Source organism: Chitinivorax tropicus (assembly GCF_014202905.1).
Classification (GTDB): Bacteria; Pseudomonadota; Gammaproteobacteria; order Burkholderiales; family SCOH01; genus Chitinivorax; species Chitinivorax tropicus.
Map to the genome: position 1 here is coordinate 1 of NZ_JACHHY010000012.1, position 57,671 is coordinate 57,671.

Annotated in this window: 54 protein-coding genes (1 of these 54 running past the window's edge); 41 read left to right on the forward strand and 13 right to left on the reverse strand. The window is 56.6% G+C overall.

What is annotated here, in order from left to right; genetic code table 11:
• Window positions 1–230, reverse strand: a 230-nt coding sequence (locus HNQ59_RS10335; protein WP_184038734.1) for a hypothetical protein, incomplete at its 3' end; no start/stop codon positions are given.
• A gap of 747 nt (window positions 231–977) precedes the next feature.
• Here HNQ59_RS10335 and HNQ59_RS19830 point away from each other — a divergent pair.
• Window positions 978–3,656 carry a glycosyl hydrolase family 18 protein gene (locus HNQ59_RS19830; RefSeq protein ID WP_184038735.1) on the forward strand — a complete coding sequence of 893 codons (2,679 nt, stop codon included), beginning with the start codon at window positions 978–980 and terminating at the stop codon, window positions 3,654–3,656.
• Window positions 3,657–3,879: 223 nt separating this feature from the next.
• On the opposite strand, the gene HNQ59_RS10345 is transcribed toward HNQ59_RS19830, so the two are convergent.
• From HNQ59_RS10345 to HNQ59_RS10370, 6 genes are all read right to left on the reverse strand, one after another.
• Entirely contained in the window at window positions 3,880–4,560 is a 681-nt protein-coding gene (locus HNQ59_RS10345; protein ID WP_184039041.1) for a DUF799 domain-containing protein, read from the reverse strand.
• A gap of 9 nt (window positions 4,561–4,569) precedes the next feature.
• Window positions 4,570–4,929 (reverse strand): DUF4810 domain-containing protein, encoded by a 360-nt coding sequence (locus HNQ59_RS10350; protein WP_184038738.1) that lies wholly within the window; start codon window positions 4,927–4,929, stop codon window positions 4,570–4,572.
• Between the two features lie 162 nt (window positions 4,930–5,091).
• Window positions 5,092–5,763, reverse strand: a complete 672-nt coding sequence (locus HNQ59_RS10355; RefSeq protein ID WP_184038741.1) for a CsgG/HfaB family protein — start codon at window positions 5,761–5,763, stop codon at window positions 5,092–5,094.
• Between the two features lie 450 nt (window positions 5,764–6,213).
• The gene (locus HNQ59_RS10360; protein ID WP_184038742.1) at window positions 6,214–6,804 is read right to left on the reverse strand and encodes an OmpW/AlkL family protein; all 591 of its coding nucleotides are present in this window, start codon (window positions 6,802–6,804) and stop codon (window positions 6,214–6,216) included.
• Window positions 6,805–6,958: 154 nt separating this feature from the next.
• Window positions 6,959–8,347 carry a dihydrolipoyl dehydrogenase gene (locus HNQ59_RS10365; protein WP_184038744.1) on the reverse strand — a complete coding sequence of 463 codons (1,389 nt, stop codon included), beginning with the start codon at window positions 8,345–8,347 and terminating at the stop codon, window positions 6,959–6,961.
• Window positions 8,348–8,461: 114 nt separating this feature from the next.
• Window positions 8,462–9,193 carry a glutathione peroxidase gene (locus tag HNQ59_RS10370; RefSeq protein ID WP_184038746.1) on the reverse strand — a complete coding sequence of 244 codons (732 nt, stop codon included), beginning with the start codon at window positions 9,191–9,193 and terminating at the stop codon, window positions 8,462–8,464.
• Window positions 9,194–9,568: 375 nt separating this feature from the next.
• Between HNQ59_RS10370 and HNQ59_RS10375 the strand changes: the two genes are divergently transcribed.
• Window positions 9,569–11,734, forward strand: coding sequence for a TonB-dependent receptor domain-containing protein (locus HNQ59_RS10375; protein WP_184038747.1), 2,166 nt, complete (start codon window positions 9,569–9,571; stop codon window positions 11,732–11,734).
• 294 nt (window positions 11,735–12,028) lie between these two features.
• Here the strand turns inward: HNQ59_RS10375 and HNQ59_RS10380 are convergent, their stop codons facing one another.
• On the reverse strand, window positions 12,029–13,318 hold the full coding sequence (locus tag HNQ59_RS10380) for an ABC transporter substrate-binding protein (protein WP_343074240.1): 1,290 nt from the start codon (window positions 13,316–13,318) through the stop codon (window positions 12,029–12,031).
• A 255-nt stretch (window positions 13,319–13,573) separates the two neighbouring features.
• On the opposite strand from HNQ59_RS10380, the gene HNQ59_RS10385 reads away from it, so the two are divergent.
• Window positions 13,574–14,155 carry a DUF1003 domain-containing protein gene (locus HNQ59_RS10385; RefSeq protein ID WP_184038750.1) on the forward strand — a complete coding sequence of 194 codons (582 nt, stop codon included), beginning with the start codon at window positions 13,574–13,576 and terminating at the stop codon, window positions 14,153–14,155.
• On the opposite strand, the gene HNQ59_RS10390 is transcribed toward HNQ59_RS10385, so the two are convergent.
• The 3 genes from HNQ59_RS10390 to HNQ59_RS10400 are packed head-to-tail and all read right to left on the reverse strand — an operon-like array spanning window position 14,140 to window position 16,693.
• Window positions 14,140–14,523 carry a hypothetical protein gene (locus HNQ59_RS10390; protein WP_184038753.1) on the reverse strand — a complete coding sequence of 128 codons (384 nt, stop codon included), beginning with the start codon at window positions 14,521–14,523 and terminating at the stop codon, window positions 14,140–14,142. The genes HNQ59_RS10385 and HNQ59_RS10390 overlap by 16 nt on opposite strands.
• Window positions 14,524–14,539: 16 nt before the next feature.
• Complete coding sequence (locus tag HNQ59_RS10395) at window positions 14,540–16,012, reverse strand: flagella assembly protein FlgT middle domain-containing protein (protein WP_184038756.1); 1,473 nt, start codon at window positions 16,010–16,012, stop codon at window positions 14,540–14,542.
• A 45-nt stretch (window positions 16,013–16,057) separates the two neighbouring features.
• Window positions 16,058–16,693 (reverse strand): LPP20 family lipoprotein, encoded by a 636-nt coding sequence (locus tag HNQ59_RS10400; RefSeq protein WP_184038758.1) that lies wholly within the window; start codon window positions 16,691–16,693, stop codon window positions 16,058–16,060.
• Window positions 16,694–17,164: 471 nt separating this feature from the next.
• Between HNQ59_RS10400 and mraZ the strand changes: the two genes are divergently transcribed.
• From mraZ to HNQ59_RS10485, 17 genes are all read left to right on the forward strand, one after another.
• On the forward strand, window positions 17,165–17,602 hold the full coding sequence (gene mraZ / locus HNQ59_RS10405; protein WP_184038761.1) for a division/cell wall cluster transcriptional repressor MraZ: 438 nt from the start codon (window positions 17,165–17,167) through the stop codon (window positions 17,600–17,602).
• Window positions 17,599–18,543, forward strand: a complete 945-nt coding sequence (rsmH, locus tag HNQ59_RS10410) for a 16S rRNA (cytosine(1402)-N(4))-methyltransferase RsmH (protein WP_184038764.1) — start codon at window positions 17,599–17,601, stop codon at window positions 18,541–18,543. The genes mraZ and rsmH overlap by 4 nt, the downstream gene beginning before the upstream one ends.
• Window positions 18,540–18,890, forward strand: coding sequence for a cell division protein FtsL (gene ftsL, locus HNQ59_RS10415; protein ID WP_184038768.1), 351 nt, complete (start codon window positions 18,540–18,542; stop codon window positions 18,888–18,890). The genes rsmH and ftsL overlap by 4 nt, the downstream gene beginning before the upstream one ends.
• 7 nt (window positions 18,891–18,897) lie before the next feature.
• Window positions 18,898–20,637 (forward strand): peptidoglycan D,D-transpeptidase FtsI family protein, encoded by a 1,740-nt coding sequence (locus HNQ59_RS10420; protein WP_184038770.1) that lies wholly within the window; start codon window positions 18,898–18,900, stop codon window positions 20,635–20,637.
• Window positions 20,637–22,100, forward strand: coding sequence for a UDP-N-acetylmuramoyl-L-alanyl-D-glutamate--2,6-diaminopimelate ligase (locus tag HNQ59_RS10425; RefSeq protein ID WP_184038773.1), 1,464 nt, complete (start codon window positions 20,637–20,639; stop codon window positions 22,098–22,100). The genes HNQ59_RS10420 and HNQ59_RS10425 overlap by 1 nt, the downstream gene beginning before the upstream one ends.
• Window positions 22,097–23,467 carry a UDP-N-acetylmuramoyl-tripeptide--D-alanyl-D-alanine ligase gene (locus tag HNQ59_RS10430; RefSeq protein ID WP_343074241.1) on the forward strand — a complete coding sequence of 457 codons (1,371 nt, stop codon included), beginning with the start codon at window positions 22,097–22,099 and terminating at the stop codon, window positions 23,465–23,467. Before HNQ59_RS10425 ends, HNQ59_RS10430 begins: the two co-directional genes overlap by 4 nt.
• 3 nt (window positions 23,468–23,470) lie before the next feature.
• The gene (gene mraY / locus HNQ59_RS10435; protein WP_184038776.1) at window positions 23,471–24,562 is read left to right on the forward strand and encodes a phospho-N-acetylmuramoyl-pentapeptide-transferase; all 1,092 of its coding nucleotides are present in this window, start codon (window positions 23,471–23,473) and stop codon (window positions 24,560–24,562) included.
• Between the two features lie 9 nt (window positions 24,563–24,571).
• The gene (gene murD, locus HNQ59_RS10440) at window positions 24,572–25,942 is read left to right on the forward strand and encodes a UDP-N-acetylmuramoyl-L-alanine--D-glutamate ligase (protein ID WP_184038778.1); all 1,371 of its coding nucleotides are present in this window, start codon (window positions 24,572–24,574) and stop codon (window positions 25,940–25,942) included.
• Window positions 25,939–27,102, forward strand: a complete 1,164-nt coding sequence (gene ftsW, locus HNQ59_RS10445; protein ID WP_184038780.1) for a putative lipid II flippase FtsW — start codon at window positions 25,939–25,941, stop codon at window positions 27,100–27,102. Before murD ends, ftsW begins: the two co-directional genes overlap by 4 nt.
• Window positions 27,099–28,181 (forward strand): undecaprenyldiphospho-muramoylpentapeptide beta-N-acetylglucosaminyltransferase, encoded by a 1,083-nt coding sequence (gene murG / locus HNQ59_RS10450; protein WP_184038782.1) that lies wholly within the window; start codon window positions 27,099–27,101, stop codon window positions 28,179–28,181. The genes ftsW and murG overlap by 4 nt, the downstream gene beginning before the upstream one ends.
• Window positions 28,178–29,572 (forward strand): UDP-N-acetylmuramate--L-alanine ligase, encoded by a 1,395-nt coding sequence (gene murC, locus HNQ59_RS10455; RefSeq protein ID WP_184038785.1) that lies wholly within the window; start codon window positions 28,178–28,180, stop codon window positions 29,570–29,572. The genes murG and murC overlap by 4 nt, the downstream gene beginning before the upstream one ends.
• A gap of 7 nt (window positions 29,573–29,579) precedes the next feature.
• Complete coding sequence (murB, locus tag HNQ59_RS10460; RefSeq protein ID WP_184038787.1) at window positions 29,580–30,470, forward strand: UDP-N-acetylmuramate dehydrogenase; 891 nt, start codon at window positions 29,580–29,582, stop codon at window positions 30,468–30,470.
• 15 nt (window positions 30,471–30,485) lie between these two features.
• The gene (locus tag HNQ59_RS10465; protein WP_184038789.1) at window positions 30,486–31,406 is read left to right on the forward strand and encodes a D-alanine--D-alanine ligase; all 921 of its coding nucleotides are present in this window, start codon (window positions 30,486–30,488) and stop codon (window positions 31,404–31,406) included.
• Window positions 31,407–31,454: 48 nt separating this feature from the next.
• Complete coding sequence (locus HNQ59_RS10470; protein ID WP_184038792.1) at window positions 31,455–32,225, forward strand: cell division protein FtsQ/DivIB; 771 nt, start codon at window positions 31,455–31,457, stop codon at window positions 32,223–32,225.
• A gap of 46 nt (window positions 32,226–32,271) precedes the next feature.
• Window positions 32,272–33,504, forward strand: coding sequence for a cell division protein FtsA (gene ftsA / locus HNQ59_RS10475; RefSeq protein ID WP_221320221.1), 1,233 nt, complete (start codon window positions 32,272–32,274; stop codon window positions 33,502–33,504).
• A gap of 89 nt (window positions 33,505–33,593) precedes the next feature.
• Window positions 33,594–34,781, forward strand: a complete 1,188-nt coding sequence (ftsZ, locus tag HNQ59_RS10480) for a cell division protein FtsZ (RefSeq protein ID WP_184038798.1) — start codon at window positions 33,594–33,596, stop codon at window positions 34,779–34,781.
• Between the two features lie 334 nt (window positions 34,782–35,115).
• The gene (locus HNQ59_RS10485; protein WP_184038801.1) at window positions 35,116–35,904 is read left to right on the forward strand and encodes a type IV pili methyl-accepting chemotaxis transducer N-terminal domain-containing protein; all 789 of its coding nucleotides are present in this window, start codon (window positions 35,116–35,118) and stop codon (window positions 35,902–35,904) included.
• Between the two features lie 35 nt (window positions 35,905–35,939).
• Here the strand turns inward: HNQ59_RS10485 and HNQ59_RS10490 are convergent, their stop codons facing one another.
• On the reverse strand, window positions 35,940–36,731 hold the full coding sequence (locus HNQ59_RS10490) for an MOSC domain-containing protein (protein ID WP_184038804.1): 792 nt from the start codon (window positions 36,729–36,731) through the stop codon (window positions 35,940–35,942).
• 259 nt (window positions 36,732–36,990) lie between these two features.
• On the opposite strand from HNQ59_RS10490, the gene HNQ59_RS10495 reads away from it, so the two are divergent.
• From HNQ59_RS10495 to lnt, 11 genes are all read left to right on the forward strand, one after another.
• On the forward strand, window positions 36,991–37,884 hold the full coding sequence (locus HNQ59_RS10495; protein ID WP_184038806.1) for a PAS domain S-box protein: 894 nt from the start codon (window positions 36,991–36,993) through the stop codon (window positions 37,882–37,884).
• 181 nt (window positions 37,885–38,065) lie between these two features.
• On the forward strand, window positions 38,066–39,010 hold the full coding sequence (locus HNQ59_RS10500; protein ID WP_343074242.1) for a complex I NDUFA9 subunit family protein: 945 nt from the start codon (window positions 38,066–38,068) through the stop codon (window positions 39,008–39,010).
• A 15-nt stretch (window positions 39,011–39,025) separates the two neighbouring features.
• Window positions 39,026–39,427, forward strand: a complete 402-nt coding sequence (locus HNQ59_RS10505) for a GFA family protein (RefSeq protein WP_184039046.1) — start codon at window positions 39,026–39,028, stop codon at window positions 39,425–39,427.
• A gap of 197 nt (window positions 39,428–39,624) precedes the next feature.
• The gene (locus tag HNQ59_RS10510; protein WP_184038812.1) at window positions 39,625–40,293 is read left to right on the forward strand and encodes a glutathione S-transferase family protein; all 669 of its coding nucleotides are present in this window, start codon (window positions 39,625–39,627) and stop codon (window positions 40,291–40,293) included.
• Window positions 40,293–40,748 carry a DUF2214 family protein gene (locus tag HNQ59_RS10515; protein ID WP_184038814.1) on the forward strand — a complete coding sequence of 152 codons (456 nt, stop codon included), beginning with the start codon at window positions 40,293–40,295 and terminating at the stop codon, window positions 40,746–40,748. Before HNQ59_RS10510 ends, HNQ59_RS10515 begins: the two co-directional genes overlap by 1 nt.
• Window positions 40,749–40,797: 49 nt before the next feature.
• Complete coding sequence (locus HNQ59_RS10520; protein WP_184038817.1) at window positions 40,798–42,018, forward strand: multifunctional CCA addition/repair protein; 1,221 nt, start codon at window positions 40,798–40,800, stop codon at window positions 42,016–42,018.
• A 166-nt stretch (window positions 42,019–42,184) separates the two neighbouring features.
• Window positions 42,185–43,174, forward strand: a complete 990-nt coding sequence (locus tag HNQ59_RS10525) for a PhoH family protein (RefSeq protein WP_184038819.1) — start codon at window positions 42,185–42,187, stop codon at window positions 43,172–43,174.
• A complete protein-coding gene (locus HNQ59_RS10530) occupies window positions 43,164–43,538 on the forward strand; it encodes a DUF5329 family protein (RefSeq protein WP_184038822.1) in 375 nt (124 codons plus the stop codon). Before HNQ59_RS10525 ends, HNQ59_RS10530 begins: the two co-directional genes overlap by 11 nt.
• Window positions 43,535–44,002, forward strand: a complete 468-nt coding sequence (ybeY, locus tag HNQ59_RS10535) for an rRNA maturation RNase YbeY (RefSeq protein ID WP_184038824.1) — start codon at window positions 43,535–43,537, stop codon at window positions 44,000–44,002. The genes HNQ59_RS10530 and ybeY overlap by 4 nt, the downstream gene beginning before the upstream one ends.
• Window positions 44,003–44,007: 5 nt before the next feature.
• Window positions 44,008–44,832, forward strand: a complete 825-nt coding sequence (locus HNQ59_RS10540; RefSeq protein WP_184038827.1) for a CorC family transporter — start codon at window positions 44,008–44,010, stop codon at window positions 44,830–44,832.
• Window positions 44,833–44,839: 7 nt separating this feature from the next.
• On the forward strand, window positions 44,840–46,360 hold the full coding sequence (lnt, locus tag HNQ59_RS10545) for an apolipoprotein N-acyltransferase (protein WP_184038828.1): 1,521 nt from the start codon (window positions 44,840–44,842) through the stop codon (window positions 46,358–46,360).
• A gap of 74 nt (window positions 46,361–46,434) precedes the next feature.
• Here the strand turns inward: lnt and HNQ59_RS10550 are convergent, their stop codons facing one another.
• A complete protein-coding gene (locus tag HNQ59_RS10550; protein ID WP_184038830.1) occupies window positions 46,435–47,160 on the reverse strand; it encodes a carbonic anhydrase in 726 nt (241 codons plus the stop codon).
• Between HNQ59_RS10550 and HNQ59_RS19835 the strand changes: the two genes are divergently transcribed.
• The 10 genes from HNQ59_RS19835 to xrtA form a co-directional block, all read left to right on the forward strand.
• Window positions 47,159–47,284, forward strand: coding sequence for a hypothetical protein (locus HNQ59_RS19835; protein ID WP_281397209.1), 126 nt, complete (start codon window positions 47,159–47,161; stop codon window positions 47,282–47,284). The genes HNQ59_RS10550 and HNQ59_RS19835 overlap by 2 nt on opposite strands.
• 240 nt (window positions 47,285–47,524) lie before the next feature.
• On the forward strand, window positions 47,525–48,145 hold the full coding sequence (locus tag HNQ59_RS10555; RefSeq protein ID WP_184038832.1) for an XrtA/PEP-CTERM system exopolysaccharide export protein: 621 nt from the start codon (window positions 47,525–47,527) through the stop codon (window positions 48,143–48,145).
• Between the two features lie 80 nt (window positions 48,146–48,225).
• Window positions 48,226–49,767 (forward strand): XrtA system polysaccharide chain length determinant, encoded by a 1,542-nt coding sequence (locus tag HNQ59_RS10560; protein ID WP_184038835.1) that lies wholly within the window; start codon window positions 48,226–48,228, stop codon window positions 49,765–49,767.
• A gap of 34 nt (window positions 49,768–49,801) precedes the next feature.
• Window positions 49,802–50,788, forward strand: coding sequence for an XrtA-associated tyrosine autokinase (locus tag HNQ59_RS10565; protein WP_343074243.1), 987 nt, complete (start codon window positions 49,802–49,804; stop codon window positions 50,786–50,788).
• Between the two features lie 57 nt (window positions 50,789–50,845).
• Window positions 50,846–52,324: a TIGR03016 family PEP-CTERM system-associated outer membrane protein gene (locus HNQ59_RS10570; protein WP_184038837.1), complete on the forward strand. Its 1,479-nt coding sequence runs from the start codon at window positions 50,846–50,848 to the stop codon at window positions 52,322–52,324.
• A 15-nt stretch (window positions 52,325–52,339) separates the two neighbouring features.
• Window positions 52,340–53,344, forward strand: coding sequence for an XrtA/PEP-CTERM system-associated ATPase (locus HNQ59_RS10575; RefSeq protein ID WP_184038840.1), 1,005 nt, complete (start codon window positions 52,340–52,342; stop codon window positions 53,342–53,344).
• A gap of 29 nt (window positions 53,345–53,373) precedes the next feature.
• Window positions 53,374–54,201, forward strand: a complete 828-nt coding sequence (locus tag HNQ59_RS10580; RefSeq protein WP_246490955.1) for an XrtA system polysaccharide deacetylase — start codon at window positions 53,374–53,376, stop codon at window positions 54,199–54,201.
• A complete protein-coding gene (locus HNQ59_RS10585) occupies window positions 54,194–55,255 on the forward strand; it encodes a FemAB family XrtA/PEP-CTERM system-associated protein (protein WP_184038844.1) in 1,062 nt (353 codons plus the stop codon). The genes HNQ59_RS10580 and HNQ59_RS10585 overlap by 8 nt, the downstream gene beginning before the upstream one ends.
• A gap of 7 nt (window positions 55,256–55,262) precedes the next feature.
• Complete coding sequence (locus HNQ59_RS10590) at window positions 55,263–56,519, forward strand: TIGR03087 family PEP-CTERM/XrtA system glycosyltransferase (protein WP_184038846.1); 1,257 nt, start codon at window positions 55,263–55,265, stop codon at window positions 56,517–56,519.
• Window positions 56,516–57,671 carry the 5' portion of an exosortase A gene (gene xrtA / locus HNQ59_RS10595; RefSeq protein WP_184038848.1) on the forward strand. Its footprint extends 377 nt past the window's final position, so the window shows 1,156 of its 1,533 coding nt (coding positions 1–1,156); it begins with the start codon at window positions 56,516–56,518; the stop codon falls past the right edge of the window. The genes HNQ59_RS10590 and xrtA overlap by 4 nt, the downstream gene beginning before the upstream one ends.

Sequence of the window (57,671 nt, forward strand, 5' to 3'; positions counted from 1 at the left end):
TCGATCAGCACCTGATCCAGCAACACATCCACCTCGATCCGGCCCAGCTGGTTCATCCCCTCCCAACACACAAAACGCTCGACCACCACCGGCCTCGGGCTGCCGTGCAGCCGGATCAGCCGGGCGTGTTGCGACAGTTCGGGGCGGTGCAGCAGTTGGTTGAGGGTGTCGAGTTCAATGGCCAAAGGGGGGCTGGCCAGGCTGCCGAGCGGGGGCAAGGTGAAGGACATGGATGCGGATCGGATAACAAAAAGGAATAGTTGAGATTATTTTCAAATGTCATTTGCATGTCAAAAATATGCTGTATGTGAAATGTTATGTGGGGTGTTTGATATTGCTGCGCTGACAGTAATTATCCAATTTTTTCATGGGTTTGATTCGTTTATGGAAATGGCTGGATATGGGTTGACCTCCCTGTTCATGTGGCAATGAGTATGCGGATCTGGATGCATGTGTCTGTATGCCGTCACATTGATGGCCGACTGCTATGTCTTGATTGGATTGCGTAAGGTTGTGGATGAACCAGGTGCAAGCTTGTATCCAAGTTGTTGTCTGGTATGTGAGTGACTTGGCTCCAACCCGGTGCAGAGCGAAGAGCAGGCAACCTTATTGGCTGACGGTGATCTGATGTCTGGGTGCAATGCGCACCAGGGCGTCATGTCCGTAGAAAACGCTCACCCGATGGTTCTTGGTGGCTTGGTGGGCGGGTTTGGCACAAAGTGGTATGCATGCTGCTCGTTTGGATGGAAGTGGTATTGATCAGGCGGGGTGCTGATGCTGAGGGTTGGAGCGTAGTTTATTTCCAATAAAAAATATATTTTTCAGTTGGTTATATTGATTTCAATGTCATGATGACCGGGTTGTAATCGTATCGAATAAGTATTTTATATTATTTACTTGGCATTTTTATAGGCCTAGACTACGCTCGGACTCAATGTAGTAAATCAAATTCGTACAAGATTTCAGGAGATTGTTAGATGAAAGCGGCTCGATTGAGCGTTCTTGCGGCGTCATTAGTCAGTGCGTTTGCCATGGCAAAGGCTCCATATGACCACTTCAGTGGCAAACCCATGGCGTTTGCGCAAAGCTCTGGCAAAGTGGTTGCCACCTATTACTGGGATCGAGAGGATCTCACACCCGATGCCATCCCTGGCAACAATGTCACCCACCTTTTATATTCCTTCTTAGGGATTTGCGGCCCCGGTGAATACAGCGGCGAGCGGGCGATTTGTGACGCCAATCGGGCGAAATCAGGTACGGCAGGCTCGGATTTCCACTTAGCTGTCAATGAGACGACAGCAGATGTTGGCGCACATCGGCGCCTGTTGGAGATCAAGAAGAAATATCCCCACCTGAAGGTATTGCCGTCAATTGGCGGCTGGGGGCGCTCCAATCCTTTCTTCCATTTCGCCAATGATGACAAGAAGCGTGCTGTGTTCGTCAAGTCGGTCAAAGACTACATCAGAACGCATCCTGGGTTTGATGGTGTCGATATCGACTGGGAACATCCAACTGACAACTTTGGTCAGGACAATGTGCAGCTCGGCAAGCCAGAAGATGGCCAGGGCTATGTAAAGCTGATGCGTGACCTGCGCAAGGCGATGGATGAATTGTCCGCCGAGACGAAACGCAAGCTGCTGGTCACCAGCGCAGTTGCGTCCACTAGCCATCCTGCATCTGCCATCCCGTACGAAGAAGCTCAGAAGTATATGGATTTCATCTTCCTGATGACTTATGACTTCAAGGGCTCTTGGACGAAGGAGGTCGGGCATCACACCAATATGTTCTGCGCGCCTTATGCATCATTGTGTGTTGAAAAAGGTATTCAGAACTTCATCAATCGCGTGCCTGCCAACAAGCTGGTGATTGGCGCGGCGATGTATGGCCGGGGTTGGGCCGCGGTGGAGGGCATGACCGACCCCAACAATCCGATGACGGGCAAAGGTGATGCGAATGCGCTGGGTGGTAATGGTGAATTCGTCTACCGCGACCTGGTGAAGCAGTACATTGGTACACGCGGCCTGGGTATCAATGGTTGGGATGTCCGCTTCGACAATACCATTTCAGCACACTATCTGTGGAACCAGTCCACCAAGACTTTCATTGGCTATGATGACCCACGGGACGTGGAGAAAAAAGCGGCTTATGCGAAGGAAAAAGGGCTGGGTGGGATTTTCGCCTGGAACCTGTTCCAAGATAACGGCGATATCCTGAATGCCATGAATTACGGCGTGGGTAATGATCTGGGGGCATCTCCGACACCCGCTCCTGCACCTGCCCCAACTCCAGCGCCTGCTCCGGAAAGTTGCAGTCACGCCGCTTGGCAAGCGAAGTCATATGCGGGTGGTACCACGGTCAGCCATCAAGGGCGTGTCTATAAAGCCCAGTGGTATGCCGATGTGAAAGATGTGCCGAAGCCAGTCACAAACAGCTGGGAATCACCATGGCTGGATGTAGGGGCTTGTGGTTCGAGCACGGGACAACCTACCCCAACTCCAACACCGAAGCCTACGCCCACACCGACGCCGACTCCAACACCGAAGCCGACACCTACGCCAACGCCGGCCCCGACACCGAAGCCGACACCTACGCCAACACCGGCGCCTACGCCAAAGCCGACGCCCACACCAACGCCGGCGCCTACGCCAACGCCGAAACCCACCCCAACACCTACCCCAACGCCTACAAAGTGTAATTACCCGGCTTGGGAAGTGAAATCCTATAGCGGTGGGGCTGTTGTCAGCCATCGGGGCCGTGTCTATAAGGCACAGTGGTATGCCGAGTCGAAGGATACGCCAAAGCCTGTTTCAAGCAGCTGGGAATCCCCGTGGTTGGATATTGGTGCCTGCGGTACGACACCAACTCCGACACCAACACCTACACCTACACCAACACCTACACCTACACCAACTCCGACACCAACACCAATACCAACTCCGACACCAACACCAACACCAACACCAACACCAACACCAACACCAACACCCAACCCAGCGGGTGCTTTTGAGCAATGCACGGTCGATGTATCAAAGGTCAAGGAAGATTGTGGTCCGAACAACCCCAATGCTTGTGATGGGGCTGACATCGCGCACAATTACTATAAGTATCCTGACCCTTATAAGTGCTTCGTCTGCGATGCGGGTGTGACGCTGCTCAAGGGAAGTGCGTGTGAGCGGAAAGGTGTCAAGTTGGCTTGGTCCAGCAAAAAACACCAGTGCATCCTGAATGGGCAGGGTTATCCGATTTCCTCTGAGCATGCTTGCTCCAGCGGGAAATATGCGGCCAATGTCAGCCCAGAGCAGTACAAGTCGCTGGTTGAGAAGTGGTACCGGATGGCAACCCAGAAAGCGCGTAAGGTCAATCAAAGCAACGCTGGTGCGGATGCCTATGTCGTCAATGTCAAACTTGAGAATGGTAAAACTGTCGAAGCTGCATTGAGCATGGGGCATGGTGTGTTGGATGGCCGATGCGGTGATACCTTCCTGGTCAAGTCAGGTGACAAGTACGTATTGCTGTTGCAAACCGATATTCGCGCCTGGAGCTTGGAGCTGTCACCTGGTGCGAATACATGGCTCGACCCGAGCAACGTAGGCGGGACATGTATCATTCCTGAAGTACGCAAGATCAACGCAGACTGGATTACCAAGCAGTTCTGAGTTGAGTCGAATCACCCCTTGGTGAGGCAATGATCAAGGTGGCACCAATGCCTGACATCATTGAATGAAAATCGGGGGCTTTCGTGGGGGCCGATACCGGATGTAGTCCCGGTGACGGCTCTTCCATAAAGATTCCGGCCCGATCTGGTGGTGATTGCCAGTCGGGCCAGTATCTTGGGATGCATCAAGGGCTCATGTGCTGGCTGCACATGGGCTTTTTGATTTATTGCTGGCCTTTGCCTTTGCCATATTGTGGAGAGCGAGGGCCATAAAGAATGCCATTGTGCCCGGTTGCAAGTAATCTTTCGCTGGTGACACCTGCATATCGGTGGGATTCATTGGTCAGGCTGTTGATGACCTGCTTCACCGCCGCAGACACCAGTACGCCAACGATTCCACCACCACCATTGTTGTTTTGCTGTTCAGCGCTGGAAGCGGATGCTTTACCCGTCCACAAGAGCTGTCCAGTCTTCAGGTCAACCAGGCGAGCTTCTGCGGCGACCACAGTTTCACTATTGATGACGGTGTATACCGAGCCGTATTTGGTTACGTTGACATACAAGGCTGCATCGGCACCGAAGATTTCCTGCAGCTTGTTGATGGGTACCGCGTGGATATCCCCAGCAGTGGACAGGCCATTTTGTTTGAAGGTTTCATCCATCACCGCCACTGGAAATACATAGTAACCTGCTTCTGCCAGTGGTCTGGTCATGAAGGACAGCATGCTGTTGGTTGCTTTGATGTCCGGTGTGCTGTTGAGTGGTGGCAACACCAGAATGGACTTTGGATCGCTTTGTTTGTAAGCGGTGTAGTCGAAGGCCTTTTGGCGTCGATGGGCGCAGCCAGTTGCCAACAATGCCACCAGACTAAGTATGAATAGGGTTCGAAGCGTGCGGAATTGCATGGTCATGCCTTAGTTCTTGAATTTTTTGAGCAGGAAATCCATGAAGGTGCTGGATTCCGGATAGAGTGTCTTTTCAGTTTCAAAAGCTTGTTTGACTTGATCGTTCTTGCCCGTCTTCAAATACAGCATGCCCATGTGCGCGTAATAGCCTGGTGGTAGGGCAGCGTTTTTCGATTGGGCTTTCTGCAGGTCGCTTTCCAGTGCGGCGATTTGCTCTTCAGGGCCTTTGCCATCACCTTTCAGGTGCTCATAGACCTGGGGTTGATATTGTCCCCAGTAGTAAAGCGATTTTTGGGTGGGTTTGGCGCAGCCTGTAACCAGGGCAACGCCACACAACAGGGCCGTGAGGCTCAGTGAACGGATTTGCATATCAATGTTACTCGTGATTGGATCAAGCCTACGCGGATGGTTTGATTGACCGCCGCGCATTGTCCGGTGTTTGCAACAAGTTGTACTTGCAAGCAGGGTGTGGGCATTGAAATCGCCGCGTGTTTCAGGCAGGCGGCGAATTTCGTTGGAAAGCAGTCAACCTTATTTAGCGGGCCGCCAAGCGCCGGATTCAATTCCTGACACGAGGTTGTTGATGGCTTCACGCATGGCCAGATCAAGTACCTTGCCATTCAGTGTGGAATCGTAGCTGGATGTGCCACCGAAACCGATGATTTCCCGATTAGACAAGGCGTATTCACCCGCGCCTTGGGCTGAATAGACAACTTCTGATGTGGTCACGTTGACGACGTTCAGGGCTACCTTGGCATAAGCGACCTGCTGTTTGCCACGCCCCAAGATACCAAACAGCTGTTGGTCACCGACTTCCTTCCGGCCAAATTCGGTGACATCGCCGGTGATGACAAAGTCTGCACCTTTGATCTGTTGGGATTGCTTCTTGAAATTGGCTTCCTGGCTGAGCTCGCCCAGGTTGTCACGATCCATGACACTGAAGCGCCCTGTTTGCTGCAGATGGGTGATCAGAATGGTCTTGGCTTGCCCACCCAGACGATCTACGCCATCAGAGAAAACACCACGCATATAACTGGAACGGTTATCGAATTTGCCGACGGCAATGGGGCTGCGTGGGCCATTGTAGGTGGTACCTGCGCTGGCGACTTTCGGCACTTCCAGGCTGCGGGAGGTTTCTGTAGCACATCCGGTAACGAGTGTGGTGAAAGCAATGGCGGTAGAGATGAGTAGCGTTTTCTTCATGTTCAGTGAACTCAAAGTAAATGAAAAGCACGGTTGGTCAAGTTTTTACACGGCGGCATGCCGATCTTTTATTGTTGAATTTGCTTATCGGCATATCGCACATTATTTATAGAGAATAATAATATACTAATATTGCATTGCTGATCAATAACAATAACATGCAATAGGTTGTCATCACGCTTTCATGCGGCATGAAAGCTTATTGCATGGCGGCCCTGAAGCGTAGCTGAATATAGGACAATATGGCAGGCTAGGCCATCGGTAATGCTGTGCTGGCCATGTATGGGATGGGCAAGGTGTGTTGAAAAAGGGAAGCTTATGCTTCCCTTTTGCTTGCTGCAGCTTTTGACCTGGATCGCGTGGGCAGCAAGCCTGAAGTGGCATGTTTGCCAAGCGAGCGTTGCCAACCATTCATTGTGGCGCAGGCTGCACAAGGCCGTCGGATGCCTATCAGAAGCGCATGCCGTAGCCAATGCCGAATACCAGCGGATCCACATCCAGCTTGGTAACTTTGGCGCCTGTCGCTGTGCTCTTCACATCAGTGCTGATATAGATTTTCTTCAGATCCAGGTTGATGAAGCTGTTCTTGCTGACCGCAAAATCAACACCTGCTTGCAAGGCTCCGCCGAAGCTGTTCTTGTCAACGGTCAGGGTGCCATCTGCCAATTTGATGTCGTAGAAGCGGGTGTAGTTCAAGCCAGCGCCAACATAGGGGCGGATGGTCGAATCTGGCAGGAAGTGGTATTGAACCGTCACCGTGGGTGGCAGGTGGCTGACTTTACCGATGATCTGATTATTCAGCGACACAGAGTGCTTGGCGGTGCCAAGAATCAGCTCTGCTGCGATGTTCTTGGTGATGAAGTAGGTGAAATCCAGTTCAGGAATGGCTTTTCTTTCGACGTCCAGACCTTTCAAATCTGATTCCACATCAGGAGTAATGAGGGCGAAACGACCGCGAACCAACACATCACCTGCTTCTGCGTGGGCGAACCCAGCGGCCAGCAGCATACCGGTCATGGCGGTCAGGATGATTTTTTTCATGATGAAGACTCCCAATGCTTATTCGTTGTTCACCTACGGATGCAGGCATGGGGTCAGCATATGCTTGGCGTTATACGCCTGTGTTGATCAGGGTCAAATTTGCTGCAGCGCGGAATGATTCCGCATTGCAGCATATTGATTGGTATGGTCATTCCTACTTGAGTTTGGCTGATGCGTCCCGCAGTGCGGTACGAAGCCCTTCTTCGACCACTGGGTGGTAGAACGGCATGTCCAGCATCTGGTCGATGGTCAGTGACTGCTGATATGCCCAGGCCAGAGTGTGGGCGATGTTTTCAGCACGGGGGCCGATCCATTCTGCACCCAGGAAGCGCCCGCTCGCCTGGTCGGCATAGACATGCATCAAACCCTTGTTTTTCAGCATGACCCGGCTGCGGCCCTGGTCCTCAAAGCTGACCTCGCCGGTGACGAAGCCATTGGCTGGCAGATCGGCAAAGCGCTGTCCTACCATGGCGATCTGTGGGTCGGTGAAGACCACCGCGATGGGTGCGCGTCGATGGCCGGGTTTGACATCTGGGTAGTGGGCGGCATTGGTGCCAGCTGTTTTGCCTTCGTCAGCAGCCTCATGCAGCAGCGGTAGATGGTTGTTGGCATCACCCGCGATGAAGACGGATGTGCGACCGCACTGTAAGGTATGTGGGTCGAATACCGGCACGCCCTTGCTGTCCAGCTGCAGCTGGGTGTGCTGCAAGTCCAGTCCTTTGACATTCGGAACACGACCGGTTGCCACCAATACGTAGTCGAAGCGCTCGGTCACCGCCATTTGATTTGATGCTTGATAGCAGATGATCGCTTCATCGCCATCGCGTGCCATATCAAGGATTGTCGCATCCGGGTCCAGATGGAATGCCTGTTGGAATGTATCGCGTGCATAGTCCCGAATGGCTGGATCAGTCAATGGCCCGACTCCGCCGCGTGCGCCGAAGACTCGAACATGCACGCCCAGTCGGCTCAGCGCTTGGCCCAATTCCAGGCCGATCACGCCAGGGCCGAACACGGCAACACGTTTGGGTAAGGTGTCCCAGTTGAAGACGTCGTCGTTGATGATCAGACAATCACCGAATACCTGAAATGCATCGGGAATCGATGGTACGGAGCCGGTGGCGATCACAACGCTGTGTGCGTTGACCTGCGTATGCTCGCCCACATTCAAGATGAGGTTGTCGATGAAGCGGGCGTGTCCGACCAGCCGATCTTCCGCCGGGATGTTCTCGACACCTTTCAGGACGAAGCTGACAAAATGATCCCGCTCACTTTTGACCCGGCCCATCACCTGGTGCCCATCGATGCGGATGGTGCCATCGATATGTACGCCAAATGGTGCAGTGTGGTGTGCCTCGTGGGCGGCCTCGGCTGCCGCGATCAACAATTTGGATGGCATGCAACCAACACGAGCGCAAGTGGTGCCATAGGGGCCGCTTTCAATGATGACGGCGCGCTTGCCTGCCGCCCTGGCAGCCCGGTAGGCAGCCAAGCCTGCGGTGCCTGCGCCAATTACAGCAACATCGGTATGAAGAGTGTTCATTTTGCATCCTTGGATTCTGTGTTGACATCATGCAATGGCATTCAGAAGGCTGCCCCCAAGGGGCAACCTTGAAACTGCCATCGACCAGGCGATGATGTTGCCCTGCGGCAACGCTTACTTGGCGAGGAATTTCTCGACGTCTTCCGCACCGCCGATCAACTGGCCGTTGATGAAGACCTGAGGGGCAGTCATCTTGCCGGCGACGGCGCCCAGTACCTTGCCGCGCACTTTGTGATCCAGCGGCAGGTCGATGTAGTCATAGCCCTGGTCAGCCAGGAGCTGCTTGGCTTTGGCGCAGAATGGGCAGCCATCTTTGGAGAGCACGACAACCTGATCCGGCTTTTTGGCATCGGGCGCGACATGGGCCAGCATGGTGTCGGCATCCGATACTTTAAATGGGTCACCTGGTTCCTGCGGCTCGATGAACATCTTCTCGACCACGCCATCCTTGACCAGCATCGAGTAACGCCAGCTGCGCTTGCCAAAGCCCAGGTCTGCTTTGTCCACCAGCATGCCCATGCCCTCGGTGAATTCGCCGTTGCCATCAGGAATCATCATGATGTTGTCGGATTCCTGATCCTTGCTCCACTCGTTCATCACAAAGGTATCGTTGACCGATACGCACAGGATGCTGTCCACGCCATGTCTGAAGAACACAGGTGCCAGCTCGTTGTAGCGTGGCAAGTGGGTTGATGAGCAGGTGGGTGTGAACGCACCGGGTAAGGAAAACACCACGACAGTTTTGCCTTTGAACAGGTCATCACTGGTGATGCTTTTCCATTCGTTGTTTTCACGGATGCGAAAGGTCACTTGTGGGATGGATTGGCCTTCATGGTTGTGCAGCATGTTGCATTCCTTAATAGTTTTGATTGATCAAACTGCTAAAATCGATAGGCTGAAGTATGGCAATGGCGCTGTGATGCGTCTAATTTATTTAAAATTAAATTTTAATAGTAAAAAACTATCAAAGAGTATTGGGCCAATCACTTGCCCTAGTCGTAAAACTTGTAAAAAGCCTCACTGGTGAATTGAACTGTGTACTGGTTCAGGCCTATGCTGCGAAGCCGAAAAAATGAAGGACATCATGATTCGATTCATTTTTTCAAAAATCAAATAAAACAATATGTTGTTATTAATGGTGCAAAAGAAGTGCCCTTTGCAGGTGGCATGCTTGTGTTGGGCGCTGACGGGGACAGGTGGAAAATTGAGATGAGCGGGCAAGTGAGAACATCCCATTGGGTGGCAGGGGCTACCCTGGTCGTGGCATCGGCCAGTGGCTGGGCCGCAGAGTCGGCTGAGGTGGTGGAAGGCGGCAGAATCGAAGTGACCGGCCAACGCAGCTCGGACATCAGCGACCGACGCAATGAGACGGCAGGTAAGATCATTGTCGGTCGGGAGGAAATCGAGCGCTTTGGCGAGAGCAATGTCGGCAGCCTGCTCAGGCGCTTGCCTGGCATCAGCTACACCGGCAAGGCGGGGCGACCCGGTGAGATCAAGATGCGGGGAATGGGCGGTGGGTACACCCAGATCTTGATCGATGGTGAGAAAATGCCACCCCGTGCCGGCAGAGCGGTCAGCGTGGACATGTTGCCAGCGGAGATGATCGAGCGGATCGAGATTGTCCGGAGTGCAACGGCTGAGAACAGCGCACAAGCCATCGCCGGGACAATCAATATTGTGCTGCGGGAGGATGTCCGCCGTAGTTTCACCAGCGTCCGTGCTGGCATCAATGGTGAGGCGGGGCGTGCCTCGCCTCAGGTATCCTTTCAGAAGAACGGCAAATTTGACGGAATGAGTTATCTGCTGGCGGGCGCGGTCAACCGCCGCGCACTGTTCGACGATGGTCGCGAGATGGTGCGTCGCTTGGATTCGTCCGGGCAGGTGCTGGAGGATCAGGTCGAGTCGAGCATCCGACAGGGCTATAGCAAAGAGATCAATCTCTCCCCGCGTTTCAGCTGGCGGTGGACAAACGGGCATCAGCTGACATTGACTCCGTTCGTGATGGCCTCACGCACTCGCACTTCCGGCCAAGTGGGGCTGGATCAGCAAGTTGGCGTGCCGGTGTTTCAGACGGCGGATCAGCAGAATGAGCGCAGCAATCAGATGTGGCGATTGATGGGCAATTGGAGCCATCGGGCCGAGGATGGCCGCCGGTTGACGGCGCGAGTGAGTGGATACAACGGCCTGAGTCGAGCCAGCCGTTACCGCACCGAACGGGATGGCGCCGGGCGGCTGTCACGGTGGGTGGACGATGATGGCAGTACGCGCTATCAAGGAGCGTCGCTGGGCGGTAAGTGGAGTACGCCGTGGCAGGATGCACATACGCTGTCAGTAGGGGGCGATGCCAGCCTGGGTATGCGGCGAGAGCAGCGCACCATCTTGGAAAACGGCGTGCCCTCCAGGCGGGAAGACGGCACCGCTCTGCACTCGCGAGAGCAGCAGATGGCGTTGTTCATTCAAGACGAATGGGAGACATCGCCCACCTTGTCACTCAATGCGGGGCTGCGATGGGAGCAGGTCAAATTGCAGGCGGATGACCACGGCAATACCCGCCGCAACCAAAGCCAGGTGCTGAGTCCTAGCTTGCACACATTATGGCGGTTTGACGAAAAGCATGGTCAGCAGTTGCGCTTCAGCCTGGCCCGCACATTCAAGACGCCCAATCTGTCCGACCTCAGCAGCCGCTTGGTCAGGTCGCATGACAACAACCCGACCAGCCCTGATTCATTGGGCAACCCTGCACTGAAGCCAGAGCTTTCGTGGGGTTACGATGTGGCTTACGAGCATTACCTGTCTGAAAATGGGCTGCTGAGCGCCAACCTGTTCATGCGCGATATCCGTGATTTGATCCGCCGCCGCACCACTCAGCGAGATGGACGATGGGTTCGCCAGCCGATCAATGTCAGCAAGGCCCGCAGCTACGGCATGGAGCTGGAGTTGAAACATCATCTGAACGTGCTTTGGCCGCAGCTGCCTGCAGTCGAGGTGAAGGGTAACTACAGCCGCCTGTTTTCAAAGGTCTATGACTTGCCGGGGCCGGATAACCGGCTGGATGAGCAACCCAGGCAGCTGGCCAACCTGGGCGGAGACTACCGATTCAAGGCCTCACCGTTCAGCGTGGGCATGAACGTAAGCTGGACGGGGGGCTATGATGTGCAAACCAGTGAACAGCAACGGGCGCATATCGCAGCCAAGCAAAGCACTGACATATATATGGTATGGCACGCAGATCGTGACACCAAGCTGCGGGCTACTGTCGGAAACATCGAGCAGCGCGATCATCGACGGGATGCGATGACAGCCAGCCCGGACGGCGGTTTGACGCAAAGTGCTGTGATCGACCCAACCCGCATGAGCTGGAGCCTGACATTGGAGGCCAAGCTCTAGGGGGCATGGGTGAAATGGCGTACGGGGCAGAGGCCTTAGAGCCTGTTTACGCTCTGTATCTGCCACTAGCAGCCGCTCTTCGGCAAATACAGTTAGCCGAAAAATACATTATATAAATCAACATGTTGTGGTGCGATCGTTTTTTGGCAACGGCCTGATTGCTTCGCATGTTTCCCTGCTGATGTCGCCGGGGGTGTCTTTTTCTCATGCCCCAGTTACGGCATGTAGTTGATGGTAAACAGCCGCTAGGCGCTGAATTCACCCGGCGTGTGGTTGAAACTATGCCCACAGACCCTACCGGCGTCCGGTTTGTGGCCCCTTTTGCGTAGCAAGTTTGTGATCCCAGAATGCCGCCGCTTCCGCCAATGCGATTTCTGGTCGCTTGCGACCGGTCACAGCCTGCTCGGTCGCCAGTTGTAGCTTCCGTAGCATCGCGTTGGCATCTGGCAGGCCTGCTACATACAGGGTGCGGATGCGCTCTGCATGGCCGGCGGCGGTCTGCACGGCTTGCTCGAAGGCCCCGCTCTGAGCGGGCTTTACCTTGAAGAATGGGTCGTTGACAGCGCCTTTGCTGGTTGGAAAGGTGCCCGCCAGCTTGGAAAAGGCCAGTTGGTTGTCGTCCCGTGTCAGGAAGCGGGCGAGTTTGATGGCCTCACCAAATGTCTTGTCATCAACCCCCTTGGGAACCGCATAGGTGAACAGCCAGCCGCCCGGTGCAATGCCGGTCGGCCCAAGCGGCACCTGGGCAACGGCTGTCTGTTGGTAGATATGGCTGGCGTTGTCCCGGGTGCGGGACAGCGCTGTTGGCGCGGTGGCCATCATGGCCAGTCTGCCACTGTTGTATGCGTCGATGTTCTGTTGAAAGTTGTCTTCTGCGAACAGCTTGTCCTTCAAAAGTGCACCAGCCTGATAGGCATCGGCAAATCGTTTCAACAGTGCGGCATGGCGTGGTGTGTTGAATGCAGCCTTGCCGTTCTGCAGCACAGGCAACCCTTCCTGTAAGAAGATCGAGGCCATTTTGCCCAGTGGTGGCGCCAAGCCAGGTGTGCCGGTCTTCTGGCGGATCTGTTTGGCGTAATCGAGCTGGTCCTGCAAGGTCTGTGGCGGTTTGGTGGGGTCGAGTCCGGCTTGTTTGAACAGCGCTGTGTTGTAGGCAATGATGTCAGCGTTGTTATAGAAGGGGATGGCCCACAGCTTGCCATCGAAGGTGACATCCTGAATGGCTCCATCGAGGTAATAGTCTTTCTCTGTGCCGATGGCCTCGTCCAAGGGACGCAGCAAACCACGCTGGACGGCATCATAGACCCAGGGTACCTCCAGATTGGCCAGCGCGGGTGGTTTGCCCGCGCCGATGGCGGCCATCAGCCTGGTTTCAAACGCATCCCATGGTATATCCACCCATACTACATCGATGTTGGGATGTTGCTGTTCATAAAGTTTTTCAAGTGTTTCGAAATATTGGGTGAATTTTGGTTTCAGTGAATTTGTCCAAAATTCCAGGCGTTGTTTTTCAGCCGCATCTGCAGGCTGACTCAATACCATCAGAGCTGCCAAGCTGGCTAATAGATGACGTGAAGCTGACACGATCCACCACATGATAATGCCCTCACTCGGTGATTTGGTATTGAATTGGTATGCTAATCCACCAAGGGTGCGATGGCGAGTGTTTCATGTATTTTTCTTTTAAATCAATGATATTTTACTTTTATTTCAATTTATTGCGTATCGCCGGATGTGTTTGTGATGACGTTATGAAGTATCAGTTTAGGATCACTTAAGGCGATGCCGGTTGGCAGCGTATTGGCGAGCAGATCATGCTCAAGTACAGGGAGGGCTACTATGAAACCTGAAAACAAACACCTCCGCTATCTGGCGGAGCATTTACTCAATACTGGGGTGGGCGGCCTGGGCGCTAGGGAACGGGCGGCGTTATTGCGTATTTCGAAGCGGCTACAGACGCACAGAGGCGATTCGTCTTTGCATGATGAAGGCGGTATGACTTTTGGCGAGCGCCTGGCCGACCGGGTTGCAGAATTTGGCGGCTCGTGGACGTTCATCACGATGTTCGGGGCATTTCTGCTGGGGTGGGCCATTTTGAACACCGATATCCTGCGGGATCATGCATTCGACCCTTATCCCTATGTGTTCTTGAATCTGGTGCTGTCGATGCTGGCTGCCATCCAGGCGCCGATCATCATGATGTCGCAAAACCGGCAGGCCGCACGTGACCGCCTGACGATGATCCGTGACTTTGAAGTGAACCTGAAGGCCGAGCTGGCCATCAGCGAGCTGCACTTGCGGGTAGACCACCTGACCTGGCAGATATTGGGCGATCTGGATCTGATCAAGCGTCATCTGCTGACGCAGGATGTTTCAACTCCACCCGCACCCCCAACCCAGGCAGATCATGGGAAGCTATAAGGCCCCCAGGTGTTGACCACCTGCTCGGGGGGCAAACGTGGTGGCGGGGGCGTCACCGGTTTGGACTGAAAAGCGGGGGTGGGCTGGGATGCTTGCTCTTCGGACTTGGGCTCGGTGGCCGCAGCAGGTGCGGTGGCGTGAGCGGTCTGGCTGGCAGGCTCATGCGTTGGGGCGGCGATCGGTAGGCTGGGCTTGAGGCTAGCCAGCCTGATCTGCCGTGCGTGCAGGGACTGCACCGCCGCGCCGCTGTCGTGGCTGGCCACTGCCTTGGCATGGCCAGTTTTGGGTTTTTTGATGGTACGGGCATCTGCGGCGTTGATGGCGCTGCAGGCCAGGGCGATAAGTGCAATATATGTAACCGGTTTCATCGGCGCTCTCCGGTGGTCAACCTTGTTTCTTCGGGTCTGGGCAGTCGCAGTTGGCTTTGCTGCTTTTCTTGGCGGTTGTCGAGGGTTTCTTGACAGGCGCCCTGCTGGTTACTTTCCTGGGGGGACGGCCTGGGCTGGATTGGGGCCGCTCCGGAGGGAGTCTGTCGATATCCGGGTCGGCGGGGCTGTCCTCCCGCGTGGATTCAGCCGTTCCTGACCTGATGTCATCCCGCACCCAGTCACCCACTTTCAGCGGGCTGTTGCCAATCACTTTGGCAATGGCAAATCGAGGTTGTACCTGCACCACCTGCAACACCGGCCTGGGGCGCTCGGGCAGACCCAGCGGTTGGTAGGTGTCCGGGCTGAAGACAGGGTTGCGGGTGTCCTTGCTGTATGCGAGCAGGCGGTCACCCGGTCGTAGGTGGTGCAGGCTGCCTGCCGCGATATAGGCAGTTTTGCCTTCCAGTTTTGCCAGCTTGCTGGTGAAGGGCAGGCATTGCAGCGTCAGGGCGATCCGTTGCGCAGCTTCGTCCAATGTCTGGTTCACCACCCGCCCGTAGTCATTACGGCTGAATCCCGCTGACCCCAGGCTGAGCTGTCGATCGAGCTGAACATCGCCTCTGGCCTCTTTGGCGATGCGGGGGCGATCAAGCAAGGCGCCGGTTGCGCCGTCATGGACAAAGAATTCCAGCTCGATCCGCCGCTGGGTGGGCCGCTCGCGCACCCCAGCTCCCAACGTGGTGTTGGGCAGCTCAACCCCTAGCGAGGCGGTGTTATTGGTGTCATTGTTGAGCCCCCAATAGAACTGGCGACTGGTGCTGCTGATGCCCGCATCCAGCAGGCGACCTGTAATCACGAATTGGCTTTCATGGTTGACCGCCAGCTGTTGGATCAATGCCGCAGGGGGGATGCTTTGCCCGGCTGCCGGGCCGGGATCGAATACACTCACCCCTGCATTGCCTACTGGAAACACGCCGGGCTTGTCGGCCAGACGCCGTAGGAATTCGTAAGCCAGATTCAGGCTGGGGTTGTCCCAATCTCCGGCCTGGGCGGGTTGGCTGATCTGGAAAGGTGCAACGACCACGGTCCGCCTCAAGCGCGGGTTGCCTGCGTTGCAGTTCGGCAGCTCGCGGCTCGGGCTTTCAGCAGAGGCCTGAATGTTGTCGTCGAAGGTGGCTTCGACTTCAACCATCAGCAGATTACGATCCACCCATTCTCGCCTGACCTGATGCTGACTTGGGCGTCGCGTAGGCTCCAGATTGAGCGTCTGCTGATCTGGGCGGCCTATGGACTGGTTGCCGGTGATGCGCACGCCAGCCTCGATTGCAGCTTGCTCCAATGCATCCGCCACCGCCAGCTGGCGGGCCTGCTCTCGACTGCCGACATCGAGCGCGGCCATGCCGGTTGCGGTGATGGTTTCGGCATGGGCTGCAGCGGTCATGCAGAGCAATGACAGGAAGGCGGTGAATCGGGTGTTCCGCATGATCATCAATGGTTCCAACTTCACGTGCGGGCGGGAGAGCCCGACGTTGGCTCAGTCTGCAAAATAAAATTGGCGGGAGGGCAGTGTTTGACTGGCTGCCAGCTGGATTGTGTCGCCAGTGGAGCGGCTTGGCAATGGTGCGGGTTTGGTTTCCACAACCGCAGCCGGTGTGGAGGTGCTGCTGGTCTGGCCAGCCCATTGGGTGGGTGGGGCTGCCACCGCAGCTGCCGGTGCGGCTGGGGAGGCGGCTTGGCTGGCGATTGGTGCGGTGACAGGCATTTTCCAGAAATCGCTGGGTAGCTCGACTTCCACTTCAGTCTCATAGCTTCCCTCGGCCATCGGGGTGACACTGACTACCCGCGCACCACGCAGATAGCCATCCAGATAGATGCGGAAGCTGTCATTCTGCGCAATCATCGCCGCTACCGTGGTATTGCCTTTGATCCGGACCCCGTAGATTTGCTCTGCCAGCGCACGATAGGCATCGAGTTTGGCGGCCCGCATGGCCAATAGCCGCTTCTGCCCGGCGGTGTAGCCATCGAACGCGCTCATGGAGCCATAACCAGTAGCGGTGAAGCGCAATGGCTTGTTTTCGCTTCCGACCGTGATGCGGCTACCACCACCCGCACAGCCTGCCAAAATGGCCAGGGTGATCGACAAGATGAAGAGCTGTAGGAAGCGGGGCATGGTGGACTCCTTGGTGAAACGTCTGCAATGGCATGGTCAACATCAGCACGACGAGTGTGTCTGTCATATCGGGCAGGAGCGGGATGAACCCAAACCGGCGCCATGCCTACATCGGCACCGTTCTGAAATACTTGAGGCGACCCGCTTGGAACACACACCTTATTTATAGGTGATAGCCCCGATAGGTAAGGCTTTTCCTGTCCGGTATGTCCCCTGGTTAATGTGCCACTTTGTAAACCTTCGCTATCTCTTTCATTCATAAGACTTTTCGCTTTTGGCATATTTGCCCTAAGTATTTGTTGCGAAAAGAGAAAATGGGAGCAATCAAATTGACCATGCCCAATTTTTCATCTATAGTGGGAGAAAGTGGGGGAAAGTGGATCAATGTGGGTGGCTTTCCCTGGTGGTGATGTAGATTGGCAAGTAAGAGCAAGTTGGCAGCAAGCGTTTATCCCAGGCAAAGGATGAAGCATGTTCAGTGGTGTTTCCACGCTCAGTCTCGACGATAAGGGTCGTCTCACGGTGCCATCCAAGCACCGCGATGCCCTGATGGCGATGTGCGCGGGGCGCCTGGTGCTGACCTTGTCGCCGGATGGTTGTCTGTTGGTGTATCCGGAAGCCAATTGGTTGCCAGTACGTGATCAGATGATGCAACTGACCGGCTCGCGGGTGGCCATTGCCCGCATGGTGCTGGGGTTTGCAGAAGAAGTTGAAATGGATAAGGCAGGTCGGATTTCGGTCAGCCGCACCTTGCGGGACAAAGCCCGGCTGGAAAAGGATGTGTCGTTGGTGGGTATGGGCAAGAAATTCGAGTTGTGGGACGCAGCCAAATTTGACGAGCTGACGCAGGCTACCATGGATATCCCAGCTGATGAGCTGGCCACTCAGATGGAAGGTATTGCCCTGTGACCGATGCGATTGGATTTGTCCATCGCACGGTGTTGTTGCAGGAGGCCGTGGAGGCCTTGGCAATCAAGTCCGATGGTGTGTATGTCGATGGTACCTTTGGTCGTGGTGGCCATAGCCGGTTGATCTTGTCGAAGCTCGGTCCGGCAGGGCGCCTGATCGCATTCGACAAAGACCCGCAAGCCATTGCAGAGGCTGCCACGCTTCAGGATGCGCGTTTCACGATTGTGCATAACGGATTCACGCACTTGGCGCAAGAGTTGACCCGATTGGGCGTGACTGCTGTCGATGGCGTGTTGCTGGATCTGGGCATCAGTTCACCACAGATCGATGATGGTGCGCGAGGATTCAGTTTTCGGTTCGATGCACCTCTCGATATGCGTATGGATACGACCCGTGGCATGACAGCGGCAGACTGGCTGGCGACGGCTCCGGAACAGGATATTTACAGAGTAATCAAAGAATATGGCGAAGAGCGGTTTGCTAAACAGATTGCAAGAAAGATTGTTGCGGTTCGAGCGGAGCGGCCAATTACCACCACCCGGCAGCTTGCCGAGATCGTGGCGGGCTGTGTCCGTAGCCGCGAGCCGGGGCAGGACCCGGCGACGCGAAGCTTTCAAGCTATACGGATTCACGTCAATCAGGAGCTTGAGGAGCTGTCGCTAGTTCTGCCTCAAGCCATGCAGCTGCTAAGAGCGGGAGGGCGTATGTCGGTGATCAGCTTTCATTCGCTGGAAGACCGCATCGTCAAGCGGTTCATGAAGGATGCCGCCAATGAAGATGATATGCCCAGCCGCCTGCCCATCCGTGCTGCCGACCTGAAAAAACCACCTTTGAAAGTGATAGGAAAGCCGATTCGCCCCAGCGAGGACGAGGTCAAGGCCAATCCCCGTGCCCGCAGCGCCATTTTGCGTATTGCCGAGCGGACAGAGGGGCCACTGTGACCCGCCTCAATCTGCTCTTGCTGATTGTGCTGATCACCTGTGCATTGAGTGTGGTCACATCACAGCACAAAGCGCGCAAGCTTTATATCGAGCTGCAGAAGGCCCAGTCGCTTGCCAAGCAGCTGGATGTGGAGTGGGGGCAATTGCAGCTCGAACAAAGCACCTGGGCGATGCACTCCCGTATCGAATCGATTGCGCAGAAACAGTTGAATATGCATGTGGCTGATAGTACACGTACCCAGGTGGTGCCATTGACACCATCCAGAACCGTGCCGCAGGCGAAGGCGGTACCCAGGACAGAGGAGGTGCCGGCTCAGCCGGTGCCGGACGCAGCCAGGACGCAGTGACAGACCCATGTACACGGCCAATACCAACCTCAACGCCCGTTTACCCGCTTGGCGCAGCTATGTGTTGATGGCTGCGCTGGGGGCGGGCTTTGCCGCCCTGGTGGGGCGGGCGGTCTATCTGCAGGGTTTCAATCGGGACTTTCTTCAAGAGCAAGGCGAGGCGCGCTACAGCCGGGTCATGAAGCTGGAGCCGGTGCGCGGCATGATCACTGACCGCAATGGCGAGCCGTTGGCCATCTCCACACCGGTACAGTCGATCTGGGCCAGTCCATCGGATATGGACGCTCTGCCTAATGATGAGCAGCTGGGCAAGCTCGCCAAATTGCTGGGTGCCAAGGCTGACGATCTCAAGAAGAAGCTGGCCGATGGCCGTAAGAAGGACTTTGTCTATCTGCGTAGGCAGCTCCACCCGGAAGTGGCAGAGAAAGTGATGGCGCTGGGTATTCCTGGCATCTACAAAATGCGCGAGTACCGCCGCTATTATCCGGCTGGCGAGGTATTGGCCCATGTGATCGGCCAGACCGGGATCGATGACCAAGGGCAGGAGGGCATCGAGCTGACCCGCAACGGCGTGTTGGCTGGCAAACCGGGCAGCCGCCATGTGCTGAAAGACCGTCGGGGTTACATCGTGGAAGATGTGACCAATATGAAGCCGCCGGTCGATGGCCAGACCCTGACCTTGTCGATCGATCGCAATCTGCAGTATCTGGCTTACCGTGAGCTGAAGGCAGCGGTGGAGGAAAACAAGGCCAAGGCAGGTGGGGCCGTCATTCTGGATGCCCATACCGGCGAGGTGCTGGCGCTGGCCAATGTGCCCAGTTACAACCCCAATAATCGCGGGGTGATCGATATGGCCCGCAAGCGTAACCGCGTACTCACCGACCTGTATGAGCCCGGCTCGACCATGAAGCCATTTACGGCGGCGGCGGCCTTGGAGGCGGGGACGTTCAAGCCCAGCTCGATCATCAACGTGGCGGGCGGGATGAGTTTCGGCAAATACACCATTCACGACGCCCACCCCCATGGTGCATTGACTGTTGAGCAGGTGATCCAGGTGTCGTCGAACATCGGTGCGGCCAAGATGGCATTGTCACTGGATCGTGAGTATTACTACGACTATCTGCGTTCGCTGGGCTTTGGGCAGCCGCCCCATACCGGCTTCCCAGGCGAGGCGTCCGGGCGGGTTCGGCATTGGAAGACCATCAAGCCAGTCGAGACCGCCACCACATCGTATGGCCACGGAATCTCGGTCAGCCTGGTGCAGATGGCGCGTGCTTACATGATTTTTGCAAATGATGGCGAGATCAAACCAATCAGCTTCCTGAAACAAGTGGCGCCCCCGCCCGGCCAGCAGGTGATTTCGAAGGCGAACGCCGAGGCCATGAAGAAAATGTTGGAGATGGTCACCCAGCCTGGCGGCACGGCAACCCGCGCCCAGGTTGTCGGCTACCGTGTCGGTGGCAAGACAGGGACGGCCAATAAGCTGGAAGGCGGCGGTTATTCAAAGAGCAAATATGTGGCGAGCTTCGTTGGCATCGCACCTATTTCGAACCCGCGCCTGGTAGTGGCGGTGATGATCGATGAGCCAGGCGGCGGCACATATTACGGTGGTACGGTTTCCGCGCCGGTCTTTTCACGCATCACTACGGCAGCGCTGCGGTCATTGGCCGTGCCAAACGATGCGCCGGTGAACAATATCATCCTGCCGAATACTGATCCGCAGGAAGCCATAGAGGGGACGATGTGATGAGCACACATCTATGGTTGGAACAATTGAATGGGCTGGGCCTGCCAGTGAAGCGGGTGGTGGCGGATAGTCGCCAAGTCCGTCCGGGTGATGTGTTCTTGGCCTGTATGGGTGAATACCGTGATGGGCGTGATTTCATCAGCAAGGCCATCGATGCGGGTGCAGCTGCAGTGCTGTGGGATGATGCCGATGGCTTTGTCTGGCAAGCGGAGTGGTCCCTGCCCAATCGACCCGTCAGCGGGTTGCGCTGGTGTGCGGGTGAGATTGCCAGCCATGTCAATGGCTCACCATCCGAACAAATGACGGTCATCGGTGTAACCGGTACCAACGGCAAGACCTCGATCAGTACTTGGTTGAGCCATGCCTTGACCCACCTGGGCAAGCGCACTGCGGTGATCGGGACAGTCGGAAATGGCTTCCCAGGGGCGTTGGAGCACACCACGCACACCACCCCAGATGCGGTGACCTTGCAGGATCGCCTGCTGGCTTATCGGCAGCAAGGTGCCGAGGCCATTGCCATGGAGGTGTCATCACATGGGCTGGATCAAGGCCGGGTGAATGGCGTGGCATTTGACGTGGCGGTATTCACCAATCTGACCCGTGATCATCTGGATTACCACGGCGATATGGCGAGTTACGGTGAATCGAAAGCCAAATTGTTCCAATGGCCCGGCTTGCGCAAGGCAGTCATCAATCTGGATGACCCATTTGGCGTGAAGCTGGCGGCCTTGGCGCAAGAAAACGACATCGCCGTGTGGGGCTATGGCCTGCGCGAAGGCGAGCTGCATTGTCGCGAGTTGAAAGTCGATGAGGCTGGCATTCGTATGACGGTCGTCACGCCAGCGGGCGAGGTGCTGATCCGCAGCGGGCTGTTGGGGCTGTTCAATGCGTCGAATCTGCTGGCCGCCTTGGGGGCCATGCTGGCCATCGGCGTGGCCCCGGCGGAAGCCGCTCAGGCGCTGTCGGAGATCGATGCCGCCCCTGGCCGCATGCAACGGCTGGGCGGGGAAAGCACCCCCTTGGTGGTGGTGGACTATGCACATACACCGGATGCATTGGACAAAGCTTTGTCCACCTTACGCGAGATCTTGCCGGCGCACCGACAGCTCTATTGTGTATTCGGGTGTGGTGGTGATCGTGACCCTGGCAAGCGCCCCTTGATGGGCAGTGTCGTGTGCCGGCAGGCCGACGTGCCAGTGGTGACCAGTGACAACCCCAGAACCGAAGACCCTGATGTGATCATCGAGCATATCCGCGCTGGGATGAGCTGTGACTACCGGGTGGAGGTGGATCGGGCCATGGCCATCCGCTGGGCGGTGGCCGATGCGAAACCCGGCGACATCGTATTGATCGCCGGAAAAGGACATGAGGACTATCAAGACGTGCAAGGCGTGAAAACACCGTTCAGTGATGTCGAGCAGGCTCGTGCAGCGCTGACCAGGTACGCGGGAGATCGCAGATGATCGACCCAACCATGATGTCGTTATCGGAAGCTGCAGCAGCACTGGGGGGCTCGACGACAGCCCCGGAAGTCCGGTTTGCGCGCGTCAACACAGACAGCCGGGCCATCGAGCCGGGCGATCTGTTCATTGCGCTGGAAGGGGAGCGCTTCGACGCCCACGACTTCGTCAACGGTGCATTGGCTGCAGGTGCGGCAGCGGCAGTCGTCAAAGCCTCTTGGGAGGGAGGCGACGACTTGCCGCTGATCCGCGTGGACGACACCCACCGCGCACTTGGTCAGCTGGCTGCTTTTTGGCGCAGTCGGTTTACCATCCCGGTTGCCGCCATCACGGGCTCCAGCGGCAAAACCACTGTCAAGGAGATGCTGGCCAGCATCTGTACCGCTGCCAGCAGCGAGGCAGAAGTGCTCGCCACCCGTGGCAATCTGAACAACGACATCGGCGTGCCGCTGACCTTGCTGCGGTTGCGGGCGAATCATCGTTTTGCCGTGATCGAGATGGGCATGAACCACGCCGGCGAGATCAGCTATCTGACCCGCATGGGCCGACCTGATGTCGCGCTGGTCAACAATGCTGGCGCGGTACATCTGGAAGGGTTGGGCTCGGTCGAGGCTGTGGCCCGCGCCAAGGGAGAGATCTTCGAAGGACTTGGCGAGCAGGGTATCGCCATCATCAATGAGGACGATGCCTATGCCCCGCTCTGGAAGCAGCTGGCTGGCACGCATCGCACATTGACATTCGGCCTGCAGCAAGGTGATGTCCGTGCAACCTTCAAGCTGGCGGTGCTGGACAGTGAGTTGACCCTGCGCACACCAGCAGGTGATGTGTCATTGAAGCTGAGTGTGCCCGGCATGCACAACATCCGTAACGCCCTGGCAGCCACCGCAGCGGCATTGGGCATGGGAATCGGGCTCGACGCGATCCAGCGAGGTTTGGCGCAGTTCGGCGGCGTAAAAGGGCGCCTGCAGCGTAAACAGGGGCGACATGGCGGGCTGGTGATCGACGATACCTATAACGCCAACCCGGCTTCGATGGCAGCAGCGCTGTCGGTGCTGGCTGCGCAGCCTGGCGACACCTGCTTTGTGATGGGGGATATGGGCGAGCTAGGGCCGGATGGGCCGCAATTGCATGCCGAGATCGGTGCGTTGGCACGCGACAAAGGCATCAAGCACCTGTATTGCCTGGGCCCGCTCTGCGCCGAAGCAGCCAGCCAGTATGGCGAACGGGCGCGGCATTTCAATGAGATCGAGCCTTTGCTGGCGGCATTGGCAAGCGAGCTGGCGGCGGGTGCGACCGTGCTGGTGAAAGGGTCACGGTTCATGAAGATGGAACGAGTGGTTGATTTTCTGACGGCTCAAGGTGGGGCCTAAGTAATGTTGTGGATATTGGCAGACTGGTTGGCGAAAACGACAGGCATCCGTGCTTTTTACGTTTTCGAATATCAAACCTTGCGGACCGTATTGGCCATGGCCACTGCGCTGGGCATTGCGTTGTGGCTGGGCCCGGCAGTCATCCGCAAACTGACCGAGATGAAGGTCGGCCAGGCGGTACGGACTGATGGCCCACAGACCCATCTGGTCAAAGCGGGCACGCCGACAATGGGCGGGGCATTGATCCTGTTGTCGATCGGCATCACCACGCTGCTTTGGTGCAAGCTGGACAACCGATATGTGTGGTTGACACTGATTGTCACCCTGGCAACCGGGGTGATCGGTTTTGTCGATGACTACAAAAAGGTGGTCTACAAGGACCCAAAAGGCTTGTCCGCCAAGGCCAAGATGTTCTGGCAATCGGTGATAGCGATCGGTGCGGGCATCTTCCTGGCTGGCACGGCCAGCTTGCCATCGAACACTGAATTCATCGTACCGTTTTTCAAGCACGTCGTTTATCCGTTCGGGCCGGTCGGCTTTGTGGTGTTGACCTACCTGGTCATCGTCGGCAGCTCGAATGCGGTCAACCTGACCGATGGCCTGGATGGCCTGGCGATCATGCCGACGGTGATGGTGTCTGCTGGTTTGGCGGTGTTTGCCTATGTCGCTGGTAATAAAGTGTTCTCTGGCTACCTCGGCCTGCCTTACATCGAGGGCGCGGGTGAGTTGGCGGTCTTCTGTGCCGCCATGGGGGGCGCGGGGCTGGGCTTCCTGTGGTTCAACGCCTATCCGGCGGAAGTATTCATGGGCGATGTCGGTGCACTGGCGCTGGGCGCAGCACTGGGCGTGATTGCGGTCGTGGTGCGGCAGGAGATCGTGCTGTTCATCATGGGTGGTGTGTTCGTGATGGAAGCCGTTTCCGTCATGTTGCAGGTGGCCTCGTTCAAGCTCACCGGCAAGCGGATCTTCCGGATGGCGCCCCTGCACCATCACTATGAGCTGAAAGGTTGGAAAGAAACCCAGGTGGTGGTGCGTTTCTGGATCATCACCATCGTATTGGTATTGATTGGTCTGGCGACCCTGAAACTGCGGTAAGAAAAGACAATGGGACTGTATACAGGTAAACACATCGTGGTGCTGGGCATGGGCGAGACAGGGATGTCAGTCGCCCGCTGGCTGACGCTACAAGGCGCCAAGGTGCGCGTGGCCGACAGCCGCGAGGTGCCCCCTAATCTGGATAAGCTGCGCAGCGATTTCCCATTGTCCGACATCCATACTGGCAAATTCGGCCCGCACACCTTCGACGGGTGCGAGCTTGCCGTGGCCAGCCCTGGTGTGCCCTTGGCCACCCCGGCACTGCAGGCCGCCATGGCTGCGGGGGTGGAGATCATTGGTGATATCGAGCTGTTCGCCCGTGCCATTGTCGGCTGGAAAAGCCGTGTCATCGCCATCACCGGCTCCAATGGCAAGACCACGGTCACCACGCTGGTGGGCGAGATGTGCAAGGCGGCGGGCCTGCGCACCGTGGTGGCGGGCAATATCGGACTAGCGGTGCTGGATGCCCTGACCGAATTGGATGGCGCACAGCCAGATGTATTCGTGCTGGAGTTGTCGAGTTTTCAGCTGGAGACGACATCATCGCTGAACCCGGTGGCCGCCACGGTGTTGAACGTGACGGAAGACCACATGGATCGCTATGCGGACATGGATGCCTATGCCGCAGCCAAAGCACGCATCTTTGCTGGCGAGGGCACCCAGGTTTTGAATCGTGAAGATGCCTATAGCCGCGCCATGGCAAGGGGTGGGCGTGTACAGGTCAGCTTTGGCCTGGATGCCGCTCCCGACGATGCGCACTTCGGCTTGCTTCGTCGCCATGATGAGCTTTGGCTGGCACAAGGCGATCAGGCGCTGTTGAGCGTGGCTGACATGCAGCTGACAGGTCTGCACAACGCCGCCAACGCCCTGGCTTGTCTGGCGCTGTGCCGAGCATTGGACCTACCCTGGGAGCCTTTGCTCGATACGCTGCGCACTTTCAAAGGTCTGCCGCATCGTGTCGAGTGGGTCGAGTCGGTGAATGGTGTAGGTTACATCGATGACTCCAAAGGCACCAATGTCGGAGCCACGGTCGCTGCGTTGAATGGTATGCAGCACAAGGTAGTGCTGATTGCAGGGGGGGATGGTAAGGGGCAGGACTTCAGCCCACTGCTGGAAGCAGCGCAACGGGCGTGCCGCGCTGTGGTGCTGATCGGGCGTGATGCCCGCCAGATCGAGACTGCGCTGAAGGGCGTGGCGATGCCAGTGCAGCATGCCGTCGATATGCACGCCGCCGTCCAGCAGGCTGCCGGGCTTGCCAAAGCGGGCGACGTGGTGCTGTTGTCACCGGCCTGTGCCAGCCTCGACATGTATCGTAACTATGCGCACCGGGCGGAGGTGTTCATTCAGGCTGTCAAGGCGTTGCCAGGGGCGCACGGATGAAGCTCTACACCGAGTTCCGCAAGCAAAAGGCCGATGCCACCTATGACCGCTTCGCGTTCTGGGTGACCTTGGGTTTGCTTGCCATCGGTCTGGTCATGGTGTACTCGGCATCGATTGCGTTTGCTGAAGGGGACAAGGACACTGGCTTTCGCTCCACCTATTTCCTGATGCGCCATGGCATCTTCCTGGCGGTATCGATCGGGGCGGGATTCCTGGCGTTTCAGGTGCCCATGCGCACGTGGCAGCAGTACGCACCCTATTTGTTTCTGATCGGCTCGGCCTTGCTGATTCTGGTGCTGGTACCGGGCATAGGCCGTGAAATCAACGGTTCACGGCGCTGGTTGGGCCTGTTGGTGATCAACCTGCAGCCCTCTGAGCTGATGAAATTCTTTGTGGTGTTGTATGCCGCAGATTACACAGTGCGCAAGGCCGCCTATATGCATAGCTTGGTCAAAGGGTTCTTCCCGATGTTCATGGTGATGCTGGTGACTGGGGGCTTGTTGCTGGCCGAGCCGGATTTCGGTGCATTTGCCGTGATCACCGCGATTGCCATGGCTGCCCTGTTTCTGGGTGGCTTCAGCTGGCGCCTGTTTGCGGGCCTGGTGGTGTTGCTGGTAATCGGTTTCGTGGCAATTGTGCTGATCTCGCCCTATCGCTATGCGCGGTTGGTCGGGTTCATGAACCCCTGGGCTGATCCCTATGGTAAAGGCTATCAGCTGTCGCACTCGCTGATTGCTTTTGGCCGGGGCGAGTGGACGGGCGTGGGCCTGGGTGGCAGTGTCGAGAAATTGTTCTATCTGCCCGAGGCGCATACCGACTTCCTGCTGGCGGTGATTGCTGAAGAGCTGGGGTTCGCGGGTGTCTGTATCGTGCTGGTGTTGTTCTGTGCGCTGGTGCTGCGCTGCTTCCAGATCGGTCTGCAGGCCAGCCGGCTGGATCGTGATTTCTCCGCATTGGTGGCCCAGCTGATCGGCGTGTGGCTGGGGACACAAGCATTCATCAACATGGGTGTGAACATGGGCTTGTTGCCAACCAAGGGCCTGACATTACCCCTGCTGAGCTTTGGCGGGTCGGGCATCATGGCCAACCTGGTCGCACTGGCCGTGTTGTTGCGCATAGATTGGGAGAACAGGCAGCTGATGAGAGGGTATTCAGTATGAGTGGGCGGACCATCCTGATCATGGCAGGGGGAACGGGTGGACATGTGTTCCCCGCCCTTGCCCTGGCTGATGCCATGAAGGCACATGGCTGGAAGGTGGTGTGGCTGGGCGGCGCAGAAGGCATGGAGACCAAGCTGGTACCGCAACATGGCTACCCAATTGAAACCTTGCGGATCGCCGGTCTGCGCGGCAAAGGCTTGGTGCGCAAACTGGTCATGCCGCTGATGTTGTTGCGTGCGTTTGCCCAAAGCATCGGCGTCATCCGCAAGCATCGTCCCGCTGTGGTGGCGGGGTTTGGTGGCTACCCGGCTTTCCCTGGGGGTATGATGGCGGCCTTGCTGGGTAAACCCTTACTGGTGCATGAGCAGAATTCAGTGGCGGGCTTGACCAACAAAGTCTTGTCTGGCGTGGCCGACGCCGTGCTGACCGCTTTCCCTGCCGCGTTCAAATCGAGTGGCAAGGTGCAGCTGGTCGGCAACCCGGTACGCGAGACCATTGCCAGGCTGCCCGCGCCGGCTGAGCGGTTTGCCGGGCGGCAAGGCCCGCTGAAGCTGCTGGTGGTGGGTGGCAGTCTCGGGGCGCAGGCATTGAACGAACATGTGCCCGCCGCGTTGGCGCTGATGCCAGAGGGCGAACGGCCCAAGGTGACTCATCAGGCCGGGGCCAAGCATATCGAAGCGTTGCGTGCCGCCTATGCCAAGGCGGGGGTGCAGGCCAATACCGTCCCTTTCATCGACGATATGGCTACGGCGTATGCCGAGGCCGATCTGGTGATCTGTCGGTCGGGAGCATTGACTGTGGCCGAGCTGGCGGTGGCAGGGGTGGCCAGCGTGCTGGTGCCGTTCCCACATGCCGTGGATGACCATCAGACTGGCAACGCCCGTTATCTGGCAGATAACGGTGCAGCGGTGTTGATGCCTCAGACAGAATTGAATCCGCAGAGTCTGGCTGCGTTATTGCAAACCATGAGTCGAGACAAACTGGGCGCGATGGCTGATGCCGCGCGCCGGCTCGCCAAGCCGGATGCCACCGAAGCCGTGGCCGCCGTGTGCATGAGCTTGGCGGGGGAGAAAGCGTGAAACACAAGGTCAAACACATCCATTTTGTCGGCATCGGTGGCGTGGGCATGAGCGGCATTGCCGAGGTGCTGCTCAATCTAGGCTTCAAGATCAGCGGTACCGATCTTGGTGAAAGCGCAACCACGCGCCGCCTGCAGGCTGCGGGCGCAACCGTGTTCAAGGGGCACGCTGCTGAGCACATGCATGGTGCCGACGTGGTGGTGACCTCCACCGCAGTCAAGGCTGACAACCCAGAAGTCTTGGCAGCACGCGAGGGCAAAATCCCAGTGGTGCCGCGCGCCATGATGCTGGCCGAGCTGATGCGCCTACGCCAGGGCATTGCCATTGCTGGCACGCATGGTAAGACCACCACCACCAGCTTGGTGGCGTCGATCCTGGGGGAGGCCGGGCTGGACCCGACCTATGTGATCGGCGGGCGGCTGGAGGCGGCTGGCACCAATGCCAAGCTGGGTCAAGGCGAGTTCATCGTGGCCGAAGCGGATGAATCCGATGCATCGTTCTTGTACCTGAACCCGGTGATGGCGGTGGTGACGAATATCGACGCCGATCATATGGACACCTATGAGCACGATTTCAACAAGCTCAAGCAGGCGTTTGTCGATTTCATCCAGCACCTGCCGTTCTATGGCCGGGCGGTGCTGTGTGTGGATGACGAACATGTACGCGCCATCATTCCGTCGATCAGCAAGCCCATCACCACCTATGGCTTGAGCGAGGCTGCAGAGGTACGGGCGACCGATGTGCGGGCGGTGGGCGAACAGATGCATTTCACGGTCAGTTGGCGGAACGGCAAAGTGCATAGCATGCCGATCGAGTTGAATCTGGCTGGCCTGCACAATGTCCGCAACGCCCTGGCAGCCATCACCATCGGCCTGGAGGCAGGGGCAGAGTCCGAGGCGATTCAGAAAGCCTTGAAAGCCTTTAGCGGAGTGGGCCGTCGTTTTGAGCGCTATGGCGAGATCGACTTGCCGGGTGGTGGCAGCTTCACGCTGATCGATGACTATGGCCATCACCCTGTCGAGATGGACGCCACACTGAGCGCGGTGCGTGGCGCCTATCCGGGGCGTCGGCTGGTGCTGGCTTTCCAGCCGCACCGCTACACCCGGACGCGCGACTGCTTTGAGGACTTTGTCAAAGTGCTGTCAACCACCGACACCTTGCTGCTGACCGAGGTATACGCCGCTGGCGAGGCCCCTGTCGTGGCAGCGGATGGTCGGGCCTTGGCCCGGGCGGTGCGGGTGGCGGGCAAGGTGGAGCCGCTGTTTGTAGAGGATATCAACGAGCTGCCCAGGGCCGTCATGGAATTCGCCAAGGCCGGTGATGTGGTGGTCACCATGGGGGCAGGGTCGATCGGGGCCGTGCCCGGCAAGATCCAGCGCGGCGAACGTTGAGTACGATATGCGAGGCCGCCAACTAGCCCATGCGCCGACTGCGGGACAAGTCTCGTGGCGAGCAGGTGGGGCGGTCAAGCGGGCTGTCTGGCCGGCGGATCTGACCGATCTGCAGACATGGCTGGCAGATTTGCCTGCCGATGAAAAGGTGGTGTTCATCGGGGCAGGCACCAGCCTGCTGGTGCGAGATGGCGGTTTTGATGGCAATGTGGTGTTTACCCAGCCTGGGTTGATGGCGATTCAGGCCGCGTCGCCAGATGACAACTGTCCAGGTGTGTATGCCGAGGCGGGTGCCAGTGCATCCAAGCTGGCTGAATGGGCGGCCCAGCAAGGCCTGACCGGGCTGGAGTTTCTGGCGGGCATTCCAGGCACAGTGGGTGGTGCGCTAGTGGGGAATGCAGGTTGTTTCAGCTCGGAGACCTGGGATGGAGTCGTGGCGGTGCAGACTATCGATCGACAAGGGCGTCTGCAGCGCCGACCGGCCAGCGACTACCGTGTTGGATACCGGCAGGTGAGCCGCTATCAGGCGGGTGAGCCGGAATGGTTTGTCGGTGCGTGGTTTACGTTGCGACCAACTCAGCAACGCGAGGCCACTCAGACTGTGGCGGATCTACTGGCGCAACGGGCCAGGCAGCAGCCCCTGGACCAGCCCAATGCAGGGCGGGTGTTCAGAAACCCGCCAGGCATGGTGGCGAGTGAGTTGTTGAAACAGATGGGGTTCGCCGGCAAACGCCGGGGAGAAGCAAGTTTTTCAAGGCAGCACCCGAATTTCATTGTGAATCGGGGGGGCGCCAGCGCAGCGGACATCGAATCACTGATCATCGATGCCCAACAGCTGGCAAAAGCACAGTTTGGCATCGAGCTGGTGGTGGAAGCCACCATCATCGGTGACTGGTAGAAAAGGTTGAGCGCGATGGATGTAAAGCAATTTGGCAAGGTGGCGGTGATCATGGGTGGTACCTCGTCTGAGCGCGAGGTATCGCTGATGAGTGGTGGGGGCGTGCTGACAGCGCTTCAATCAAAAGGGGTGGATGCTCATTGCTTCGACCCAGCCGAAAAACCCCTGTCCGCGCTGAAGAGCGAGGGTTTCGACCGGGTGTTCCTGATCCTGCACGGCCCATTCGGTGAAGATGGCACCATCCAGGGTGCGCTGGAGGTGATGGGCATTCCCTACACCGGCAGCGGCGTGATGGCATCGGCGCTGGCCATGGATAAATTGCGCACCAAGCTGATCTGGAAAGGGCTGGGCCTGCCGATTCCTCAATTCGTGGTGTTGACCGAGCAGAGTGACTTCGACGCTGTTGAACGTGAGCTGGGCCTGCCCTTGTTCGTCAAGCCATCCACTGAGGGCTCCAGTATCGGTATCACCAAGGTCAAGACCCCCGGTGGGCTGCGCGCCGCGTATGAAGAGGCGCGCAAGTACGATGAAATGGTGCTGGCTGAGGTCTTTATCGGTGGTGGCGAATACACTGTCGGCATGTTGGATGATGAGGTCTTGCCCAGCGTCAAGATCGAGCCCGCAACGGAATTCTACGATTATCAAGCCAAGTATTTCCGCGATGACACGGTATATCGCTGTCCGAGCGGTCTGTCCGCTGAGCAGGAAGCCGAAATGGCTGCTTGTGCAAAGCAGGCATTCTGGGCCTTGGGTTGCCGTAGCTGGGGACGGGTCGATTTCCTGATGGATGAGATGGGCAAATTCTGTCTGTTGGAAGTGAATACTGCTCCTGGCATGACCAGCCATAGCCTGATCCCGATAGCGGCCAGGGCACGTGGCATGAGTTATGAGGATCTGGTGCTGCGGGTGCTGGCGACAGCGCGCGTGGGCGGCTGACAGGTAGATGTGGACGGGAGAGCGCTAGCGTGAGGAACGGGGTGGCATATGTGGGATAAACCGCAACTGCTGATGTGGCTGGCCAATCTGCTATATGCCTTGGCTGCGCTCCTGTTTCTGTATGCATTGCTGTTCGTGTTGATCAATCTGCCGGTATTTCCGGTGCGGCAGATCCAGGTCAGTGGTGATCTGCACCACATCACCCGCGAGCAGGTGCAGTACATCGTGCGGCATGAGTTGAAGGGCACCTTTTTCACCCTGAATCTCGACCGTACCCGCAAGGCGTTCGAAAAGCTGCCGTGGGCACGCAATGTGAGCATCCGCCGCCGCTGGCCGGATCGGCTGGAGATCGTGCTGGAAGAGCATCAGGCGTTGGCGCGCTGGGGGACGACTGCACTGGTGAACACCTATGGCGAGTTGTTCGATGCGGCCAGCAATGACACCCTGCCGGTGCTGGACGGCCCACAGGGCGCCTCAGCAGAGGTATCGAGAGGATATCTGGAAATACGTGACATGCTGGCGCCGATCGACCGTCGACCCATGTCCATCTCCTTGTCGGCTCGCCGGGCGTGGAGCATCAAATTGGATGACGGCACGCTGGTGGAAGTGGGCCGTGAGAATGTAAAAGCACGGCTGGGCAAGTTTGTAGCGGCTTACCCGCGCACCCTGGCTGTGTTGAACCGCGATATCGAATATGTCGATCTGCGGTATCCGAATGGATTTGCTGTACGCGTGCCTGATTTCAAACCGGGGCCCGTCAAGAAGCCTGGCGTACCAGCCCGACCCAGCCCGGTGGCTGGTCAGAAAAAGGCCGCTTGAGCATGAACAATTCTGAAAAGTATCTGGGAGCGTTTTGCCCGTGAACATGGTGAAAGAGAACAAGAACCTGCTGGTGGGCCTCGATATCGGCACCTCCAAGATCGTTGCCATCGTGGCCGATGTGCAGGCTGATGGCCGGATTGAAATCGTTGGCATGGGCCAGGCACCGTCACGTGGGTTGAAAAAAGGTGTCGTGGTCAATATCGAATCCACGGTCACGGCCATCCAGCGTGCGCTGGAGGAGGCCGAGCTGATGGCGGACTGCAAGATCCGTGAAGTGTTCACCGGGATTGCCGGCAGCCATATCCGTAGCTTCAACTCGCACGGCATGGTGGCGATCAAGGATAAAGAGGTCAGCCAGGCCGATGTGGATCGGGTCATTGAGACCGCTCGTGCGGTGAACATCCCGACTGACCAACAGATCCTGCATATCCTGCCGCAGGAATTCATCATCGACGGACAAGAAGATGTCAAGGAGCCCTTGGGCATGGCTGGTGTGCGGCTGGAGACCAAGGTGCATATTGTCACCGGTGCGGTGTCGGCGGCTCAGAACATCATGAAGTGCGTGCGCCGCTGTGGCCTGGAGGTCGCAGACCTGATTCTGCAGCCACTGGCCAGCGCACAAGCCATTTTGTCGGAAGACGAAAAAGACCTTGGGGTCTGTCTGGTGGATATCGGCGGCGGCACCACTGATATCGCAGTGTTCACAGGTGGCTCGATCCGTCACACCGCAGTGATTCCGATCGCGGGAGATCAGATCACCAACGACATCGCCATGGCACTACGGACACCGACCAAAGAGGCCGAAGACCTGAAAGTGGCGCACGGTTGTGCCCTGCGCCAGTTGGCCGACCCGAATCAAATGATCGAAGTGCCGGGCGTAGGCGAGCGGGGTACTCGCCAGATGTCACGCCAGACGCTGGCAGAAGTAATCGAACCGCGTGTCGAAGAGCTGTATTCGCTGATCCAGGCCGAGCTGCGGCGCTCGGGCTTTGAAGACCTGTTGTCCTCGGGCGTGGTGATCACTGGGGGCTCGGCACAGATGCTGGGCATGGTCGAGCTGGGTGAGGAAGTCTTCCATATGCCGGTACGCCTGGGCGTGCCGCAGTATGTCGGCGGACTCTCGGAAGTGGTGCGCAATCCGCGCTTTTCCACCGGGGTCGGTCTACTGCTGATGGGAAAAGAACAATATTTGCGTCATCAGACGTCACGCCTTTCCGGCACGGGCTTTGGCGCCGTGTTCGAGCGGATGAAGGCGTGGATACAAGGGAATTTCTGAATTTGGTATTGGTATTTTGTTTATTGGTTTCTAAGGTGCCATTTGCGTCAGTAGGTGGCAAATTGGATTAACACAGGAGAGGCACAAAAATGTTCGAGATTGTTCAAGAGATCGCGCCAGTCGCCGTCATCAAGGTGATTGGCGTTGGGGGCTGCGGCGGCAACGCAGTCGATCACATGATCAATGCCGGTGTCAGCGGGGTGGAATTCGTCGCCTGCAACACCGACCTGCAAGCCCTCAAGCGTAGCAATGCGCCCATCCAGCTTCAGCTGGGTGCAAGCCTGACACGCGGCCTGGGCGCAGGGGCCAACCCCGACGTTGGTCGTGATGCCGCACTCGAAGACCGTGAGCGGATTGCGGATTCGATGCGGGGTGCCGACATGCTGTTCATCACCGCAGGCATGGGTGGGGGCACAGGTACCGGTGCCGCGCCTGTCGTGGCACAGGTAGCAAAGGAGATGGGGATTCTGACCGTTGCCGTGGTCACCAAGCCCTTTCAGTTCGAGGGCAAACGCCTGAAGTCCGCCCAGGCTGGCATCGAGGAGTTGTCCAAGTACGTTGATTCGCTGATCGTGATTCCCAACGAAAAGCTGATGGAAGTGCTGGGGGACGACGTATCGATGAAAGATGCGTTCAAAGCAGCCGATGATGTCCTGCGCGGTGCGGTAGGTGGGATTGCCGAGATCATCAACGTGCCCGGCCTGATCAACGCAGACTTCGCGGATGTACGCACCGTGATGAGCCAGATGGGTATGGCCATGATGGGCTCAGCCTACGCGGCTGGCGTTGATCGTGCCCGCATCGCCGCCGAACAGGCCGTGGCCAGTCCGTTGCTGGAAAACTACAACCTGACCGGCGCCCGTGCAGTCATCGTCAACGTCACCGCCGACAGCTCGCTGAAGATGCGCGAAGTCAATGAAGTGATGGAAACCATCCGTGCTTACTGCACCGATGAGACGGAAATCATCTTCGGTGCGGTATTTGATGAAGAAGCGGGTGAGCAGCTGCGTGTGACCCTGGTTGCAACCGGCATCGGTGGCCAGAGCGCAACTCAATCGCGTAATCAACCCAAGTTGCAGGTGTTGAAGGCAACTGGCACGGACAGCGCAGGGGGGTCTGAATGGGATCATTACGACACCCCAGCGGCTTTCCGTCGTAATCGTGGCGAGCGGGGCTCCATGGGCTTCAATGCCTCTGCCTCAGCGGAGGCAGCCCGTGCTGCCCCGAACCTGGAAATGCTGGATATCCCGGCCTTCCTGCGTAAACAGGCCGACTGACTGTAAGCCTGTTCTAGCCTCTCCAAATTGACCCCTGCCGGCATTCCGGCTGGCAGGGCGTTTTTCCCTCCGCGCATCGGCGTGTTTCTTGGTTTCGGCTACGATTCCGGCCAATCCTGTTGGCCCGCAGAATTGCCGTTGACTGTGCGCCATGCTGCTGAAGGAACCTGTTGCCATCCCCTATTGTGTCGCCAGCTCACCGCGTGCTTTACTGTTCTTTTACATAAAACACGTTGTTATGGTTATCGAACTGCGTAACCATAGCCGTCTTGCTCTGCACCGGACATACGGCAGAGTTGTTTTTCATGCAAGTGATTGTTTAAAAGGTGATTGGATGACCCGATTCATTTCAAAGCCGTTGCAGATGGTTTTTCTGTGTCTGAGTCTGTGCGGCATGCTACCCGCCTGGGCCGATGATGCCGAGAACATCATGCTGGCAACTTCTCAACGGATGCTGGCCGAGCGCATGGCCAAGGCATGGATTCTCCAGGGGCTGGGTGTCAAGGTCACTGACCCGGCCAAGCAGTTGGAAAGCGCAATGGCGCAATTTGATAGCCAGCTGAACACTCTCAAGGCACTGGAAGATCCCGAGCTGAAAGACACCTATGGCACGCTGGCCCAGGTCTGGGGCGATTTCCGCCTCTACTTTACCGGCGCACCCAAGATGGCCACCAGCAAGGACTTTACCGATAGCCACGAAGAGTTGGTCTATCTCAGCCAAAAGGGAAGTGAGCTGCTGCAGCAGAAGTCGAAAGTGCCGATGGCCAAGCTGGTTGGTCTGGCAGAAGACATCAGCACGGTTTCACAACGGATCGCCAAACTGTATCTGCTGCAAAGCTGGGGGGTGCAGCAGCCATATCTGGCCAAGGATCTGGCCGCTGCCCGTGCCGAGATCACCCAGTTGTTGGCTAAATTGAAGGCGGCGCCGGAAAACAACACTTCGACCCGTAATCAGATCGCGCTGGTCGAGACGCAATGGTTGTTTTTTGATCAGGCGTTGACGGCGCTGAATGCCAAGCGGACAGATACCACCTTGATTACCAATGTGGCCACCACCAGCGAGCGGATTCAACAAGTATCGGCAGATCTTGCCAAGCAGTACCAGCGCTTGGCAAAGCGCTGAAACGGTGCGTCAGGCTGGCACACGGGTAAGTTTGCTCATCGATAGGCCAGAATCTCAACCGGGTCGCCCAGGCTTAGCGTGCCTGTATTCCTGGCGACCAGATTCTGGCCGAATGTGACCCCATCGGGCGTCATACGATAGCGGTTCAGTGTTTTCAGTGGCTCATGGTCGGCTGACAGTATGCCTTGGTCGGGGTCAACAGTGGTGAAGCTGCAGCGTACACAGGGCTTGATCAACTCGAATTCGACCTCACCGATGCGGATGCGTTGCCATTGGTCTTCTGCAAATGCCTCGCAGCCATCAATCACCAGATTTGGCCTGAATTGGCGAATCGAAACTGGTTGGCTCAGCCTACTGTTCAGATCCTGCAATGAGCCTTCACCGATCAGTAGGTAGGGGTAGCCATCGGCAAATGAAAAGCGGATGCTGGGGTCGATGCGCAACCGACGGTTCGACTGCTCACCAATATAAAGCAGTCGTGCATCAGCGCCCAGACAGAAGCTGAACCAGTCATCTGCCTCACTGTCCCCCCAATAGGCATCGAAGTCGTATTTCCAGACCGAGGTCGGACGCGCCATCTGGTAACGGTCTTGGTGGATCTCCAATGGCTCCATATCCGGTGCATTCACCTGGATGCCGGTCGCGGTGGGGGTGACGCGGATTTGAACCATGCGGGGCCATTTCCGGCCAGTCATGAGTTCGCCGTTTTCATCAGTCAGCATCCATTCTCTGTCAAATGCCAAGCCGCGCTCGGTCGCCTTGGCGGTTTCCAATGCATTGCCACTACAGGACTTGATTGGATAGTGGAAGAGTTGTGAGAGATGCATAAAGGCTCCGCCGGGTGGTCTAAAATACCGTTGTCAGTCGCATAACCTTATCAGGCAAGGGTTTCAGGTGCAATCGGGCTTGGCGCCCGTATGGGTTGCCCAAGTGGCGAAGTGCAGCTGGTTTGCTATGCTCCAGATAACAAAGTCGCCAACGAATCAACTGTATGGCGAGGTCGATGTCGCCCAGGTCTGGGGCGCCTGACGGCGCGTGCCACGCGCTCTTTCACCCAACTGATAATCAGGAAAGGTTCGGTACATCATGATTCATGTGACACATGACGATTGGGGGGATGATCCGAGTGCGAGTGGCATGGGCGAGATGATCCGCCTGCTGGAGAGCATGTTGAATGGCATGGAGCTGGATTTGGTGCTGGATGGTATTGTCAGCTTGGCTGAGCGGCAGGCCAAAGGTGCACGCTGCTTGATCTCGCTGGCTGACACCCCTGCGCGCCGCCTGCGATTGAGCAGTTCGCCACATGTACCGTTGGAGCTGATCCTGGAGCTGGAGGATCTGCCTTTTGGCGAGGAGGGCGGTGGGTTTGGCCTAGTAGCCGAGCGGGGCCAGGTAGTGGCGGCCAGCGATGTGGAACATGACCACAGCTGGCGTGCAGTGTCTGACACTCTGCTGGCGGCGGGCATCCATAGCGTACTGGCGTATCCAGTGCTGGGCCAGGGGAAGGAAGTGGTGGCGGTAGTGTCCTTGCTGTTCAAGGACAAACATGTCAGCCGGTCAAATGAACAGATATTGCTGCGGCGGGTGGCGCGGCTGGTTCATCTGGCCATCCGGTCCGATCATAAATTCCGGCATCTACAGGAAAGCGAACAGCTGTATCGTACCGTGGTCGAGTCGCTGGCCGTGCCCGCTTTCATTCTGCGGGGGGATCGTTTCTGCTATGTCAATCCAGCAATGGAAACATTGGTTGGTTACACTGCAACCGAAATGCAGGATCATGTGGCCTGGGAGTGGATCGAAAGCGCTGATCGTCAGCAGGCCCGAGCTGATCTGATTGGTGTGCAACGGGGTGAGGTGAATCAGGTTCACCACGCCTACCGGTTCCACACCAAGCAAGGCGAAGATGTCTCAGTCGATCTGCAGATCCGCCCGGTGCGTTTTCATAATGCGCCAGCTGCATTGGCGATCGGTACCGTGTAATTTCCTGGTTTGCCCTGTCGGGCTGATCCGGTGTCGGCCATGTAACTTGGTCTGCCGGGTCTGGCGAGCAGTTGCAGGGTAAGACCACGCAGCACACTTTGGCGGGCCTGGGCTCGCCTTTTGTTATGGATTCATAGGACACACGCCACCGATGTCGAGGTGGCAGGCAAGGAGCGCATCGTTGGCAACGGTCTTGATCATTGGCGGAAGTGGTTTTCTGGGGCATCTGGTGGCGGCTGCGTTGGTCAAACAGGGCCATTCAGTCATCGTGCCGACACGGCGATATCAGCAGCAGAAAGGCAACCTGCTGGTGCTGCCCAATCTGTCGTTGCTCGAAGCTGATGTCAATGATCCCTCACAGCTCAGGCTGCTGGTGCAGGCGAGTGACGTGATCATCAACTTGGTGGGAATTTTGCAGGGGGATGAAGCCGCCTTTCAGCGTGCGCATGTCGATCTGCCCTCCCAGCTGGTCACTGCCATGCAGCAGGCAGGTAAGCGGCGCTTGATCCATATCAGCGCGGTCGGAGCGGATGAGCAGGCTCCGAGTCGTTATCTGCGATCGAAAGGCCGAGGGGAGCAGGTTGTCAGACAATCCGGGCTGGATTACACCATTTTGCGGCCCTCGGTCATTTTTGGTGAAGGGGATCGCTTTTTGACCATGTTCGCCAAATTGCAAAGTCTCTTTCCAGTCATGCCACTGGCCTGTCCGCACGCCCGCTTTCAGCCGATCTGGGTGATGGACGTGGTTCAGGCCATATGCCGCTGTCTTGATCTGCCTGCCACGTTCAATCAGACCCTGGCATTGGGTGGGCCCAGGCAATACACCTTGCGCGAGCTGGTGGCCTATGTGGGACAGCTCACCGGCCACCGCCGCCCGATCCTTGGGCTGACAGGGGCACTGGCCACCGTGCAGGCGTGGATGTTGGAGAAAGCGCCAGGGCAGCTGATGTCACGTGACAATCTGGCCTCCATGAGTGTGCCCAATGTGGTCGAGGGCCCATTTCCATCTGTATTGGGCTTTGTACCCACCGCGCTGGAAGCCATTGCGCCGTTTTACCTGTCGAATGCTGCACCCAGGCAGCGCTTCGATCGTTTCCGCGCCAATCATGCAAACTCGGATAACTGACAGGTGCTTGACGAGATGCGCTACACCCAGATCGGTCAGGCTTCAATCCACCCCATACATCGGTTGAGTTGTCACTGTGGTGGTGTCGTCATCGAGCTTCATTTGCCGAATGGGGTCGAAAACCCCAGGCGTTGCAACTGCTCGATCTGCAGGCGGAGGGGGGCGATCTGCTCGTCAGTACCCCTGGCGGACCTGAAGATCCTCCAAGGGCAGGCGTTGCTGACGCTGTATCAGTTCAACACCCGTACCGCCAAGCACTATTTCTGTAAGGTGTGTGGAATCTATACCCACCATCAACGGCGCTCTGATCCCGGTGTCTACGCCTACAATGTGGGCTGCCTGGAGGGGGTCAACCCATTCGAGTTGGGTGAGGTACCTATCTCAGATGGCGTCCATCACGTTTCTGACCGTCTCTGAGCGAGCCGCTGAGTAGCAGATCACGGTGTGCGTCACCCCTAATCAGGTAGGAAAGTGGATGGCCCTTGCGATCTGCGACGCACAGTCATGCTTGCCTGACCCGCCACCATGACCCGAGCTGTATACCCACCGCTTTGTTTTTGGCAGTAGCAGCGGCATAATCCGCGGATAATGACAATCACTGAAATGTATCCGCCATGTTCAAGCTCGTCATCGGCAACAAGAACTATTCATCCTGGTCATTGCGCCCATGGTTCTTGCTGAAGCATGCCGATATCCCCTTTGAGGAAATCCTCATCCCGCTGTACGAAATCGATTGGCGCAAGCACATCCTCAAATATTCACCGACAGGCAAAGTCCCCTGTCTGATCGATGGCAAGGCTGTGGTCTGGGAATCCATCGCAATCTGTGAGTATGTGGCTGAACTGTTCCCAGGCTGTTATCTGCTGCCGAAAGACCCCGTTGTGCGGGCAGAGGTGCGCTCTGTCAGTGCGGAGATGCATGCCGGCTTCTTCAATATGCGCAAGACCATGCCGATGAACGTGCGCAAGCGTTTCCCCGGCCATGGCCGTACGCCTGAGACCAATGCCGACATCCGTCGCATCACCGAGGTGTGGAACAGCTGCCGCGAGCGCTTTGGTGACCGGGGGCCATTTTTGTTTGGGGAATTCACCATGGCAGACGCGATGTTTGCACCGGTCTGTACACGCTTCCTGACCTATGGTGTCGAGCTGCCAGAGCCTGCCCGCGCCTATATGCAATACATGCTTAATACACCCGCGATGAAGGAGTGGTACGCTGCTGCTTTGACCGAGCCGCAAATCATTGCGCATAGCGAGGTCGATGACGAGCCTGGGATGGTCTGATGCTGCAATCTGCTTTGCTGGCGTGGTTACACTATGTGGGGTTTGCGGGCATGCTCGCTTGTCTGGTGTTGGAGCATCGCCTGTTCCAGCCGACCATGTCAGCCAATCAGCTCAAGGCGCTGGGGCGGATCGACCTGCTGTATGGGGGGCTGGCTGGGGCGCAGATTGCGACAGGTGTGTTCCGCCTGTGGTTGGAGAAGGGTGTGGCCTACTATCTGCACAACGGCTTGTTCCACGCCAAACTGATGCTGTTTGTCATGGTTGGGCTGGCGTCCCTCTATCCGACCATCCATTTCATCCGGCTCAACCGTGGCGCGCAGGGCGAAACGGTCATGGTGCCGCAAGATCTGGTGCGGAAGATCATGATGGTGATCCGTCTGGAGTTATTCCTCATGTTGCTGATCCCGCTTTTCGCAACCATGATGGCTCGTGGCATGGGGATCGGTGCGCATTGAGATGGCCCTGCGTGATACTTGGCAATGATTGAGTTGGATGTCCAGAGCAATGCAGATTTATATCGTTGGTGGGGCGGTTCGAGATCAACTATTGGGCCTGCCCGTGAAGGACCGGGACTATGTGGTTGTGGGGGCCGCACCTGGGCAATTGTTGGCGCAGGGTTTCAAGCCGGTGGGGAAGGATTTCCCGGTCTTTCTGCACCCTGACACCCACGAAGAATATGCACTTGCCCGTACGGAACGTAAAACTGCGCCTGGCTATACTGGCTTTGCATTTCACGCAGCGCCCGATGTCACGTTGGAGCAAGACCTGGCCAGGCGGGACCTGACCATCAACGCGATTGCCATGGATGACCAGGGGCAATTGATCGACCCCTTCCATGGCATGGATGACCTCAAGGCTGGGGTATTGCGGCATGTATCACCGGCATTCATCGAAGACCCTGTCCGCATTCTGCGCTTGGCGCGATTTGCAGCCCGTTTCGGCTTTATGGTGGCAGAGGAGACGATGCAACTGATGCGCCAGATGGTTGAACAGGGTGAGGTGGATGCCCTGGTGCCCGAGCGAGTCTGGCAGGAGTTGGCCAAAGGCTTGATGGAGGCCACGCCGTCGCGGATGTTCCTGACCTTGCGCACCTGCGGTGCGCTGACGCGGATTTTGCCAGCGCTGGATCGCCTGTTTGGTGTGCCCCAGCCTGCTGTTCACCACCCCGAAATCGACACCGGCGACCATGTGATGCGTGTGGTGGACTACGCTGCTTCGGCTGGCATGCCGCTCTCGGTGCGTTTTGCTGCGCTGATGCATGATTTGGGCAAGGGCACGACTGACCCGGCTTTGTGGCCGAGCCACCACGATCACGAAGCAAGAGGTGCCGCGCTGGTGGAGGCCGTGTGTGCGAGATTGCGTGTGCCCAACGATTGCCGCGATCTGGCCCGGCTGGTGGCTGCCCACCATGGTAATGTGCATCGGGCGCAAGTGTTGCGGGCAGGCACCATTCTGAAGCTGTTGCAAGCCTGTGACGCATTCCGCAAACCAACCCGCTTTCACGACCTGTTGCAGGCGTGCGTGGCGGATGCCAGAGGGCGCCTGGGATTTGAAGACAGCCCTTATCCACAACAGGCCAGACTGACACTGGCGCTTGAAGCCGCCGCCGCCGTGGATGCGGGCCATATCGCACAATCCTGTGAAGATAAGGCCACCATTCCCACCCGGGTTGCACAAGCCCGAGTGGAGGCCATCCGCCGCGCTTTGAATGAGCCGCAGGACTGAGCTGCCAGGCCGCGAGCAGTCGCTGATGGCTCTGGATAAGGTGGGTAAACAGCTTGCCAGGGCCACTGCAAACAGTTGATTTGCCTATACCGCGTTTACCCCGCGCCAGAAAAGCGCGTAAAATGCGTCTATTTCCATCGTCACGCGGTCACTCACCTCCCTTCGAATGAATACCTTTCTCGACGTGGCATTTACGCCCATCGATAACGCCCGCTTGTCCAACCTGTGCGGTGCGCTCGACGAAAACCTCAAACAGATCGAAACTGCGCTGAATGTCAGCATTGCCCGTCGTGGTGAGCAGTTCCGTGTCAATGGCAACAAACAACAGGCTGAGCATGCCGCTTCGTTGCTGCGTAAATTCTATGACAAGGCCGAACGCCACCTAGACATTGAAGATATTCAACTGGGCCTGGTTGAGCACGCCAGCGATGTGTCGCCCGGCCCAATGGACGAAGGCGTACCGGTGCTGATGACACGCCGCCCCGACTTACGCGGTCGCACACCACGGCAGATCGAGTATCTGCGTCAGATCCAGTCGCATGACATTACCTTTGGCATCGGCCCAGCAGGCACGGGCAAGACCTATCTGGCGGTAGCATCGGCAGTGGATGCGCTGGAGCGCGATCTGGTCAAGCGTATCGTGTTGGTGCGCCCTGCCGTCGAGGCGGGTGAAAAGCTGGGCTTTCTGCCCGGTGATCTGGCCCAGAAAGTGGACCCTTACCTCAGGCCACTCTATGACGCGTTGTATGATTTGATGGGTTTTGACAAAGTCACCCGGCTGTTTGAAAAAACGACCATCGAGATAGCGCCATTGGCCTATATGCGTGGCCGGACGCTCAACCACAGCTTTATCATTCTGGACGAGGCGCAGAACACCACGCCCGAGCAGATGAAAATGTTTCTGACCCGTATCGGCTTTGGCACCAAGGCCGTGATCACAGGCGATGTCACACAGATCGACTTGGCCAGGAATCAGAAATCCGGCTTGGTCGAGGCACAAAAAGTGCTTGCAGATGTCCGAGGGATTGCTTTCCAGTTCTTCCGTTCCGATGATGTTGTCCGTCATCCTCTGGTGCAGAAGATCATCGATGCATACGATAAACATACCAAGACCCTGACGGCACTCAGTAAAACGGACACGGCACATGATGAATAAACCAATCATGTGGGTGGCCCTGGCCGCCGCCGGGCTGATCGGATCAGCCCAGGCTGCACTGGATCCCGACAGTGCGCACGAAGTGGAGGACTTGCTGAAGCGGATGGGCCAATCGGGTTGCACATTTGTCCACAATGGCGATGCGCATACTGCCAAGGAAGCGGTTGCACACCTGCGTCTCAAGTTGGAAAAGGCGGGCCATAGGCTACGGACAACAGAGGATTTCATCGATCAGCTGGCCAGCAAAAGCAACTTGACCGGCAGGCCGTATTTACTGCGGTGCGTCGGCCTACCCGAGATGCAGTCTGCGCGGTGGTTGAGAGCCGAGCTGAAATGGATGCGCCACAGGAGTGCCGCAGAATGACCACACCTCAGTTGAGTCTGTCAGTGCAGTATGCGCTGAAGCTCGCGGATCTGCCCAATCGCCACCAGTTCCGGCGCTGGGTCAAGGCTGCTTTACAAGGCGATGCCGAAGTGACCTTGCGGGTCGTGGATGCCGAGGAGGGGCAGAGTCTTAATCGTGAATACCGTGATAAAGACTATGCGACTAATGTGTTGACCTTCGTGTTCGATGACATGCCAGAAGGTGTGGACCTACCGTTGATGGGCGATATTGTGTTGTGCGACCCGGTTGTCCGGCGCGAAGCACAAGAGCAGGGCAAGACCCTAGAGGCGCATTACGCGCACTTGGTGGTGCATGGCATCTTGCACATGCAGGGCTACGACCATGAAACCGATGCAGAAGCAGAAGAGATGGAAGCATTGGAAACACGGATTGTCACTAAACTGGGTTACGATAACCCTTATCAAATCAAAAAGGATCAATAAGTTAAATGGACGAGCCCTCGAAACCGAGATGGCTTGAACGGCTCACCTCGCTTCTATCGCGAGAGCCGGAAGACCGCGAGCAATTACTGGATCTGTTGCACGGCGCATTTGAACGCGACCTGATGGATGCCGATGCATTGTCGATGATCGAAGGTGTCCTGCAGGTTTCAGATATCCAAGTACGGGATATCATGATTCCGCGTAGTCAGATGGATGTGATTGACATCAGCGACCCGCCCGAAAAATTCATTCCTTTTGTCATCGAAACGGCGCATTCCCGCTTCCCAGTCATCGACAAGGACAAAGATAACGTCATCGGTATCCTGCTGGCGAAAGACCTGTTGCGGTACTACGCCGGGGGGGACTTCAATGTGCGCGACGAGTTGCGCCAAGCGATCTTCATTCCTGAATCGAAACGACTGAATGTCCTGCTGCGCGATTTCCGTACCAGCCGTAATCACATCGCGATTGTGGTGGATGAATATGGTGGGGTGTCGGGCTTGGTCACGATTGAAGACGTGATGGAGCAGATCGTCGGTGATATCGAAGACGAATACGACTACGATGAGCCTGACGACAACATCATGCAAGATCGCGATGGCAGCTTCCGTGTCAAAGCTACGACCTTGCTCGAAGATTTCAATGATGTGATCAAGGCGCGGCTTGACGATGATGATTGCGACACCATCGGCGGGATGGTCGTCAAACAATTTGGTCACTTGCCCAAGCGGGGTGAAACCATCGAATTCGGTGGCTTCCGCTTTGAGGTTCTACGCGCCGATAGCAGGCGGGTTCACAGCTTATTGGTCAACCGCGCAAGCGAAACCTGATTTTTCTATGCCAAGACAACTTCCTTCCAAACTGCGGCTCGCCATGGCCGGGGCCGCAGGGCTGGTGTGTGTATTCGGCTTCGCACCGTTTTATCTATTCCCCCTACCCGTCATCAGTTACCTGGTATTGGCTGCCATGTTGGCTGCCGCGCCAGACGCGAAGCGGGCATTGGCAACCGGTTATTGCTTTGGGCTGGGCTACTTCCTGGGTGGGGTCAGCTGGGTGTTTGTCAGTCTCCACGTGTATGGCGGCATGCCGTTCTGGATGGCAGGGCTGGCCACTCTTGGGTTCTGTGCTTTCCTGGCGCTGTACCCGGCTTTCGCCTGTTGGGCGGGTTGGCGTCTGGGTGGTCAATCCCCGCATGCACGGTATTGGCTGATGGCGATCGGCTTGGCTGCCATGGAGTGGGTAAGAGGATGGCTGTTCACGGGCTTCCCATGGTTCAACCCAGGCTATTCCCAAGCGCCCTACAGTCCGTTGGGGGGCTATGCGCCTTTGCTGGGGGTGTATGGCATCGCATTGCTGGTGATTTTGACGGGCTTTGCCTTGTCGTCCATGCTGGCCAAGCGTGCCGGTGTCCAGCGTCGAGCTATATTGGCAGTGCTGGTCGTCACGGTGTGGGGAGTGGGGGCAGCACTGAATCACATCGAATGGACACAGCCGCTCGGTGAGCCAACCAAGGTGGCTCTGATTCAGGGCAATATCGAGCAGGACCGTAAGTTTCTGGAATCCGAGCTGGTCGGTACCTTCATACTCTATCGTGACCGCATGCTGGCTTCCAATGCCAAGCTGATCGTGATGCCGGAAACCGCCTTGCCGATCTTCCTGCACCAGATCCCCAAGGACTATCTGCTCAATTACACCTTGCACGCACGCTCACTGGGTGGTGATGTCGTGGTGGGGGTGCCTGAGTATGATGAGAAGACCCAGCAATACTATAACTCGGTGATCAGCCTGGGCAGCAGCCCAACACAACGTTACCGGAAGTCACATCTGGCACCATTTGGTGAGTACATTCCGTTGAAGCCGATCTTTGGTGTTTTCTACCGGTGGTTGAACATGCCGCTATCTGACTTCGGGCGGGGGGATACCCATCAGAAACCCATGTCGGTGGCGGGGCAGAAGGTCGCAGTCAATATCTGCTACGAAGATTTGTTCGGGGAGGAAATCATCAGACAGGTGCCTGAATCCACTCTGCTGCTGAATGTGACCAATGATGCGTGGTGGGGACGTTCTTTCGCCGCCATGCAGCACCTGCAGATCTCACAGATGCGGTCGATGGAGACGGGCAGAGCCCTGCTGCGGGTGACCAATACTGGCATCACCGCCATCATCGACCACAAAGGATTGGTTGCAGACAATCATCAAGCCCCTTGGTTTGTTCAGACGACGCTGACGGGATGGGTGCAAGGGATGACAGGGAACACGCCATTCACAGTTTACGGTAATGTGCCTGCCATTTTATTGATGTTGGGCGGTATCATTGCAGCAGTAGGTTATCGTTTGGTGAGCACCCGAAGGCACTGATTTCCTATTTCCTGCTGGCGAGCCAATCAGCGGAACCGTGAAGAGGCCGTGCCAGCCTCTTCTCACCCTGCAAGTCAGTGCACAGGCGCACCGATCAGGTGCCCCCCAGCAACCGCAGCCTTGATTTTGGCTGGATCTGTCTCACCATTGATATTGGTGATCACCAACTTGCCAAACCCAAACCCCAGGTCGTTGCGGAAATCATAGAAGGCACCGATGACAGCCAGTTTATTGGCGCTGGTCATATCCTTGAATTTATTCATTGCATGATCGACCTGATTGTTTATATTCAATAAAACACCATCGGTCACATCAATTCCCTTGGGGATCTGGATGGTTGCCAGCTCCTTCTTTATCGGCTCTTCCAACGATGTGTAATCCCCGCTGGCCGCTTTGACCGCACCGCATACGGCATGGCCGATGAAAATCAATAGCGGCGTATTCAGATGCCGTACCCCGTACTCCACCGAACCTTCTGCTGTGGACAGTTGATTACCGATGTTTCTGACCATGAACAGATCATTGTCAGGGGTTTTGTCCATGGCAGGGGTATGCACTCTGGAATCAGAACAAGTCACCACCGTAGCCCGTGGAGTCTGTTTTTCAGAAAACTGCTGGAAATAGGCTTTATCCTTGCCCCGCATGAAAGTCTGATTGTCCCTGATCAATGTGGAAACGATGCCCTGAACCTGTTGTAACTCATTGCCTGACGAGCCATGCGGACCCGATGCATTGGCAGAAGCAGGCGCTGCCATGGCAAAACCGATACTCAGAATCGTCAGATGAAAGGGGCTGGTCATGATGTACCTCGACAACTGGGCAAGTAGAGGAAACGGGTTTGTTGGATTTGCTGCGTATAAAGGTGACTATGGCTATGATACAGGTATATCAAAGAAATGGATTGATGGTGAATTTGATAACTAATTTCGTATATTTGACGGCCTGTCATTTTACCTGTTCAATAGCGTGATTTGGGGTTGAAAAGGCTTGATGGGCAAGCATTACAAGGATATTCGGAGTTTCAGATTATGCTAATATAATATTCGTTGGTGAGGTTGCAATAATCTTATGTTAAGCTTCGCGGGTTAATCTGGAAGGCTTGTTTAGACTTGATGTTCAGTGCCTGCCAGAAGTAGGACAGTTTTCGACTTTGGAGACCGTAACATGAAACACGCAGCGACACTGTTCGCCAAGGCAATCACATTATTGTCCGCCCTGGCTTTGATGGCCGGTTGTGCCAGCAAGCTGCCGCCACCTGGAAACACAGACGAAGCACCTCCAAAAGTTGAGTATCTGATCGGCCCTGGCGACATGCTCAACATCATGGTCTGGCGTAATCCGGAAGTCTCCACTTCAGTGCCCGTCCGCCCAGATGGCAAGATCACCACGCCATTGGTGGAGGACGTCGTGGCCACCAGCAAGACCCCTAGCCAACTGGCGCGAGAAATCGAAAAGCGCTTGGCAAAGTATATTCAGGAGCCCATTGTCACCGTGATGGTGACTGGTTTTGTGGGGCCATTCTCGCAACAGATCCGGGTGGTTGGTCAGGCTGCACGTCCGCAGACTCTGCCATATCGCGAAAACATGTCCTTGCTTGACGTGATGATTGCAGTCGGCGGGACAACCGATTTTGCTGCTGGCAATCGTGCCAGCATCGTGCGTGTACATGGTGGCAAGCAGGAGTTCAGTGTTCGAGTCGATGACTTGATCAAGGCTGGTGATATCAAGGCCAATGTTGATATGCGGCCAGGTGATATCCTCATCATTCCAGAAAGCTGGTTCTGAGCCCTGGTGATATCCAGCGTGGTTCATATGTGTTCGTATTTTGTTTCTGCAGCTGTTATCAGGCTGTATAGGAGTGGTTTATGAGCGAGCTATTGGCGCAATTGGCCTCCTTGCTTCGCGCGGCTTGGAATTTCCGCTGGTACGCCTTAGCGTCGTCATGGGTGCTGGCGTTGGGTGGTTGGATATTTGTCTACACCATGCCGGATCGTTTCGAGTCATCTGCCAGGGTATATGTTGACACGCAGAGCATGCTGAAGCCGCTCATGAACGGCATCGCGGTGCAACCGAATGTGGATCAGCAGATTTCGATCATGAGCAAGACCTTGATCAGCCGCCCTAATATCGAGAAGGTCATTCGGATGGCGGATCTCGATTTGAAGATCAAGACAGCCGAGGAAAAAGAATCATTGATTGATCGGCTGACCAAACGTATTTCCATCAAATCCACTGGCCGGGACAACCTGTTTGAAATCGGCTATGAGGACACCAGGCCGGAAACAGCCCGGAATGTGGTGCAGGCGCTGATGACGATCTTTGTCGAGGGTAGCCTGGGTGACAAACGTAAGGACGCTGACACCGCGCGCCGCTTTTTGGATGAACAGATCAAGGCTTACGAGCTGAAGCTCGTTCAGGCTGAAAATGCCCTGAAGGAATTCAAACGCCAGCACATTGGCCAGATGCCAGAAGATGGCAAAGACTACTACAGCCAATTGACAGCGGTAGGTGGGGCGCTGAACCAAGCCAAGTTGGAATTGGCGGAAGCACAGCGTTCCCGGGATGCGATCAAGAGCCAGCTGGCTGGCGATGAGTTGGTGGTCATCCCCCAGCAGGGCGATGATGCTGCTGGCATCAATCCGGAGTTGGATGCCCGTATTCAAGCTCTTAAGAAAAACCTGGACAGCCTCCGCCTCAATTACACGGAGCAACATCCGGATATCATCGCGGCAAAGCGCATCATTGATCAGTTGGAAGATCAACGTAAGCAGGAAGCCAAAACACATAAACCTGCCACCTACAGCAATCAAAACCCGGGTATGCAGCAGCTGAAGATGGCACTGGTCGATGCCGAAGCCAGAGTGGCTGCGCTGACGGCGCGAGTGGGGGAGTATACGAACCGCTTCAATCAATTCAGAGCGGCGGCAAATGCCATCCCCCAAGTCGAGGCTGACTTCACCCAATTGAATCGTGACTATCAGGTGAATAAGCAGAATTATGAAAATCTGCTGGCCCGCCGTGAGTCTGCACACCTCTCTGGTGAAATGGATGCCAGTGCCAATGTCGTGGATTTCCGGGTGATCGACCCGCCCCGTCTGCCGTCCCAACCATCAGCACCCAACCGGCCCTTGTTGATGATCGCGGTGCTGGGCGTGGCGGTGGCAGGTGGTTTGGCTGTTGCGCTGTTGTTGAGCCAGTTGCGGCCAACATTCAATAGCCGACGCGAGCTTCGTGATGTTACCGGATTGCCGATTCTGGGCAGTATTTCGATGATCTGGACACCAGAGCAGCGACGTAAGTCACGGCAAGGTGCCTGGATCTACGCTTCGAGTTATGCAGGTTTATTGGTGATGTTCGGGCTTGTGATGGCCTTTCAGCACTTCGTGCCACGTAGCATGCTGATGTGATCCATCCGCTACGACCGACATCAGGAGAAGTATCGTGAACTTAATTGAAAAAGCAGCCGCCCGTTTCGAGCAGAATCAGCCGCTGACAACGGGCCTGCAACCCGATCCGGTTGAAAAGCCGCTTGAGGCGCCTGCTCCGTCAGCGCCTCATCACGAGCCGCAGCTGATCGAGCGTGCGGTTGAGCATGATCACACCGCTCATGTAGAGCCAACCGTGCATCTGGCCAGACCTATGGCAGTGACTGCAGAGCTGATGCAGGAGCGGATCGTTTCCAAGACTGTTGATCTCGATCTGGCGTATTTGAAGTCGAAGGGCATGATCACGCCCGATGATGACAAGAATCAGCTGGCCGAGGAGTTCCGTCTGATCAAGCGGCCATTGATCACCAATGCGATTGAAGCCGATAGTTCGGATCGTCATCGCAATCTGATCATGGTTACCAGCTCGCTACCAGGGGAGGGTAAAAGTTTCTGCTCCATGAATCTGGCGCTCAGTATCGCCATGGAGCGTGACCGCAGGGTAATGCTGGTCGATGCGGACGTCGCCCGCCCCTCCATCCTGAATTACCTGAATCTACGTGCTGATCGCGGTTTGATGGATCTCTTGTTGGACCCAAGATTGCCGATGTCCGATGTCCTGTTGCGGACGAACATCGAGAAGTTATCGATCCTGCCCGCAGGCCGTGGGCACAAACATGCAACAGAATTGCTGGCCAGCGCCGCCATGCGTAACCTGTTGGACGAGATGGCCCGTCGCTACCCTGATCGGATCATCATCTTTGATTCACCGCCACTGCTGGTGACGACAGAGTCACGTGAACTGGCTTCCCATATGGGGCAGATCGTGATGGTGGTGGAGGCCGGCAAGACCAGCCAAGATGCCGTCAAGGAAGCGTTACGCCATCTGGAAGGCTGCGATATCGTCAATCTGCTGATGAACAAGGGTGCCATGACAGCACTGGATGGCTACGGTTATGGCTATGGTTACGGCTATGGTTATGGTCGCGATTCCAAGGCGTGAGGCGAGGAGCGAATGAGCGTCAATCCAGGTCGATGGCTGCCGTGTCTCCTTCCTTTGATGATTGCGAATTTGTTTCCAGCGGTGGCGCGGGCTGCTGACTGGGATCTTACCCTTCGGCTGCCGGCTTCATTGGGGTACTCCGACAACGTGGATCTGGCCGGTAGCCAGGGCGTGCGTAAAACCGACTGGTTTACCCGCGTGGCGCCTGGTTTTTCCGCGGTTGCCAATGGCGCCCGGTTAAAGCTCAACACCTCCTATGCCTATTCCTATGAGCACCATCAGAATGAGCGTCAGGGGAAATCCGGCAATCATCAATTGTCCAGCAATGCTTCGTTGGAATTGATCGACAATTGGTTAACCTTGATCGGCAGCGCCAGTATCAGCCAGGCCGCTCGTGATTCGACCAGCGCGATCGGGTTGACCAATACCAATAAGGAAGATGTCCGTTCCTGGTCGTTAGGCCCAACCATCCGCCAGCGGTTCGGTCGTGATTTCACTATGAATGGCAGCGTCATCCGTAGTGGTGTCCGGTCTGGCACGCAAAGTGGCGCACGTGCCATGGATGGCGATGGAACCCGTGCTGATCTGTCATTGGCTTCGGCATTGGGTTTCAACAACGTCAACTGGCTGATGAACCTGCAGGACAATCGTTTTGACTACACCAGCCGCGCAGATATCCATGAACAGCGCGGCTCGGTGCGTACGACGCTGACCATGAGCTCCATGTTCCAGCCTTACGCAACGTGGGGTTACGAGAAACAGAAAGATGATCTGGCGCGCTCGCAATCTTCCAACAAATATTGGAATGTCGGAGCGATCTGGTTGCCGACTGTGCGCACCAGTCTGGATGCCAATTTTGGTCGTCGCTTTTTTGGCAGTACCAGCGCCATTTCGTTCAATCATCGGACACGGGCGACAACTTGGCGTCTTTCCTATGTCAAAGATCTGACGACAACGAATCAGGACTTCTTGATTCCGCAAGCGATCAATACGCGGGCATTTCTGGACAATCAGTTCAAAAGTCGCTTTCCAAATGATACCGAGCGCGCTGCGCGTGTCGATGCGTTCATGCGCCAGAACGGCATCGGGGACCGATTGGAGGTCGAGATCCCGTTCTCGACCAATCGCCGCTTTCTGGATCGAAACTTCAATGCCAACTTGGGTATCCGTATCTCCCGTTCGGACCTGATATTGAACTACCAGTGGCGAGACTCGGATGCGGGCAAGGTGAGCCTGCCGGGTGAAGGTACCCAGGATGTCGGCGAACACCGTAAAACCCAGTCAGCCAGCCTGACATGGGGGCTGCCGCTTGGAAAGCGTACGACACTGAGCCTTGGCACAACTTGGTCCAGAAACCAATTCATCGATAACGGTCTTGATGATCGAACCACCACTTACCGTAGCGGATTGAATTACCAATTTTCGCGTGATCTGATCGGCTCGGCGGAATTACGCCGTACCTATCGTGATGCGAATGATGATGTCCGCGATTACACCGAAAACGCCGGGTTGCTGACGGTTACGGCACTCTTCTGATTGGTTGAATAGTTTATGTATGAAGCTTATTACGGCCTACAGGCCAAGCCATTCCAACTGAGCCCAGATCCTTCATTCTTCTTTGGCAGCAAAGGCCACAAGCGCGCCATGTCTTACTTGGAATATGGCCTGCATCAGGGAGAAGGGTTCATCATCGTGACCGGCGAGATCGGCGCGGGCAAAACCACGCTGGTGCGGCATATGCTCCGCAAGCTGCCTGCTGACAAGATCGTCGCCGCGCATCTGGTCAGCACACAGCTTGATTCGGATGACATCTTGCGCATGGTTGCTGCGGCATTCGGATTGCCCGGCATCGAGGGTAACAAGGTGGCTGTGTTACGCAGAATCGAAGATTTCCTGCGGGAGTGCGCGAGCAAGCAACAGCGCGTGCTGTTGGTTGTGGATGAGGCGCAGAACCTGGCGGCCAAGGCGGTCGAGGAACTGCGGATGCTGTCCAATTTCCAGGTGGGTGAAAAGCCGCTGCTGCAAAGCTTTCTGCTGGGCCAGCCTGAGTTTCGGGATACTTTGCGGGGCGAAGACCTGTTACAGCTTCGTCAACGTGTGATCGCGTCGTATCACCTTGGGGCGATGGATGAGGCGGAAACCCGAGCCTATATTGAATACCGCCTTCAAACTGCGGGCTGGCAACGTGGTGTGCTGTTCACCGATGATGCCCATCGTGCCATCTATCAGTTCAGTCGAGGTATTCCACGCATGATCAATACCTTGTGTGACCGGCTGCTGCTGATGGGCTTCCTCGACGAATTGCAACAAATTACGGGTACACAGGTTGAATTGGTGATAGATGACATGCGTCAGGAAATGGCCTTTGTCGATCCAGAAGAGGCCATCAAACCTGTGGGCGGCCCTACACGGGTGGCGGCGAATACCCAGCTTGCGATCGAGTTGTTCGAGGAACGCCTGAACAAGATCGAAGACTCCGTGAGCAATGTATTGAAATTGTCCCGGCAGATTCTGGATCTCGCTTCAGTCAGACGGATCATGGAAGAGAAGCATTGAGTCGAATGATGGCAGGAATTCGGAATGCGATGACGATCGATGTCGAGGACTATTTCCAAGTCTCGGCGTTTGAGCACCATATCGCCCGTGGCAGCTGGGAATCGCTCCCCTGCCGTGTCGAGCGCAATATGGATGTCATCCTCTCATTGCTCAATCAACATCGCACCCAGGCCACCTTTTTTACCCTGGGCTGGATCGCAGAGCGCTATCCGCAACTGGTCAGGCGTATCGTGGCTGAGGGGCATGAGCTGGCCAGCCATGGCTATGGTCATTTGCGGGCATCCGACCAATCGCCGACAGAGTTTTCAGAGGATGTCGTCCGTGCCAAGAAACTGCTCGAAGATCTGGGTGGTGTGGCTGTGAAGGGATACCGTGCGCCCAGTTTTTCGATTGGCGCGGCCAATCTGTGGGCACTTGATACCTTGAAGCAGGCGGGTTACGAATACAGCTCCAGCATCTACCCGGTAGCGCGTGATCATTACGGCATGCCCGATGCGCCCAGGTTCGCGTATCGTCCGGCTGCCGGGCAGGGTTTATTGGAAGTCCCTCCCACTACGGTGCGCATGTTCAATCGTAACGTACCTGCCTCAGGTGGCGGGTTCTTCCGTCTGTTTCCTTATCATCTGTCCCGGGCATTGATCAAAAGAGTGAACCAGGTGGATGCCAAGCCAGCCATTTTCTACCTGCATCCTTGGGAGGTAGACCCTGGACAGCCACGACAGCAGGGTATCAGTTTGAAGACACGGGTTCGGCATTACCTGAATCTGTCACGTACAGAGGCGCGACTCTCCCGATTGTTGGCTGATTTTCAATGGGGACGTATGGATCACATTTTTCTGGAGGGCGCACATGAATGACATGGTGCGCACCAATGCGATGACCGAGCCTTTGACTGTCCGGGAAATGGCAGCTGCCGACCGGGTGCGCTGGGATCAATTCGTTGAGCACTGCCCCGATGCCACGTTCTTCCACAAAGCGGGTTGGCAGCAGGTGATTGAGCAGGCGTTTGGGCACCGTTGCACTTTTCTGATGGCGGAAAGAGCGGGCCAGATCGAAGGCATTTTACCGCTATGCAATGTGAAGAGCCTGATGTTCGGCAACGCGTTGGTCAGCCTGCCTTTCTGTGTCTATGGTGGGGTGGCGGCAATAACAGATGAAGCGCGGGCCAAGCTGGATGAGGCGGCTATCAAGCTGGCGGAAGCCAAATCAGTCGATCATCTGGAGTACCGCTGTGAAATCTCCACGCATCCAGACTGGGCGCACAAAGAGCTGTATGTGACCTTTCGGCGTGATATCGACCCGGATGTGGAGGCCAATATGTTGGCCATTCCCAGAAAGCAGCGTGCCATGGTGCGAAAAGGCATCAAGTTTGAGCTGCAGGGGCATCTGGACGACGATGTCGAGCGTTTCTTCACCGCTTATTCCACCAGCGTACATCGTTTGGGCACGCCAGTCTTTTCCAAGCGTTACTTCAAGTTGTTGCAAGAGGTGTTCGGTAAAGACTGCGAAGTGCTGACCATCATGCAAGGCGAAACGCTGGTTGCCAGCGTACTTAGTTTCTATTTCCGTGATCAGGTGCTGCCGTACTATGGTGGCGGCATGGATGTGGCGCGTGATGTGGCTGGCAACGACTTCATGTACTGGGATTTACTGCGCAGGGCATGCGAGCGGGGTCTCAAGGTGTTCGATTTCGGGCGCTCCAAGCTGGGTACTGGTGCTTTTGATTTCAAGAAGAATTGGGGTTTTGAGGCCACGCCACTGCAATACGAGTATCGCTTGATCAAGGCGACGGCTGTGCCCGACCATAACCCGCTCAATCCCAAGTATCAGATGTTCATCAAGGCATGGCAGCGCATGCCCATTCAGCTGGCCAATATGATCGGCCCGCATATCGTCAAGAATCTCGGCTGATATTTCCATGCAAGATCTGTTGTATCTCGTCCATCGCATTCCCTATCCGCCCAACAAGGGGGATAAGGTTCGTTCCTTCAACATGCTGCGTTTTCTGGCCCAACGCTATCGTGTGCACCTCGGTGCATTTGTGGATGACCCGGAAGACTGGCGCTATGTGGATGACCTGAAGCAATTTTGTGGTGAGGTGCATCTGGAGCCCTTATCCCGTCGTCGGGCCACATTGAAGAGCGCTACCGGGCTATTGAGTGGTGAAGCGCTGACCTTGCCCTTCTATCGTCACAATCACATGCAGCAGTGGGTTGATCGGGTATTGCGTCGCCACCCGATTCAGCGTGTCTTGGTGTTCTCGTCACCGATGGCGCAATATGTGGCCAAGCATACTCACCTGACCCGGATTGCAGATTTTGTGGATATCGATTCGGATAAATGGCGGCAATATGCGCAATCCAAACAATGGCCATTGTCGTGGGTCTACCGCCGGGAAGCGGATAGGCTGTTCACCTTTGAGCAGCAGGTGACCCAGCAATTTGACGGCACGGTTTTTGTCTCATCCATCGAGGCCCAGCATTTCCGTGACATGGCCCCGGCATGCAAAGCCAAAGTGGGTTATGTCAACAATGGTGTCGATGCGGAGTATTTCAACGGCGACCGGGCCTATGACAATCCATATGGCGCAGATGAAATCCCCCTGGTGTTCACCGGTGCGATGGATTACTGGCCCAATATCGATGCTGTGCAGTGGTTCGCCAGTGAGATCCTGCCCGGATTGAGGCAGCGAATCCCGGCGTTGGTTTTCTATATTGTCGGTGCGCGGCCTACGGAAGCGGTGCTGGCGCTCGCGCAGCAGGTTGGTATCAAGGTGACCGGCAGTGTGCCCGATATCCGTCCCTATATCGCCCACGCCCGGCTGGCCGTGGCGCCATTGCGCATTGCTCGTGGTGTGCAGAACAAGGTGCTGGAAGCAATGGCGATGGCCAAATTGGTCATCGCATCGCCGCAAGCAGCAGAAGGCATCGAGGCCACCCGAGGCGAGGATTTGCTGGTGGCTGACCAGGCGCCGGACTACCAACACTTGATCGAGCGGGCATTGGCGGGCGAATTTGCAACGGTTCCTCAGGCTGCCCGGCAGTGTGTGGAGCGCCATTATGATTGGTTTACCAATCTGGCCCATTTTGCTGAATTGTTGGATCGCTCGCCGGGAACCAGTGTGTTGCCAAATGCCGTGATTCCGGCGATGTCACATTCCGGGAGGGGTGGGTGAGACTGGAATCGCCTGCTGGCAATATTTCAACGGGGGGTGACCGGGCAGCCAATGCTTGGCGCAAGCCGCTGGGTCTGTTTTTGGTTGCGCTGACCTTGCTGCTCATTGTCTACGCCGACACTTGGCTGGGCATGGTCGATATCTGGTATCGGTCGGATACCTATGCGCACGGCTTTCTGATTGCGCCAATCAGTCTGTGGCTGGTCTGGCAACGCCGACGCCATGTGGCAACTCTATCACCCGGCCCTGCCATGCTGCCATTGGTCGGGCTGGTGCTGTTGGGTGCGGTGTGGTTGGTAGGCAATGTGGCTGGGGCCATGGTGGTGCAACAATACGCCTTTGTGCTCATGCTGCCATTGCTGGTATGGGCGATACTGGGCTGGGAAGTCACTTGGGCACTGTGTTTTCCGTTGACCTACCTGATTCTGGCGGTGCCATTTGGTGAGGTGCTGCTGCCATGGATGATGAATTTCACCGCTGATTTCACGGTTGGCATGTTGCGCATGACCGGTATCCCGGTTTACCGGGAGGGGCTGTTCTTCACCATTCCCTCCGGCCAGTGGTCAGTCGTAGAAGCGTGCAGTGGGTTACGTTACCTGATCGCCTCGTTCACACTGGGCACCCTGTATGCATATCTGACCTATCGTCGGGCTTCCCGCCGTGTGGTCTTCACACTTGCCTCCATTCTGGTGCCGATACTGGCCAATGGATTGCGAGCGTATTTGATTGTGATGATCGGCCACATGAGCAATATGAAGTACGCCGTGGGTGTGGATCATCTGATCTATGGCTGGCTGTTCTTCGGCATCATCATGCTGGCCTTGTTCTGGGTGGGGGCCTATTGGCGCGAAGACGGTGAGGAGACTGCAGGTGACGGAGTCGTACCGTTCTACCGCACCATTCCGGTCACAACGTGGTTGATCAGCATTGGCATGCTGGTGGGTGTGCTGCTGCCCTGGCCGGGCTATGCCTATTACCTGAAAACGCACGCCAATGGCAAACCTCAGCAGGTTGTGCTGGATGCACCGCTCGGTTGGTCATCCGCTGAGCGCCGTCTCAAGTGGTCGCCGGCGTATGACAATGCGCCATTCAAGCTGCAGCAGGAGTTTTCCAATGGCCATCAAGTGGCCGGTGTATTCATCGGGTTTTACC

Bases quoted from the DNA above. Each gene is read 5' to 3' on its own strand.
- ftsZ (WP_184038798.1), top strand. From the start codon at position 33,594: ATGTTCGAGATTGTTCAAGAGATCGCGCCAGTCGCCGTCATCAAGGTG.
- HNQ59_RS10510 (WP_184038812.1), top strand. From the start codon at position 39,625: ATGTTCAAGCTCGTCATCGGCAACAAGAACTATTCATCCTGGTCATTG.
- HNQ59_RS10370 (WP_184038746.1), bottom strand. From the start codon at position 9,193: ATGCTGCACAACCATGAAGGCCAATCCATCCCACAAGTGACCTTTCGC.
- HNQ59_RS10395 (WP_184038756.1), bottom strand. From the start codon at position 16,012: ATGATCATGCGGAACACCCGATTCACCGCCTTCCTGTCATTGCTCTGC.
- HNQ59_RS10580 (WP_246490955.1), top strand. From the start codon at position 53,374: ATGACGATCGATGTCGAGGACTATTTCCAAGTCTCGGCGTTTGAGCAC.
- HNQ59_RS10465 (WP_184038789.1), top strand. From the start codon at position 30,486: ATGGATGTAAAGCAATTTGGCAAGGTGGCGGTGATCATGGGTGGTACC.
- lnt (WP_184038828.1), top strand. From the start codon at position 44,840: ATGCCAAGACAACTTCCTTCCAAACTGCGGCTCGCCATGGCCGGGGCC.
- ybeY (WP_184038824.1), top strand. From the start codon at position 43,535: ATGACCACACCTCAGTTGAGTCTGTCAGTGCAGTATGCGCTGAAGCTC.
- HNQ59_RS10585 (WP_184038844.1), top strand. From the start codon at position 54,194: ATGAATGACATGGTGCGCACCAATGCGATGACCGAGCCTTTGACTGTC.
- ftsA (WP_221320221.1), top strand. From the start codon at position 32,272: ATGGTGAAAGAGAACAAGAACCTGCTGGTGGGCCTCGATATCGGCACC.
- murG (WP_184038782.1), top strand. From the start codon at position 27,099: ATGAGTGGGCGGACCATCCTGATCATGGCAGGGGGAACGGGTGGACAT.
- HNQ59_RS10360 (WP_184038742.1), bottom strand. From the start codon at position 6,804: ATGAAAAAAATCATCCTGACCGCCATGACCGGTATGCTGCTGGCCGCT.
- murD (WP_184038778.1), top strand. From the start codon at position 24,572: ATGGGACTGTATACAGGTAAACACATCGTGGTGCTGGGCATGGGCGAG.
- HNQ59_RS19830 (WP_184038735.1), top strand. From the start codon at position 978: ATGAAAGCGGCTCGATTGAGCGTTCTTGCGGCGTCATTAGTCAGTGCG.
- HNQ59_RS10540 (WP_184038827.1), top strand. From the start codon at position 44,008: ATGGACGAGCCCTCGAAACCGAGATGGCTTGAACGGCTCACCTCGCTT.
- HNQ59_RS10485 (WP_184038801.1), top strand. From the start codon at position 35,116: ATGACCCGATTCATTTCAAAGCCGTTGCAGATGGTTTTTCTGTGTCTG.
- HNQ59_RS10490 (WP_184038804.1), bottom strand. From the start codon at position 36,731: ATGCATCTCTCACAACTCTTCCACTATCCAATCAAGTCCTGTAGTGGC.
- HNQ59_RS10525 (WP_184038819.1), top strand. From the start codon at position 42,185: ATGAATACCTTTCTCGACGTGGCATTTACGCCCATCGATAACGCCCGC.
- murB (WP_184038787.1), top strand. From the start codon at position 29,580: ATGCGAGGCCGCCAACTAGCCCATGCGCCGACTGCGGGACAAGTCTCG.
- HNQ59_RS10575 (WP_184038840.1), top strand. From the start codon at position 52,340: ATGTATGAAGCTTATTACGGCCTACAGGCCAAGCCATTCCAACTGAGC.
- HNQ59_RS10550 (WP_184038830.1), bottom strand. From the start codon at position 47,160: ATGACCAGCCCCTTTCATCTGACGATTCTGAGTATCGGTTTTGCCATG.
- HNQ59_RS10345 (WP_184039041.1), bottom strand. From the start codon at position 4,560: ATGCAATTCCGCACGCTTCGAACCCTATTCATACTTAGTCTGGTGGCA.
- HNQ59_RS10570 (WP_184038837.1), top strand. From the start codon at position 50,846: ATGATTGCGAATTTGTTTCCAGCGGTGGCGCGGGCTGCTGACTGGGAT.
- HNQ59_RS10400 (WP_184038758.1), bottom strand. From the start codon at position 16,693: ATGCCCCGCTTCCTACAGCTCTTCATCTTGTCGATCACCCTGGCCATT.
- HNQ59_RS10425 (WP_184038773.1), top strand. From the start codon at position 20,637: ATGAGCACACATCTATGGTTGGAACAATTGAATGGGCTGGGCCTGCCA.
- HNQ59_RS10555 (WP_184038832.1), top strand. From the start codon at position 47,525: ATGAAACACGCAGCGACACTGTTCGCCAAGGCAATCACATTATTGTCC.
- HNQ59_RS10355 (WP_184038741.1), bottom strand. From the start codon at position 5,763: ATGAAGAAAACGCTACTCATCTCTACCGCCATTGCTTTCACCACACTC.
- mraY (WP_184038776.1), top strand. From the start codon at position 23,471: ATGTTGTGGATATTGGCAGACTGGTTGGCGAAAACGACAGGCATCCGT.
- ftsW (WP_184038780.1), top strand. From the start codon at position 25,939: ATGAAGCTCTACACCGAGTTCCGCAAGCAAAAGGCCGATGCCACCTAT.
- HNQ59_RS10530 (WP_184038822.1), top strand. From the start codon at position 43,164: ATGATGAATAAACCAATCATGTGGGTGGCCCTGGCCGCCGCCGGGCTG.
- HNQ59_RS19835 (WP_281397209.1), top strand. From the start codon at position 47,159: ATGATGTACCTCGACAACTGGGCAAGTAGAGGAAACGGGTTTGTTGGA.
- HNQ59_RS10470 (WP_184038792.1), top strand. From the start codon at position 31,455: ATGTGGGATAAACCGCAACTGCTGATGTGGCTGGCCAATCTGCTATAT.
- mraZ (WP_184038761.1), top strand. From the start codon at position 17,165: ATGTTCAGTGGTGTTTCCACGCTCAGTCTCGACGATAAGGGTCGTCTC.
- HNQ59_RS10495 (WP_184038806.1), top strand. From the start codon at position 36,991: ATGATTCATGTGACACATGACGATTGGGGGGATGATCCGAGTGCGAGT.
- HNQ59_RS10560 (WP_184038835.1), top strand. From the start codon at position 48,226: ATGAGCGAGCTATTGGCGCAATTGGCCTCCTTGCTTCGCGCGGCTTGG.
- HNQ59_RS10505 (WP_184039046.1), top strand. From the start codon at position 39,026: ATGCGCTACACCCAGATCGGTCAGGCTTCAATCCACCCCATACATCGG.
- HNQ59_RS10365 (WP_184038744.1), bottom strand. From the start codon at position 8,347: ATGAACACTCTTCATACCGATGTTGCTGTAATTGGCGCAGGCACCGCA.
- HNQ59_RS10515 (WP_184038814.1), top strand. From the start codon at position 40,293: ATGCTGCAATCTGCTTTGCTGGCGTGGTTACACTATGTGGGGTTTGCG.
- HNQ59_RS10350 (WP_184038738.1), bottom strand. From the start codon at position 4,929: ATGCAAATCCGTTCACTGAGCCTCACGGCCCTGTTGTGTGGCGTTGCC.
- HNQ59_RS10385 (WP_184038750.1), top strand. From the start codon at position 13,574: ATGAAACCTGAAAACAAACACCTCCGCTATCTGGCGGAGCATTTACTC.
- HNQ59_RS10520 (WP_184038817.1), top strand. From the start codon at position 40,798: ATGCAGATTTATATCGTTGGTGGGGCGGTTCGAGATCAACTATTGGGC.
- HNQ59_RS10590 (WP_184038846.1), top strand. From the start codon at position 55,263: ATGCAAGATCTGTTGTATCTCGTCCATCGCATTCCCTATCCGCCCAAC.
- HNQ59_RS10430 (WP_343074241.1), top strand. From the start codon at position 22,097: ATGATCGACCCAACCATGATGTCGTTATCGGAAGCTGCAGCAGCACTG.
- HNQ59_RS10420 (WP_184038770.1), top strand. From the start codon at position 18,898: ATGTACACGGCCAATACCAACCTCAACGCCCGTTTACCCGCTTGGCGC.
- HNQ59_RS10390 (WP_184038753.1), bottom strand. From the start codon at position 14,523: ATGAAACCGGTTACATATATTGCACTTATCGCCCTGGCCTGCAGCGCC.